The 56,035-nt window shown below is 65.6% G+C and carries 52 protein-coding genes and 5 tRNA genes (2 of these 57 running past the window's edge); 44 read left to right on the plus strand and 13 right to left on the minus strand.

Annotation, left to right across the window (positions count from 1 at the left end; translation table 11 throughout):
• A protein-coding gene (locus ACTJI4_RS06210) for a nitroreductase family protein (RefSeq protein WP_440868828.1) crosses the window boundary here: on the minus strand, positions 1-525 show its 5' portion. Its footprint begins 51 nt before the window's first position; 525 of the gene's 576 nt are visible here — the first part of the coding sequence; it begins with the start codon at positions 523-525; the stop codon falls past the left edge of the window.
• 332 nt (positions 526-857) lie between these two features.
• Here ACTJI4_RS06210 and ACTJI4_RS06215 point away from each other — a divergent pair, with 332 nt between their 5' ends.
• Both ACTJI4_RS06215 and ACTJI4_RS06220 read left to right on the plus strand, forming a co-directional pair.
• Entirely contained in the window at positions 858-3,167 is a 2,310-nt protein-coding gene (locus tag ACTJI4_RS06215) for a DUF1631 domain-containing protein (RefSeq protein ID WP_392918985.1), read from the plus strand.
• Positions 3,168-3,798: 631 nt separating this feature from the next.
• A complete protein-coding gene (locus ACTJI4_RS06220) occupies positions 3,799-4,881 on the plus strand; it encodes an NAD(P) transhydrogenase subunit alpha (protein ID WP_440868829.1) in 1,083 nt (360 codons plus the stop codon).
• A 67-nt stretch (positions 4,882-4,948) separates the two neighbouring features.
• Here ACTJI4_RS06220 and ACTJI4_RS06225 read toward each other — a convergent pair whose 3' ends face one another.
• Genes ACTJI4_RS06225 through ACTJI4_RS06235 form a run of 3 tightly spaced genes read right to left on the minus strand, consistent with a single transcriptional unit; the run spans position 4,949 to position 6,266 of the window.
• On the minus strand, positions 4,949-5,368 hold the full coding sequence (locus ACTJI4_RS06225) for a DUF3106 domain-containing protein (RefSeq protein ID WP_440868830.1): 420 nt from the start codon (positions 5,366-5,368) through the stop codon (positions 4,949-4,951).
• A gap of 2 nt (positions 5,369-5,370) precedes the next feature.
• The gene (locus ACTJI4_RS06230) at positions 5,371-5,700 is read right to left on the minus strand and encodes a hypothetical protein (RefSeq protein WP_392918976.1); all 330 of its coding nucleotides are present in this window, start codon (positions 5,698-5,700) and stop codon (positions 5,371-5,373) included.
• Positions 5,697-6,266: an RNA polymerase sigma factor gene (locus tag ACTJI4_RS06235; RefSeq protein WP_392919921.1), complete on the minus strand. Its 570-nt coding sequence runs from the start codon at positions 6,264-6,266 to the stop codon at positions 5,697-5,699. The genes ACTJI4_RS06230 and ACTJI4_RS06235 overlap by 4 nt, the downstream gene beginning before the upstream one ends.
• Before the next feature lie 129 nt (positions 6,267-6,395).
• On the opposite strand from ACTJI4_RS06235, the gene ACTJI4_RS06240 reads away from it, so the two are divergent.
• Both ACTJI4_RS06240 and ACTJI4_RS06245 read left to right on the plus strand, forming a co-directional pair.
• Positions 6,396-6,704, plus strand: coding sequence for an NAD(P) transhydrogenase subunit alpha (locus ACTJI4_RS06240; protein WP_068849390.1), 309 nt, complete (start codon positions 6,396-6,398; stop codon positions 6,702-6,704).
• Positions 6,701-8,155: an NAD(P)(+) transhydrogenase (Re/Si-specific) subunit beta gene (locus ACTJI4_RS06245; protein WP_392918972.1), complete on the plus strand. Its 1,455-nt coding sequence runs from the start codon at positions 6,701-6,703 to the stop codon at positions 8,153-8,155. Before ACTJI4_RS06240 ends, ACTJI4_RS06245 begins: the two co-directional genes overlap by 4 nt.
• Before the next feature lie 114 nt (positions 8,156-8,269).
• Here the strand turns inward: ACTJI4_RS06245 and ACTJI4_RS06250 are convergent, their stop codons facing one another.
• Positions 8,270-8,689 carry a hypothetical protein gene (locus ACTJI4_RS06250; protein ID WP_440868831.1) on the minus strand — a complete coding sequence of 140 codons (420 nt, stop codon included), beginning with the start codon at positions 8,687-8,689 and terminating at the stop codon, positions 8,270-8,272.
• 117 nt (positions 8,690-8,806) lie between these two features.
• On the opposite strand from ACTJI4_RS06250, the gene sufT reads away from it, so the two are divergent.
• From sufT to ACTJI4_RS06265, 3 genes are all read left to right on the plus strand, one after another.
• On the plus strand, positions 8,807-9,358 hold the full coding sequence (gene sufT, locus ACTJI4_RS06255; protein ID WP_392918968.1) for a putative Fe-S cluster assembly protein SufT: 552 nt from the start codon (positions 8,807-8,809) through the stop codon (positions 9,356-9,358).
• Between the two features lie 31 nt (positions 9,359-9,389).
• On the plus strand, positions 9,390-10,487 hold the full coding sequence (locus ACTJI4_RS06260; protein WP_392918964.1) for a branched-chain amino acid aminotransferase: 1,098 nt from the start codon (positions 9,390-9,392) through the stop codon (positions 10,485-10,487).
• 474 nt (positions 10,488-10,961) lie between these two features.
• Positions 10,962-12,701: a S8 family peptidase gene (locus ACTJI4_RS06265; protein ID WP_440868832.1), complete on the plus strand. Its 1,740-nt coding sequence runs from the start codon at positions 10,962-10,964 to the stop codon at positions 12,699-12,701.
• Positions 12,702-12,757: 56 nt separating this feature from the next.
• Here ACTJI4_RS06265 and ACTJI4_RS06270 read toward each other — a convergent pair whose 3' ends face one another.
• The 3 genes from ACTJI4_RS06270 to wrbA all read right to left on the minus strand — a co-directional run bounded on the left by ACTJI4_RS06270 (position 12,758) and on the right by wrbA (position 14,266).
• Positions 12,758-13,243, minus strand: coding sequence for an asparaginase domain-containing protein (locus ACTJI4_RS06270; protein ID WP_282247164.1), 486 nt, complete (start codon positions 13,241-13,243; stop codon positions 12,758-12,760).
• Between the two features lie 100 nt (positions 13,244-13,343).
• The gene (locus tag ACTJI4_RS06275) at positions 13,344-13,679 is read right to left on the minus strand and encodes a DUF2069 domain-containing protein (protein ID WP_392918958.1); all 336 of its coding nucleotides are present in this window, start codon (positions 13,677-13,679) and stop codon (positions 13,344-13,346) included.
• A complete protein-coding gene (gene wrbA, locus ACTJI4_RS06280) occupies positions 13,676-14,266 on the minus strand; it encodes an NAD(P)H:quinone oxidoreductase (RefSeq protein ID WP_392918955.1) in 591 nt (196 codons plus the stop codon). Before wrbA ends, ACTJI4_RS06275 begins: the two co-directional genes overlap by 4 nt.
• A gap of 72 nt (positions 14,267-14,338) precedes the next feature.
• Between wrbA and ACTJI4_RS06285 the strand changes: the two genes are divergently transcribed.
• Positions 14,339-15,613, plus strand: a complete 1,275-nt coding sequence (locus tag ACTJI4_RS06285) for a YihY family inner membrane protein (RefSeq protein WP_392918953.1) — start codon at positions 14,339-14,341, stop codon at positions 15,611-15,613.
• The gene (locus tag ACTJI4_RS06290) at positions 15,610-16,176 is read left to right on the plus strand and encodes a TlpA family protein disulfide reductase (RefSeq protein WP_392918950.1); all 567 of its coding nucleotides are present in this window, start codon (positions 15,610-15,612) and stop codon (positions 16,174-16,176) included. Before ACTJI4_RS06285 ends, ACTJI4_RS06290 begins: the two co-directional genes overlap by 4 nt.
• A 27-nt stretch (positions 16,177-16,203) precedes the next feature.
• Here the strand turns inward: ACTJI4_RS06290 and ppk2 are convergent, their stop codons facing one another.
• The 4 genes from ppk2 to hemA are packed head-to-tail and all read right to left on the minus strand — an operon-like array spanning position 16,204 to position 21,094.
• A complete protein-coding gene (gene ppk2, locus ACTJI4_RS06295; protein WP_440868833.1) occupies positions 16,204-16,989 on the minus strand; it encodes a polyphosphate kinase 2 in 786 nt (261 codons plus the stop codon).
• A 52-nt stretch (positions 16,990-17,041) separates the two neighbouring features.
• A complete protein-coding gene (locus ACTJI4_RS06300; protein ID WP_440868834.1) occupies positions 17,042-18,751 on the minus strand; it encodes an O-linked N-acetylglucosamine transferase, SPINDLY family protein in 1,710 nt (569 codons plus the stop codon).
• A complete protein-coding gene (gene prfA / locus ACTJI4_RS06305) occupies positions 18,748-19,833 on the minus strand; it encodes a peptide chain release factor 1 (RefSeq protein WP_440868835.1) in 1,086 nt (361 codons plus the stop codon). The genes ACTJI4_RS06300 and prfA overlap by 4 nt, the downstream gene beginning before the upstream one ends.
• On the minus strand, positions 19,811-21,094 hold the full coding sequence (hemA, locus tag ACTJI4_RS06310; protein ID WP_440868836.1) for a glutamyl-tRNA reductase: 1,284 nt from the start codon (positions 21,092-21,094) through the stop codon (positions 19,811-19,813). The genes prfA and hemA overlap by 23 nt, the downstream gene beginning before the upstream one ends.
• 64 nt (positions 21,095-21,158) lie before the next feature.
• On the opposite strand from hemA, the gene ACTJI4_RS06315 reads away from it, so the two are divergent.
• From ACTJI4_RS06315 to ychF, 8 genes are all read left to right on the plus strand, one after another.
• Entirely contained in the window at positions 21,159-22,844 is a 1,686-nt protein-coding gene (locus ACTJI4_RS06315; RefSeq protein ID WP_440868837.1) for a tetratricopeptide repeat protein, read from the plus strand.
• Positions 22,841-23,503, plus strand: a complete 663-nt coding sequence (gene lolB, locus ACTJI4_RS06320; RefSeq protein WP_440868838.1) for a lipoprotein insertase outer membrane protein LolB — start codon at positions 22,841-22,843, stop codon at positions 23,501-23,503. The genes ACTJI4_RS06315 and lolB overlap by 4 nt, the downstream gene beginning before the upstream one ends.
• Positions 23,500-24,369, plus strand: a complete 870-nt coding sequence (gene ispE, locus ACTJI4_RS06325; RefSeq protein WP_392918934.1) for a 4-(cytidine 5'-diphospho)-2-C-methyl-D-erythritol kinase — start codon at positions 23,500-23,502, stop codon at positions 24,367-24,369. Before lolB ends, ispE begins: the two co-directional genes overlap by 4 nt.
• Before the next feature lie 10 nt (positions 24,370-24,379).
• Positions 24,380-24,456 (plus strand) — tRNA-Gln (locus ACTJI4_RS06330).
• A 134-nt stretch (positions 24,457-24,590) separates the two neighbouring features.
• The gene (locus ACTJI4_RS06335) at positions 24,591-25,550 is read left to right on the plus strand and encodes a ribose-phosphate diphosphokinase (RefSeq protein WP_038692467.1); all 960 of its coding nucleotides are present in this window, start codon (positions 24,591-24,593) and stop codon (positions 25,548-25,550) included.
• A gap of 112 nt (positions 25,551-25,662) precedes the next feature.
• The gene (locus ACTJI4_RS06340) at positions 25,663-26,280 is read left to right on the plus strand and encodes a 50S ribosomal protein L25/general stress protein Ctc (RefSeq protein ID WP_392918931.1); all 618 of its coding nucleotides are present in this window, start codon (positions 25,663-25,665) and stop codon (positions 26,278-26,280) included.
• Between the two features lie 80 nt (positions 26,281-26,360).
• Positions 26,361-26,939: an aminoacyl-tRNA hydrolase gene (gene pth, locus ACTJI4_RS06345; protein ID WP_440868839.1), complete on the plus strand. Its 579-nt coding sequence runs from the start codon at positions 26,361-26,363 to the stop codon at positions 26,937-26,939.
• Positions 26,940-26,954: 15 nt separating this feature from the next.
• Positions 26,955-28,046, plus strand: a complete 1,092-nt coding sequence (gene ychF, locus ACTJI4_RS06350; protein WP_392918926.1) for a redox-regulated ATPase YchF — start codon at positions 26,955-26,957, stop codon at positions 28,044-28,046.
• Positions 28,047-28,343: 297 nt separating this feature from the next.
• On the opposite strand, the gene ACTJI4_RS06355 is transcribed toward ychF, so the two are convergent.
• Positions 28,344-31,079 carry a TonB-dependent receptor plug domain-containing protein gene (locus ACTJI4_RS06355; RefSeq protein ID WP_440868840.1) on the minus strand — a complete coding sequence of 912 codons (2,736 nt, stop codon included), beginning with the start codon at positions 31,077-31,079 and terminating at the stop codon, positions 28,344-28,346.
• A gap of 247 nt (positions 31,080-31,326) precedes the next feature.
• Here ACTJI4_RS06355 and ACTJI4_RS06360 point away from each other — a divergent pair, with 247 nt between their 5' ends.
• The 27 genes from ACTJI4_RS06360 to rplP all read left to right on the plus strand — a co-directional run.
• Entirely contained in the window at positions 31,327-32,337 is a 1,011-nt protein-coding gene (locus ACTJI4_RS06360) for an isoaspartyl peptidase/L-asparaginase family protein (protein ID WP_392918920.1), read from the plus strand.
• Between the two features lie 138 nt (positions 32,338-32,475).
• Positions 32,476-32,561 (plus strand) — tRNA-Tyr (locus ACTJI4_RS06365).
• Between the two features lie 38 nt (positions 32,562-32,599).
• A tRNA-Gly gene (locus ACTJI4_RS06370) sits at positions 32,600-32,673 on the plus strand.
• Between the two features lie 47 nt (positions 32,674-32,720).
• Positions 32,721-32,796, plus strand: a tRNA-Thr gene (locus ACTJI4_RS06375).
• A gap of 40 nt (positions 32,797-32,836) precedes the next feature.
• A complete protein-coding gene (gene tuf, locus ACTJI4_RS06380) occupies positions 32,837-34,027 on the plus strand; it encodes an elongation factor Tu (protein WP_440868841.1) in 1,191 nt (396 codons plus the stop codon).
• A gap of 100 nt (positions 34,028-34,127) precedes the next feature.
• A tRNA-Trp gene (locus tag ACTJI4_RS06385) sits at positions 34,128-34,203 on the plus strand.
• 44 nt (positions 34,204-34,247) lie between these two features.
• Positions 34,248-34,652 carry a preprotein translocase subunit SecE gene (gene secE / locus ACTJI4_RS06390; protein WP_392924717.1) on the plus strand — a complete coding sequence of 135 codons (405 nt, stop codon included), beginning with the start codon at positions 34,248-34,250 and terminating at the stop codon, positions 34,650-34,652.
• A 10-nt stretch (positions 34,653-34,662) separates the two neighbouring features.
• On the plus strand, positions 34,663-35,223 hold the full coding sequence (gene nusG, locus ACTJI4_RS06395; protein ID WP_392924714.1) for a transcription termination/antitermination protein NusG: 561 nt from the start codon (positions 34,663-34,665) through the stop codon (positions 35,221-35,223).
• Positions 35,224-35,422: 199 nt separating this feature from the next.
• Positions 35,423-35,851: a 50S ribosomal protein L11 gene (gene rplK / locus ACTJI4_RS06400; protein WP_282247498.1), complete on the plus strand. Its 429-nt coding sequence runs from the start codon at positions 35,423-35,425 to the stop codon at positions 35,849-35,851.
• A gap of 4 nt (positions 35,852-35,855) precedes the next feature.
• Entirely contained in the window at positions 35,856-36,554 is a 699-nt protein-coding gene (gene rplA, locus ACTJI4_RS06405) for a 50S ribosomal protein L1 (protein ID WP_068849440.1), read from the plus strand.
• A 387-nt stretch (positions 36,555-36,941) separates the two neighbouring features.
• Positions 36,942-37,475, plus strand: a complete 534-nt coding sequence (rplJ, locus tag ACTJI4_RS06410; protein WP_282247497.1) for a 50S ribosomal protein L10 — start codon at positions 36,942-36,944, stop codon at positions 37,473-37,475.
• Positions 37,476-37,537: 62 nt separating this feature from the next.
• Positions 37,538-37,906, plus strand: a complete 369-nt coding sequence (gene rplL, locus ACTJI4_RS06415) for a 50S ribosomal protein L7/L12 (protein ID WP_392924709.1) — start codon at positions 37,538-37,540, stop codon at positions 37,904-37,906.
• A gap of 252 nt (positions 37,907-38,158) precedes the next feature.
• On the plus strand, positions 38,159-42,313 hold the full coding sequence (rpoB, locus tag ACTJI4_RS06420; protein ID WP_392924705.1) for a DNA-directed RNA polymerase subunit beta: 4,155 nt from the start codon (positions 38,159-38,161) through the stop codon (positions 42,311-42,313).
• Positions 42,314-42,402: 89 nt separating this feature from the next.
• Positions 42,403-46,644, plus strand: a complete 4,242-nt coding sequence (gene rpoC, locus ACTJI4_RS06425) for a DNA-directed RNA polymerase subunit beta' (protein WP_392924702.1) — start codon at positions 42,403-42,405, stop codon at positions 46,642-46,644.
• Positions 46,645-47,020: 376 nt separating this feature from the next.
• Positions 47,021-47,395 carry a 30S ribosomal protein S12 gene (gene rpsL, locus ACTJI4_RS06430; RefSeq protein ID WP_025879344.1) on the plus strand — a complete coding sequence of 125 codons (375 nt, stop codon included), beginning with the start codon at positions 47,021-47,023 and terminating at the stop codon, positions 47,393-47,395.
• A 12-nt stretch (positions 47,396-47,407) separates the two neighbouring features.
• Positions 47,408-47,875, plus strand: coding sequence for a 30S ribosomal protein S7 (gene rpsG / locus ACTJI4_RS06435; RefSeq protein ID WP_068849450.1), 468 nt, complete (start codon positions 47,408-47,410; stop codon positions 47,873-47,875).
• A 136-nt stretch (positions 47,876-48,011) separates the two neighbouring features.
• A complete protein-coding gene (gene fusA / locus ACTJI4_RS06440; protein WP_440868842.1) occupies positions 48,012-50,153 on the plus strand; it encodes an elongation factor G in 2,142 nt (713 codons plus the stop codon).
• A gap of 52 nt (positions 50,154-50,205) precedes the next feature.
• Positions 50,206-51,396, plus strand: coding sequence for an elongation factor Tu (gene tuf / locus ACTJI4_RS06445; protein WP_440868841.1), 1,191 nt, complete (start codon positions 50,206-50,208; stop codon positions 51,394-51,396).
• A gap of 334 nt (positions 51,397-51,730) precedes the next feature.
• Positions 51,731-52,042: a 30S ribosomal protein S10 gene (rpsJ, locus tag ACTJI4_RS06450; protein WP_010341589.1), complete on the plus strand. Its 312-nt coding sequence runs from the start codon at positions 51,731-51,733 to the stop codon at positions 52,040-52,042.
• Between the two features lie 11 nt (positions 52,043-52,053).
• The gene (rplC, locus tag ACTJI4_RS06455) at positions 52,054-52,704 is read left to right on the plus strand and encodes a 50S ribosomal protein L3 (protein WP_068849456.1); all 651 of its coding nucleotides are present in this window, start codon (positions 52,054-52,056) and stop codon (positions 52,702-52,704) included.
• Between the two features lie 12 nt (positions 52,705-52,716).
• Complete coding sequence (gene rplD, locus ACTJI4_RS06460) at positions 52,717-53,322, plus strand: 50S ribosomal protein L4 (protein ID WP_068849458.1); 606 nt, start codon at positions 52,717-52,719, stop codon at positions 53,320-53,322.
• Positions 53,319-53,618 (plus strand): 50S ribosomal protein L23, encoded by a 300-nt coding sequence (gene rplW, locus ACTJI4_RS06465; RefSeq protein ID WP_068854553.1) that lies wholly within the window; start codon positions 53,319-53,321, stop codon positions 53,616-53,618. Before rplD ends, rplW begins: the two co-directional genes overlap by 4 nt.
• Positions 53,619-53,628: 10 nt before the next feature.
• A complete protein-coding gene (gene rplB, locus ACTJI4_RS06470; RefSeq protein ID WP_068849460.1) occupies positions 53,629-54,456 on the plus strand; it encodes a 50S ribosomal protein L2 in 828 nt (275 codons plus the stop codon).
• A gap of 6 nt (positions 54,457-54,462) precedes the next feature.
• Complete coding sequence (gene rpsS / locus ACTJI4_RS06475; RefSeq protein ID WP_017355409.1) at positions 54,463-54,732, plus strand: 30S ribosomal protein S19; 270 nt, start codon at positions 54,463-54,465, stop codon at positions 54,730-54,732.
• Positions 54,733-54,744: 12 nt separating this feature from the next.
• Positions 54,745-55,080 (plus strand): 50S ribosomal protein L22, encoded by a 336-nt coding sequence (rplV, locus tag ACTJI4_RS06480; RefSeq protein WP_017355410.1) that lies wholly within the window; start codon positions 54,745-54,747, stop codon positions 55,078-55,080.
• 17 nt (positions 55,081-55,097) lie between these two features.
• A complete protein-coding gene (rpsC, locus tag ACTJI4_RS06485; protein ID WP_068849461.1) occupies positions 55,098-55,832 on the plus strand; it encodes a 30S ribosomal protein S3 in 735 nt (244 codons plus the stop codon).
• A 5-nt stretch (positions 55,833-55,837) separates the two neighbouring features.
• Positions 55,838-56,035, plus strand: the 5' portion of a protein-coding gene (gene rplP, locus ACTJI4_RS06490) for a 50S ribosomal protein L16 (protein ID WP_068849463.1). 216 nt of this gene lie beyond the right edge of the window; only the first 198 of its 414 coding nucleotides appear in the window; the start codon lies at positions 55,838-55,840; its stop codon lies beyond the right edge, outside the window.

Consider the following 56,035-nt stretch of genomic DNA (forward strand, 5'->3'; position numbering starts at 1 on the left):
GGGCACCGCGGTCCTGGGCGTACCGATATGGATGAATCCAGCGATCCGCTCATGGGCGGCCAGGCCCAGGTGGGCGTGCACGTCCGGGTCGAAGGCCATCCAGGCAGTCAGCCACTGCGCACCAAAGCCCAGCGCCTGCGCGGCCTGCAGCAGCGCGAAGCAGACGCAGCCGGCGGTCATCAGCTGCTCCTGCTCAGGCACCTTCGGGCTCGGCGTAGGCGCGGCGATGACCGTGATGATCAGCGGGGCATGTGAAAAGCGCAGCCGGTCCTTCTCGATCTGTGCGTCGGAGGCGGTGGGGTCGCGCTCACGGCTGCGCCGGGCCAGGAATTCACCCAGGCGCAGGCGCGCATCGCCGGCGATTCGCAGGAACCGGTAGGGCACCCGCTTGCCGTGGTCGGGCACGCGCACCGCTGAGGTCAGCATCCGCTGCAGGGTGGCAGGGTCCGGTCCGGGCGCGCCCAGTTGCAGGGCGGGAACCGAACGGCGGGCGTCCAGGGCTTGCAGCGCGGGGGAGTCGAGCATGGGGTCTCTATGGGGCATCCAGATGGCCCTGATTATAGTCGGGGCAGTTTGTGACCCGCCTTGCGGCGATCTCCCGCCCATTTGCGACAAACCGTGATGAACCGCACCTAATTAATGGCATTCCTTCACGTCGCTGTACTCGCTTCCCACCCGCGCTGGCCTTACGATACAAGGCCTGCCGGCGCCCGGGTCATGAGGTTCAAAGTGCGGACTGTTTCACTGTCCCTGACCGGTGGGCCGTCCTACCATCCGTGTGCTGGTGTCTTGGGGATGCCCGTGCCTGTTGTATCCATGCTGCATTCTGTACCTGCGAGGGTGGGGAGCCTTTTCGCATGATCGCCACGCCCAACGTATCGGGACAACCGGGCCGCGACCCGGCGCTGTTGAAGCTTGCGCGCGAGGCCGCCCTGCCGGGGCTGGTCGAATCGTTCGCGACCGTGATCGCACGCTTCGACGACGTGCTGTTCGACCGTGCCGGCACTGCAGGCGCGTCGCAGCTGCTGTTCCTGGATGGCATGCGTGAACTGCGTCGGCGCCGCGAGGACATCGTGGCCGGCTTCCGTGGGCATCTGGACCGGGCATGGGAGGCATTGGAGCGCGCTGAACCGCTGTCGGCCGAAGCCACGCTGGCCGGCCAGGGCGAGGAAGGGCTGAGCCTGGTTCCCGAGCACGTGCTGGAATCGCGGCTGGCGGTGCGCAACTTTGCCACCGTGCTGCTGCGCGACTGGAAGCCGGTGCTGGGCCGTCTGGACCGCCGCCTGGGGTGGATCGCCGGCGGCCTGGAATTGAGCGCCGACACCAACCCGATCAGCCCGGAGCATATCGGCGTGGCCATCCATGAGGCCTTTGCAGACTGTGAACTGGCGCCGGAAGTGCGCTTGGTGTTGATCAAGCTGTGCGAGCGCGACCTGCACGCACCCATTGGCAAGCGTTACGAGAAACTCGACGAACAAATGGCGGCCGCCGGTGTGATGCCGCAGATGGCTGCGCCGCGCCGTGCCGCGCCGCGTCCGCCTTCGCCCCGGCAGGAGCTGGACGAGCTGGTCGAGGCACTGGAAACCGAAAGCGGCGCCGCCGACGACAATGCGGCCCCGGCGTGGGCGCGCCGCTTCGCCGACCGCTGGGCGGCCAGCCGTGGTCGCATGCAGTCGGCACAGGCCGCGCATGACCATGCCAGCGAAGGCCCGGATGGGATGAGCGGCAACCAGGGCATGCTGCTGGAAGCGCTGCACGAGCTGCTGCAGCAGACCCGGCATGTCCGCGAAGACGCGACCTCCGCCGCCAGCGTGGCGGTGGGGCAGCAACGCCCACTGAGCCAGCGTGAAATGATGTCGGTGCTGTCGCTGCTGCAGGCCACCCCGAGTGCGACCCTGCGCGCGGCGATCGGCGAAGACGGTGAATCGCTGGCCCAGCGGCTGAAGAGCGAAGTGCTGTCCGGCGCGACCCGGCTTGGCGTGGACCCGGCCCAAGCGCGCCTGGACCCGCAGGATGAAGACGCGATCGACCTGGTCGGCATGCTGTTCGATGTGATGCTCGATGAGCGCGACCTGGAAGGTCGCTCGCGTGAGCTGATCGGCCGGCTGGTGGTGCCCTTCGTGAAGGTGGCCATGCTCGACCGCCGCATGTTCGTGCAGAAGACCCACCCGGCGCGCAAGCTGCTCAATTCACTGGCCGAGGCCTGCGAAGGCAACACCGGCGAGAGCCAGGCCGAACGCGTGCTGATGGGCAAGGTCGAGGAGATCATCGAGCGGCTGGTGGCGGAGTTCAATGAGAACCTGGCCATCTTCCTGACCCTGGAAGAAGAGTTCCGCGATTTCCTGGCCCAGCACCGGCGCCGGATCGAGATTGCCGAGCGCCGCGCGGCCGAGACCCAGCGCGGCCAGGAAAAGCTGGAAGTGGCACGCACCCGCGCGGCCTCCGAGTTGGACTGGCGGATCGCGGACACCGCGCTGCCGCAGGCCATCGGCGATTTCCTGCGCCAGCCGTGGCAGCACCATCTCACCCTGGCCGTGCTGCGGGAAGGCGATGACGGCCCATCGGTGAGCGAGGCGCTGGCGCTGGCCGACGGGCTGCTGGAAGAAGTGGCCGAGGCGCGCCGGCAGATCGTCGGCAAGCCGTGGCTGCAGGCGTGGCACCCGGTGCTGCGCAAGGTGTTCGCCAGTGTGGGCGTGCATGCCGATAGTGCCAATGCGGCGATCGATTCGCTGCATGACACGCTGCAGTCCATCGCTGAATCGCGCCCGGAACTGGAACGCGCGCTGCCGGAGCTGCCGCAGGTGGTACTGCCGACGCCGCCGGCGGCGGACAGCCCGGGCGTCGAGCTGGGCAGCAAGGTCGATGTCACTGACTTCGACAATGCCGATGCCGACCGTTTCCGCGGCCTGGAGATCGGCAGCTGGCTGGATTTCGTCGACAAGGACGGCAAGGTCCAGGCCGGCAAGCTGTCCTGGGTCAGCCCGATTTCGCAGCGCCTGCTGTTCGTGAACCGCCGCGGCGTGCGCTTCTGCGTAGCCTCGCCGGAAGAACTCGCGGTCATGGTGCGCCTCGGCCGCCTGCGCGCGCACATCGACGATGGCGCCTTCGACAGCGCCATGCAGGGCGTGATCGATCGCCTCGATACCAAGGGCGCTACGGTTCACTGAGGTTGCCGCTGGCAGCAACGTCAACGTCAACGGCAGCGTTTCGGGTGCTACGTGTTGGGGAGGCCGGCGGGCAGCCCCTTACGGGACACGCCGTAAATACATCCTTGTAGGCTTGGCAAAAACATCCATGTTTTTGACAGTCCCTACGGGGGCTACCCGCCGGCCTCCCCCGACGCTGGGTCGCACGCGGATGCAGAGAGCAGCCACGCCGGGCGTGGCTCTACGCGAATCAAACGGCTTCCTGGGCACGGTAGGGTCGGTTCCCGAACGACTGCCGTTGCGCCCTCCGCGCCCGGTAACGCATCACACTGATCGAATTCGGCTTTTGACCTTCGTTGACAACCGACCCACTGTCGAGGGCGGGTCGGGGCGGGTTTGCGGGGGTGTGAGCCGCATGGATGCGGCGACCAAGCCCCCATGGATGGGTTCACGGCGTCCCCCGCAAACCCGCACCGTCCCGCCAAGCCAGACGGCCTCTCAGCACCAGGCTGTTCGCCCAACTGCATGAAGCTGCCGGCCAGCGGCCGGCACCCAGGCGACGCCCGATTCCAGGCACCGCTTCCAGCGGAAAGGTCTCCCACCCGACCAATCGGGTTACGATCCCACCACTTACCGCTGCTCGGGGACATGCATGGCTGTCGAGGTGTTGGGGGTCAAGGAACACGCGCAGGGCGAACGCCGTGTAGCGTTGACGCCGGAAACGGCGCGCAAGTACATCGCGCTGGGCGCCACCGTGTGGATCGAGCCGGGCGCCGGAACCCGCGCCGGGTTCACCGACCAGGCCTATCTGGACGTCGGCGCACAGCTTGCCGATGACACCCGCCTGGGCCAGGCCGACATCGTGCTGTGCGTGCAGCCGCCGGAAACCGCGCGGCTGGGCCAGCTCAGATCCGGCGCCAGCCTGGTCGGCATGCTGCACCCGCAGGCCGACGCCGAACGTGCCGGCATGATCCAGTCGCGTGGGCTGCAGGCGTTTCCCTTGGAGCGCCTGCCGCGTACCACGCGTGCGCAGTCCATGGACGTGCTCAGTTCGCAGGCCGGCATGGCCGGCTACAAGGCGACGCTGATTGCGGCCCAGCTGGCCCCGCGTTTCTTCCCCATGCTGACCACTGCCGCCGGCACCATCCGGCCGTCGCGCGTGCTGGTGGTGGGCGCCGGCGTGGCCGGGCTGCAGGCCATTGCCACCGCGCGCCGGCTTGGGGCGCAGGTGGAGGGCTTCGATGTGCGCCCGGAAACCCGCGAACAGATTGAATCGCTCGGCGGCAAGTTCCTTGATCTCGGGGTCAGCGCGGTGGGCGAGGGCGGTTACGCGCGGCCGCTGACCGACGAAGAGCGGGCCGAACAGCAGCGCCGGCTGGGCGAGCACCTGCGCTTGGTCGACGTGGTGATCTGTACCGCCGCCGTGCCCGGCCGCCCCGCGCCGAAGATCGTCACCAGCGCGATGGTGCAGGGCATGCGCCCGGGCAGCGTGATCGTGGACCTGGCGGCTGAAACCGGCGGCAACTGCGAGGCGACCCGGCCGGGGGAAACCGTCGACGTGGGCGGAGTCACCGTGGACGGCCCGCTCAACCTGGCCAGCCAGGGCGCGGTGCACGCCAGTGAGATGTATGCGCGCAACCTCTACAACTTCGTCGCGCTGTTCCTGAAGGATGGCGCGGTGGGGTTCGACTGGGACGACGAACTGCTGGCGAAAACGCGGTGGATCGCGAATTGATGGAACGCACAGGGTAGCGCGGGCTGTCAGCCCGCCGCCTGGGCGCATCGCCGACCGGCCGCCGGCACTAGCGCGGCGGCAGGTCCTTCACCGGGTTGGCCTTGAGCCACTCCTGCCGCTGTTCCGGGCTCATGCTGCCCCAGCGCTCGCGCAGCGCATCGCGCTGGGCCGGGGTCATGCCGCGCATCTGTGCGAACAGCGCGCGTGCCTGCTCGCGCTGCTCCGGGCTCATGTTCTCGAAGCGGTGGCGGCCGCGCCGGGCCAGCTCGCGCTGTTCCGGGGTCATGCTCTGCCAGCGCTGGCCATGCTGGAGCATGCGCTCGCGCTGCGGTGGCGGCGCGTCGTTCCAGCGGTCACGCACCGGCGCTATCAGCGCATCGCGCTGCTGCGGGGTGAGCTTGTCCCACTCCGGCAGCGTTGGGGCCTGCGCGGCGCTGGCCGCGCTCAGCGACAGCAGCAACAGCGCCAGGGTCAGTCGCGGTTTCATGTCTACTCCATTGCCAGGTCGGTGGCGCCCAGCCACAGGTACAGGTCCGGATTCTCGTCGAGCACGTCGCCGCTGTCATCCGCCGCCACGCCGGCCACCTGCGCGGGTGGCGCCACCGGCGGGCGCGCGTTGAAGCTGATGCCCAGCCCCAGCGCCACCACCAGCGAACACGCAGTGGCCAGCCACCAGCCGTGCGCGCGCCCCCGCTGCGGCACATGCCGTGCGGCGCGCAGGCGTGCCAGCGTGGCCGGAGAAAGCTGGGTCACCGCGTGCGCGTGCAGCTGCGCCAGCGCGGTGTCATCGGGAAGGGCGGGGGGCACGGGGCGGCTCACAGTTCAATCTCCAGGTGCTGCTGCAGCGCCTGCCGGGCGCGCGAAAGATGGGTTTTGACTGCGCCCTCGCTGCAGCCCATGGCCGCCGCGGTGGTGGCGCCATCGAGCTGCTGCAGCACGCGCAGGGTGAACGCCTCGCGCTGGCGCGCGGGCAGTTCACGCAATGCCCTGACCAACGCGGCGTACTGATCTCGTTGCTCGTGGGCCTGGGCCGGGCCCGGTCCAGGATCGGCCCAGTCGATGTCGTGGTCGCCGGCCAGCTCATCGCTGCTGCGCCAGAACCGCAGCCGGAAGCCGCGGCGGCGCTGCAGGTCGACTACCCGGCGGCGCAGGATGCTCCAGAACAGCGGTGACCACTCTCCTGCGGGCTTGTCGCGGTAGGCCAGCATGCGCAGCATCGCGTCCTGCACCGCGTCCAGCGCATCGTCACGCTGGCGCAGCCCGGCCTCGGCGAAGCGGAACGCGCGCGGGCCGATCCCGGCCAGGAACGCATCCAGTGACACCGGCAGCGCGGTTTCGGCATCGGCATCGTTGGCCAGGGTCGGCAGGGAAGGGCTCACCAGCACAGGGTAGCGCTCGCGCAGGGGGATACCGTGAGAACGCGCCAGCACGGCCTGGGTTGACCGCCCTGCAGAACGGTTCAGCCCATGGTTATGATGCACGGGACGGGATGACCGCCGGGAAGAGGGACAGCAATGAGCGACGGGTTCGTGGCGTTGTATATCTTCATGCTGGCTGCGATCGCAGGCCACGTGATCATTTCGCGGGTGCCGGTGATCCTGCATACCCCCTTGATGTCCGGGTCCAATTTCATCCACGGCATCGTGCTGATCGGCGCGATGGTGGTGCTGGGCCACGCGCAGACCCCGTTGGAAAAGATCATCGGCTTCATCGCCGTGGTGCTCGGTGCGGGCAATGCCGCCGGTGGCTACGTGGTGACCGAACGGATGCTGGACATGTTCAAGCCCAGCCAGAAGCGCGACGCCGGGGAGAAGGCGCCTTGAACGTCACCACCGCGCAACTGCTGCAGTGGCTGGTGCAGGTGAGTTACCTGGTCGCCGCCACCCTGTTCCTGCTCGGCCTGCAGCGCATGGCCTCGCCGATGACCGCGCGCAGCGGCATCCGCTGGGCCGGTCTGGGCATGCTGATCGCCACGGTGGCGACCTTCTTCCTGCCCGACCTGCACAACGTGCCGCTGATCCTGGCCGCGGTGGCGATCGGTACGGGCGTGGCGTGGTGGTCGGCCAAGCGCGTGGCCATCACCGACATGCCGCAGATGGTGGCGCTGTACAACGGCATGGGCGGCGGTTCGGCCGCCGCGATCGGTGCGGTGGAGCTGCTGCGCTTTTCGTTCCTGGCCAACCGCGATACCACGCACTGGAGCGCGCAGGCCATCGCCGAACTGAGCGCGCGCCAACCCTCGGCCACGGTGCTGGCGCTGGCGGTGATCGGCTCGGCGATCGGCGCGGTGTCGCTGTCCGGCTCGATCATTGCCTGGGCCAAGCTCGATGGCCGGCTGGACCGGCGCGTGACCTTCCCCGGCCAGCAGGCGTTCAACCTGCTGGTGGCGCTGGCGATGGTGGTGCTGGGCATCTGGGCGGCAGTGACCCTCAGCCCGGTGGCGATCATCAGCTTCTTCGTGGTCGCGCTGGCGCTGGGCGTGCTGATGACCCTGCCGATCGGCGGCGCCGACATGCCGGTGGTGATCTCGCTGTACAACGCCTTCACCGGCCTGGCGGTGGCGTTCGAAGGCTATGTGCTGGGCAACGAAGCGCTGATCATCGCCGGCATGATGGTCGGGGCGGCGGGCATCCTGCTGACCCGCTTGATGGCCAAGGCGATGAACCGGCCGATCAGCGGCGTGTTGTTCTCCAACTTCGGTGGAGGCGGCACGGCGCAGGAAATCACCGGCGCGCAGAAGCCGATCGAAGCCAGCGATGTGGCCGCCATGCTGGCGTTTGCCGAGCGCGTGGTGATCGTGCCCGGTTACGGCATGGCCGTGGCCCAGGCCCAGCACAAGGTGTGGGAGCTGGCGCAGCGGCTGATCGAGCGCGGCATCAAGGTGAAGTTCGCGATCCATCCGGTGGCCGGGCGCATGCCGGGTCACATGAATGTGCTGCTGGCCGAAGCGGGCGTGCCCTACGACCTGATCGCCGACATGGACGACATCAACCCCGAGTTCCCCACCACCGACGTGGTGCTGGTGATCGGTGCCAACGACGTGGTCAACCCCGTCGCGCGCACCGACCCGGCAAGCCCGATCTACGGCATGCCGATCCTGGACGTGGTCAACGCGCGCAACGTGGTGGTGATCAAGCGCGGCAAGGGTACCGGGTTCGCCGGCATCGAAAACGCGCTGTTCTACGCCGACAACGCGCGCATGCTTTACGGCGATGGCGCCGGCGCGGCGAGCGCGCTGGTCAGCGAGCTCAAAGCCCTCGACGGCGGGCATTGATTCGATCGGCGGGTCACGACCAACGGTCGTGACCTACCGGGTATGCGGACGCCGTTGAGCAACAACGGTCGTGACCCTGATCGACGGTAGTCACGACCGTTGGTCGTGACGCGCTCACCGCGCGATCCACCAGCCGACGACAAGGGCAACTGCCAGCCACAACAGCTCGCCAACCCCGTTGGCCAGCTGAACCAACGTGAACGCCATGAACGGCCCCATCCGCAACGCTGATTCCCACGGACCCAGTCCCAGCGAGCCGCCCAGGTAGGCCGAAGCGATGCCCCAGTTGGCCGCCAGCGCCACCAGCAGGGTGCCCAGCAGGGTCAACGCCACCCGCGGCAGGCCACCGCGCAGGTTGCCCAGGCGCAGCATGAAACCCAGCTCAAGGGCCACCAGCACGGCCATCCAGCCTGCCTGGCGGCCGCTCAGCAACGCGATGGACAACCAGGCCAGCGTGGCCGTGACGACTCCTAGCAACAACAGCGGGGGCCAGAGCCAGTGGGCGGACCTGGCGGGCGCAGAGGTGGGCGGCATGCATTCTTCCTTTGGACCGCAACAGGATACCGGCTTGCAGGGTGACCGGCGCGTGGCCGGCCACTGGGCTAAAATAAGCGCCTTGCGGGAATCGGCCGCGACCCCATATCGATCCACATGTACTCCCGTAGCAGCGAACCCGTCCACTTCGAACGCGACTGCGAGGCCGTCATGGTCCCGCAGGGCGAAACGGTCACCTTGCCCGCCGGCAGCTATGGGTACATCACCCAGGCGCTGGGCGGCAGCTACACCGTGTTTGTCGAAGGCAATCTGTTCCGCATCGCCGGCAAGGATGGCGACGCCATGGGCAAGGAACCGCCCGCGCCGCTGGAACTGCCCGCCGACGCCTCCGATGAGGAGGTTGAAAAGCTGGTGTGGCAGCAGCTCCGGACCTGCTTCGACCCCGAGATCCCGTTCAACATCGTCGACCTGGGCCTGGTCTACGAGGTGGAGCTCAAGCACCTGGACGATGGCCAGCGCGAGGTCGACGTCAAGATGACCCTGACCGCGCCGGCCTGCGGCATGGGCGACATCCTCGTCGACGACGTCCGCAGCAAGCTGGAAATGATCCCGACCGTGGCCGAAGCCGATGTGGAGCTGGTGTTTGACCCGCCGTGGAACCAGAACATGATGTCCGAGGCCGCGCGCCTCGAAACCGGCATGCTGTAATCGAACCCGTAACCAGAACAGGAAATTCCCGGTGTCCCAGTCTTCCGTGAGCTTCACCACCACCCGTTCCGCCCAGCCGCGCAGCAGCGAGGAGCGTGAGCGCATCCTGGCCGCCCCCGGTTTTGGTCTGCACTTCACCGACCACATGGTGGAAGTGCGGTGGGACAAGGACACCGGCTGGCACAACGCCAGCGTGCGGCCGTATGGCCCGCTGCAGCTGGACCCGGCCGCAGCGGTGCTGCATTACGGCCAGGAAATCTTCGAAGGCATCAAGGCCTACCGGCATGCCGACGGCTCGATCTGGACCTTCCGCCCCGAGGCCAACGGCCGCCGCCTGCAGCGTTCGGCGCAGCGCCTGGCGCTGCCGGAACTGCCGGTGGAGATCTTCGTCGAGTCACTCAGGCAGCTGATCGCCGTGGACGCCAGCTGGGTGCCGTCGGCCGACGAATCCAGCCTGTATTTCCGTCCGTTCATGATCGGCGATGAAGCGTTCCTCGGGGTGCGCGGCGCGCAGAAGGCGGGCTACTACGTGATCGCCAGCCCGGCGGGCCCGTACTTCGCCAAGGGCGTGGCGCCGGTGTCGATCTGGCTCTCCACCGAATACGCGCGTGCGGCCAAGGGCGGCACCGGTGCGGCCAAGTGCGGCGGCAACTACGCCGCCTCGCTGCTGCCGCAGCAGAAGGCGCAGGCCCAGGGGTGCTCGCAGGTACTGTTCCTGGATCCGGTCGAGGGCAAGTACCTGGAAGAACTGGGCGGCATGAACGTGTTCCTCGTCTACAGGGACGGCACCCTCGTGACCCCCGAGCTGTCGGGCAGCATCCTGGAAGGCATTACCCGTGAAAGCATCCTGCAGCTGGCCCGCGACCGTGGCATGAAGGTCGAAGAGCGCAAGGTCAGCATCGATGAGTGGAAGCAGGGCGTGGCGTCGGGCGAGATCACCGAAGTGTTTGCCTGCGGTACCGCCGCGGTAGTCACCCCGATCGGGCAGCTGAAGGGCGAGGGCTTCTCGGTGGGCGACCTGGGCGCGCCGGCCGGCGAAGTGACCCTGTCGCTGCGCAAGGAGCTGACCGACATCCAGTACGGCCGCGTGCCGGACCGCCATGGCTGGCTGGTACGCCTGGACGCCTGATCGCCCAAGGTCGCTGGACACCCAAGGCCCACCTGGCAACAGGCGGGCCTTTTTCATGGGCGCGGAACGCGCAGGCCACAGCTTGCCCTGGCTGCGGGCGGGACTGTTGAAACCCATCTCTGAACGATCCAAACATACCCAACCCATTGATGCGCAAGCAATGTCCTTGTCATGACGCACGAGACAGTGACGCAGGACACGAAAAACGCTCGGGGTGACCGCATCGGCCCCCGAAAGTTTCTTCACATTCACAAACCGTTGACCCGAAAAGTCTCAGATCGGAATTTTCACAACCCTGAAAGCGGGCTGAAACATTGTTGGCCTGAATCGAAACTACTAGCGTCCGGGTTCGGACGGTTTCGCAGGGGAAAGCCGATCCGTCTTCCGGGTTCTGTCCACGCCGTCTCTCCACAGCGCCGGATCGAACCGACCTTTGCCGCCTAGACGGCTCCTCAAGACTTGAAGGGAATTCCGATGTCTCATGATCCGCAGCGTCTGCGTCAGCGTGCCCTGGTTGTGCTCGGTGGTTCGGTGCTTTCAACCCTGCTCCTGGTGGCCCCGGCATTCGCCGGTGACGTGCAGTTGAGTGGCCTGGCTTCAGCGCCGACCCACCAGCGTTTCATCGTCAAGTACAAGGACGGTGCCACCGACGTGGCCACCCCGAGCGCGCTGGCCAGTTCGCTCAAGGCCGCCGCACAGGCCGTTCCCGCAGCGCAGGGCCGCGCGCTGGGCCTGCAGAAGCTGCGCCAGCTGGCGATCGGCCCGACGGTGGTCAAGGCCGACCGCCCGTTGGACGCGGCCGAAGCGGAGCTGCTGATGCGGCGCCTGGCCGCCGACCCGAACGTGGAATATGTCGAAGTCGACCAGCTGATGCACGCCACCCTGGTACCCAACGACAGCCGCCTCTCCGAACAGTGGGGCTTCGGCACCAGCAATGCCTCGATCAATGTGCGCCCGGCATGGGACAAGGCTACCGGCACCGGCGTAGTGGTGGCGGTGATCGATACCGGCATCACCAACCATCCGGATCTGAACGCAAACATCCTGCCCGGTTATGACTTCATCAGCGATGCCGCGATGGCGCGCGATGGCGGTGGCCGCGACAACAATGCCAATGACGAAGGCGACTGGTATGCCGCCAACGAATGCGGTGCCGGTTACCCGGCGTCCAATTCGAGCTGGCACGGCACCCACGTGGCCGGCACCATCGCCGCGGTAACCAACAACAGCACCGGCGTGGCCGGCACCGCTTTCAACGCGAAGGTTGTTCCGGTGCGCGTACTGGGCAAGTGCGGCGGCTATACCTCCGACATCGCCGATGCGATCGTGTGGGCCTCCGGCGGCACCGTCAGCGGCGTGCCGGCCAATGCCAACCCGGCCGAAGTGATCAACATGTCGCTGGGTGGCGGCGGCAGCTGCTCGACCACCTACCAGAATGCGATCAACGGCGCGGTCTCGCGCGGCACCACCGTGGTGGTGGCAGCGGGCAACAGCAACACCAACGTGTCCTCGTCGGTGCCGGCCAACTGCGCCAACGTGATCGCGGTGGCCGCCACCACCTCGGCCGGCGCCCGCGCCAGCTTCTCCAACTACGGTGCCGGTATCGATGTCTCGGCGCCGGGCCAGGCGATCCTGTCCACGCTCAACACCGGCACCACCGTTCCGGGCGCCGCGTCCTACGCGTCCTACAACGGCACATCGATGGCGGCCCCGCACGTGGCCGGCGTTGTCGCGCTGGTGCAGTCGGTGGCACCGACCGCGTTGTCGCCGGCGGCCATTGAAACGCTGCTCAAGAACACTGCACGGGCCCTGCCGGGCGCGTGCAGCGGCGGCTGCGGGGCCGGTATCGTCGATGCGGATGCGGCCGTCACCGCCGCGCTGGGCGGGACCAATCCGAACCCGGGCACCGGCACGCTGCAGAACAACGTGCCGGTTACGGGCCTCGGTGCCTCCAGCGGCGCATCGCTGGCCTATACGGTGGCCGTGCCGTCGGGCCGCTCGCAGTTGAAGGTGACCATCGCCGGTGGCAGCGGTGATGCAGATCTGTACGTGCGGTCGGGCAGCGCGCCTACCGATACCGTCTACACCTGCCGGCCGTACCTGAGCGGCAACAATGAAACCTGCACGATCAACGCCCCGGCCGCGGGGACCTGGTACGTCCGGGTGAAGGCCTACAGCACCTTCTCCGGCGTGACCCTGACCGCGCAGTATTGAGAAAAGGTCGCCCGACCAACGGTCGGGCGCTACCTGCGCATGAGGCGGTTACCGCCTCATGCGTCTTCGAACCGATTGGCGGCCACGTTCTTGCGCACGTGTTCCGGGTTCCAGATGCGACCGTTCATGGCGATGTACACGCCTGGCTGCAGCGACTGCACCGCGCCGATCGCACAGCCGATGTTGAACTCCGCGTCCGAGCCGCGGAAGCGTGCCGGGCTGAGCGCGCCGGTCATCACGATGGTCTTGTCGGGAATGCTCTTGAGCACCTGGCCGGTCTGCACCATCGAATCGGTGCCGTGGGTAACCAGCACGTGGCGGGTCGGCTGTGCGGCGATGGTGGCGCGGATCAGTTCGCGGTCCTCGTCGGTGATGTGCAGTGAATCCTTGCGCAGGATCGGAATCACGTTGAAGCGGAAGGTCACGCCCAGCTCGCGCAGGATCATCCCGATCTGTGGATCGCCGATCTGGTAGTCCGACTTGTCGTCGAAGTAGATCTTGTCGATCGTGCCACCGGTGGTGATGATCAGTAGTTCTTCCATTGCAGGCTTCCTGGAGTGCGGGCGGTACCGCGCGGCAACCCCCGCGCTGGGTGCCCATGATACGGCTGCAGGCGCCGGCCCGCAGCCGGGCGCGTGACCCTCAACGCTTCGAAAAACGCCGGCGCAGGCCCGGCGCGCTGGATACTCCGATCACCGCCAGCGCCAGCAGCAGTTCCAGCCAGGCCCAGTGCGCGGTTTCCGGGTGGCTCCAGGCACTCATCACGCCGTGGCTGAACCAGAACAGGGCCAGCACGCCGGCCCAGAACATCGCCTTGCCGCGCCCGGTGAGTACGCCCAGCGCGAGCAGCAGCGGCGGGGCGGTGAAGACCAGCTGGCTGGCCAGCCAATGCCGGTCGTGCGCGAACCACACCGCGAACACCGTGGCCAGCCCCAGCAGCAGGGCCGCCAACGTCCACCTCTGCACGCGCGGGCTCATCCCAGCCGCCGTGCGATGTCGGCCACGCGCCGGCCCAGCGCGCGCGCCAGGATCGCCTCATCGTCGCTCGGTACCGGATTGTCGTCGGCACCGGCCACGTGGCTGGCGCCATAGGGCGTACCGCCGGTGGTGGTATGGCTGAGCGCGGGCTCGGTGAAGGGAATGCCCACGATCAGGCAACCGTGGTGCAGCAGCGGCACCTGCATCGACAACAACGTGGATTCCTGCCCGCCGTGCAGCGACGCGGTGGAGGTGAACACTCCGGCCGGTTTGCCCGCCAGCGTGCCGTTGACCCACTCGGCGCCGAGCCCGTCAAGGAAATGCTTCACCGGCGCGGCCATGTTGCCGAAGCGGGTCGGGCTTCCCAGCAGCAGGCCGCTGCAGTCGGCCAGGTCCTCCACGCTCACGTAAGGCGCACCGTCATCAGGCACGGGCGGCCGTGCGGTCTGGGTGACCGCCGCCACCGGCGGTACGGTACGCAGCCGCGCGCTCATGCCGGGCACTTCGCCGACGCCACGCGCGATCTGGCGCGCCAGTCGCGCCACCGACCCGCCGCGGCTGTAGTACAGCACCAGGATTTCCGCCATCTCGCTTCCGTCGTGATCAGTTGGCGTCCAGTATGGCATTGCCTCCACCCCGCTTCAGGTACGCTTGCCTGGATGGAACCTCTGGATACCCTCAACCTGTGGATGGAACGCGTGCGCGACCGCGCCCGCACCGCCAGCTTCGGTCGCTTCCTGTGGCGCCGCTTCCTCGACGACCGCCTGTTCCAGGCCGCCGCCTCGCTGGCCTACACCACCGTGTTCGCGCTGGTGCCGCTGGCGATCGTGGTGTTCGGCGTGCTCTCGGCGTTCCCGGTGTTCGACCGTTGGAGCGACACGCTCAGCGACTACGTGTTCTCCAACTTCGTGCCCAACGCCGCGCGCGCAGCCGAAGGCTACCTGCGCCAGTTCTCGGCCAGCGCCGGCCAGCTCACCGCCGCCGGCTTCATCGCCCTGGTGGTTTCACTGCTGATCACCCTGAACAGCGTGGAAGAAACCTTCAACCAGATCTGGCGGGTCAGCTCGACGCGGCCCAAGCTGACCCGATTCCTGGTGTACTGGACCGTGCTGACCCTGGGCGCGATGCTGGCGGCCGCGTCGCTGGCGGTCTCGGCCCGGGTGTTCGCGTTGCCGCTGTTCGGCACCAGTGAAGGTCGCCTGCTGGCCAATGCCTCGCTGACCCTGGCACCGATCCTGATCGAGTTCGTCTGCATCATGCTGGTCTACCGGGTGGTCCCGCACCATACGGTGAAATGGCGGCATGCCATTCCCGGCGCGATCCTCGCCGCGGTGATGCTGGAGCTGGTGAAGTGGGGCATGGGCGCCTACCTGGGCAGCTTCCAGTCCTACCAGAAGCTCTATGGCACCGTTGCCTTCGTGCCGATCCTGCTGTTGTGGATCTACCTGTGCTGGGTGTCGGTGCTGCTGGGTGCGTCGCTGGCCTCGTCGATCGCCGCGTTCCGCTACCAGCCGGCCGAGCTGCGCCTGCCCACCGGGTATGAACTGTATGGGCTGCTGCGCCTGATCGGCCGCTTCCACCAGGCGCGCGCCGACGGGCGCGGGCTGGACGACGACGAGATCCTGCGGATGGAGCCGATGCTGACCGACTCACTGCTGCAGAGCATGCTGTGCGACCTGGAGGCAATCCGCGTGGTACGCCGCGACGAGCAGGGCGAATGGCTGCTGTCACGCGACCTGGACAAGCTCACCCTGGCCGACCTCTACGAATCCACGCAGCTGCGCATTCCGGTCAAGGAAGCTTATCTTCCCTGTCGCGACGACAGCCTTGGCTCCGCCTCGGTGGCGGCGCTGGATGCACTGCGGCTGCCCCTGCGTGAGCTGCTCAAGCGCCGCGTCAGCGATATCTATCCCCCGTCTGGAGACACCCCATGACCTTCAAGCCCCTGCTGCTGGCCGTCGGCCTGCTGGCCCTGGCCGGATGCAACAAGCCGGCACCGCAGCCGGCAGCGCCCGCGCCGGCCCCGGCCCCCGCGGCGGAGCCTGCGGCGCCGGCCGCCGCTGCCGCCACGCCGGACCTGGAGCGAAAGACTGCGGCCCAGCCGCGCCTGGTGCTTCCCGCCATCGACGGTACTACCTACGACCTGGCCGCACATCGCGGCAAGTGGGTGGTGGTCAACTTCTGGGCAACCTGGTGCGCGCCGTGCCGCAAGGAAATGCCGGAGCTGTCGGCGCTGCATGCCATGCGCGAGGAGATCGAGGTGGTCGGCCTGGCGTATGAAGACATCGAGCTGGCGGAAATGAAGGCGTTCCTGCAGAAGCTGCCGGTGACCTACCCGATCGTGCTGGTGGACACCTACAACCCGCCGGAAGACTTCGCCATCCCGCGCGGCCTGCCGCTCACCTACCTGATTGCCCCGGATGGAAAAGTGGCAAAGGAATTCCTGGGCCCGGTGACGGCGGCGGACATTGAAAAAGAGATCGCGCTGAAAAAATGATCCGCAGTACCCGGCAACGGTGGGTACCTAGCGGTCTTCCGCTGCGAACGGCTGAATCGGCTTCAACACGCCGAAATGTTCCTCGTGCAGTTTGCCCTTCAGCGGCGGCAGGTCCGGGATGGGATCGTCCACCCCGGTATCCGGCAGCCGGTCCAGCAGGTCGCGGATCAAGGCGAGCCGCCCGCGCTTCTGGTCGTTGAAATCCACCAGCGTCCACGGCGCCTGCTCCCGGTGCGTCGCGCGCAGCATCGCCTCGCGCGCCTCCGTATAGGCGGTGTACTTGCTGCGTGACTCCAGGTCCACCGGCGACAGTTTCCAGCCCTTGAGCGGGTCCACGTGGCGCTCGGCAAAACGCTTTTCCTGCTGCGCCTGATCAACCGTGAGCCAGTACTTGAACAGCAGAATGCCATCGTCCACCAGCAGCTTCTCGAACACGGGTGCCTGGGCCAGGAAGGCGTCGTACTCGGTATCGCTGCAATAGCCCATCACGCGTTCGACCCCGGCCCGGTTGTACCAGCTGCGGTCCATCAACACGATCTCGCCGGCGGCCGGCAGGTGCGACACATAGCGCTGGAAATACCACTGGGTGCTTTCGCGGTCGGTTGGCTTGGGCAGCGCCACCACCCTGCACTGGCGGGGGTTGAGGTGTTCGGCGATGGCCTGGATGGCGCCGCCCTTGCCGGCGGTATCGCGGCCTTCGAACAGCACCAGCACGCGCTGCCCGGTGTGCTGGGCCCAGCGCGCCATCGCGGTGAGTTCGAGCTGCATCGGTTCGAGCAGTGCCTGGTACGCCTTGCGCTTGAGCTTGCCCATCGGTGCGGGATTCCGGCTGACAGAAGAAGCCCGAGCCTAGCGCAGTGCGGGGTCAGCCCGTGTGTGCGTCCTGCCAGCCGTGCAATCGCGCCATTGCCTGCACCTCGGCGCTGAAGTCGCGCGCGAACCCGGCCATGTCGAACAGGCTGCTGTCCGAACGCCGCTGGGCCAGGGTGGTCCGCAGCGCTGCCAGTGCCGCCGGGTCGTTGCCCAGCGCGATTGCGGTATCCACGAACGCGCGGTCATCGGCGACGTTCATCGCCGGCAGTCCCAGGTGGTGGTTGAGCGACCCGGCCACGCGCGACGCGAATGTAGCGCCCGGGCAGGTCAACACCGGGCAGCCGGCCCACAGCGCATCGGAAGCGGTGGTGTGCGCGTTGTACGGGTGCGTGTCCAGGAACAGGTCCGCAAGCGGGTAGCGCGCCAGATAGGTCGGGTGCGGCAGCTTGGGCATGAACACCAGCCGTGCGGGGTCCAGCCCCGCGTCGCGCGCGGCGGTGCGCAGCCGCGCATCGGCATTGCCGGGCCCGGACAGCAGCCACAGCACGCTGCCCGGTACGCCCTGCAGCACTGCGAACGCGCGGCGCATGCTGCGCGGGTTGAGCTTGTAGCTGTTGTTGAAACAGCAGAACACCACCCCCTGCGCGGGCAGGCCACAGGCATCGCGGCCCGGCGCAGGTTCCAGCACGCGGGTGTTGTCCGAGGGCTGGAACGCGCGGGGCAGGTGCCGGACCTGTTCGCTGAAAGCCGGTTCCATCGCGGAAGGGAGTACGTAACCATCGGCCAATACGTAGTCCATCCACGGCGCGCCCGAGGTGCCTGGATAGGCCAGCCAGTTCACCTGTACCGGGGCAGGGCGCATCGCCAGTACCGCCGGCGTGCCGCCGCCGCCCCAGCCGCGCAGGTCGAACAGCACATCGATGCCGGCCTCGCGGATGCGTGCGGCGATCACCGCGTGCGGCAGGGGCGAGACGTCGTGCAGTGCGGTGGCAGCGGCCTGCAGGCGCGCGCGGATCGCGCTGCCGTCATCGGCATTGAGGGCGAACAGATGCAGCTCCAGCGCGCCCAGCGCGTGCAGCTGCTCGAACAGCGCCACGGTCAGCAGTCCGGTCGGGTGCGCGCCGAAGCCATTGGAAAGGAAACCTACGCGCAGCGGCCCCTTGCGGCGCACCTGCGCGGCCGGCAGCGCCCGCACGCCCTCGGCAATGCCTGCGGCGCGCTGCCGTGCACATGCCAACTGCTCGGCGGCGCTGGCGTCTTCGCTGAGGAAGGCGAACGGCTCGACCACCGCCACGCCCTGCGCCACGGCCTGGCGGACCTGCTGGGACAGCGGCTCCAGCCCGCGCCAGTCGCACAGCCGGCGTTGCCAGTTGAGCAGCTGCGCGGTGATGTAAGGCTCGCCGGGCAGCAGCTGATGCGCATGGCGGTAGGCATCGGCAGCGGCTTCGGGCTGGCCGGCGTCCTCCAGAGCGTGGCCCAGCCACAGCGCGATGCCAGGATGCTCCGGGACCTGGTTGGCGGCCTGGCGCAGCAGGGCGGCGGCCTCCCCATGGCGGCCCTGCATCCAGCGCGTGCGGCCCAGCCGGGCCAGCGCTTCGGGGTGGCCGGGGCGCAGCTGCAGCGCGCGCGAGGCTGCGTGGTCGCCCGCAGCGACATCACCGACTTCAAGCTCCGCGTCGGCCAGCATCACCCAGGCGATGAAATCCTGGGGCTGGCGCTGCACGGCGCTGCGCAGCTGCTCGCGCTGCGGGTCCATGCTCAAGCGCCGGCAGACAGCTGGGCCAGTTCATCGGCCTGGTGTTCGTGGATCAGCCGTTCCACCAGCGTATCCAGCTCACCGGCGATGATGTTGGGCAGGTCGTACAGGGTCAGCCCTTCCACGCGGTGATCGGTAATGCGGCCCTGCGGAAAGCTGTAGGTGCGGATGCGCTGGCTGCGGTCGCCGCTGCCGACCTGCAGCCGGCGGCTTTCCGCGGTTGCGGCCGCCTGCCGGCTGCGCTCGGCATCGAGCAGCTGCGCCTTCAGGCGCTTCATCGCCTTGTCGCGGTTGGCGTGCTGGCTGCGCTCGGTCTGGCATTCCACCACCACGCCGCTCGGCACGTGGGTGATGCGGATGGCCGATTCGGTCTTGTTGACGTGCTGGCCACCGGCGCCGGACGAGCGGAACGTATCCACCCGCAGGTCGGCCGGGTTGATGACGATCTCGTCGACCTCGTCGGCTTCGGGAATGATCGCCACGGTGGCCGCCGAGGTGTGGATGCGCCCCTGCGACTCGGTCGCCGGCACGCGCTGCACGCGGTGCGTGCCGGATTCGAACTTGAGCTTGGAATAGGCGCCGCGGCCCACCACGCGCGCCACGATTTCCTTGTAGCCACCGTGCTCGCCGGGGCTGTCCGATTCGACCTCGACCTTCCAGCCCTGGCGTTCGGCGTACCGCGCGTACATGCGGAACAGGTCACCGGCGAAGATCGCCGCCTCGTCGCCACCGGTCCCGGCGCGCACTTCCAGGAACAGGTTGCCGTCATCGCGCGGATCGCGCGGCACCAGCAGCAGGGCCAGCTCATGGTCGAGCTGCTGCAGGCGCGCCTGCGCGGCGGTGATTTCCTCCTCGGCCAGCTCACGCAGGTCCGGGTCGGCACGCATTGCTTCAGCGGCGGCCAGATCGGCCAACGCCCGCGCTTCCTCGTCCAGTGCGGCGGCGATCGGCTGCAGTTGGGCGAACTCACGCGAAAAATTGCGGAAGCGCTCGTTGTCGCTGACCACGGCCGGGTCGGCCAGCAGGCGTTCAAGTTCTTCGCGGCGCTCGGCCAGCGCTTCCAGCTTACGGCGCAGGGTCGGCGTCATCGTTGCTCACGGCAGGGTGGTGGTAGCCCGGCTTGGCCGGGAACAGGCGCTCGGCGGCGCGGGTCAGTTCAGTATCGCCGCTGAGCGCGGCTGCACGCAGCGCGGCGGTCGGCGGGTGCAGCAGGCGGTTGGTCAGGCCATGGGCGAGCAGCTCCAGCACCTCCTCCGGCGACTTGCCGTGGGCCAGCTGCTGGCGCGCCTTGCCCAGCATTTCCTGCCGCGTGGCCTCGCCATAGGCGCGCAGCTGGCGCAGCGGCGCCTGGTGCGCGTTGGCCTGCAGGGTCTCGACGAACCGCGACACCTGCAGCTCGATGATGGCTTCGGCTTCGGCGGCCGCCTCGCGCCGGCTGCGCCGGTTGTCTTCGACCGCGCGCTCAAGGTCGTCCACCGTGTACAGGAATGCATCCTGCAGCTCGCCGACCCCGGTTTCGATATCGCGTGGCACTGCCAGGTCGAACAGCAGCATCGGCTTGTGTCTTCGCGAGCGCAGCGCGGCCGAGATATGTGCCGTGGTGATGACCGGCTCGCGCGCGGCGGTCGCCGAAAACACCACGTCGGCTTCACCCAGGTGGCGTTCCAGCTCGGTCAGCGGCAGCGCCACGCCACCATGGCGGGTGGCCAGTTCCTGTGCATGGGCCAGGGTGCGGTTGGCGATCAGCAGCCTCCGTACGCGGCCTTCACTGAGGTGGCGGGCGGCCAGTTCGATGGTTTCGCCAGCGCCGACCAGCAACACGGTGGAGTCTTCCAGCCGCGCGAACGAGTTCTGCGCCAGGCGGACCGCCGTGGAGGCGACCGAGATCGGGTTGGCGCCCACGCGGGTGTCGGTACGCGCGCGTTTGGCCACCGAAAAGGTCTGCTGGAACAGGCGGTCCAGGCGCTGGCCGAGCAGGCCATGATCGCGCGCAGTCGCCCACGCATCCTTCACCTGGCCCAGGATCTGCGGCTCGCCCAGCACCATCGAGTCCAGCCCGGTGGCGACCCGGAACAGGTGGCGCACCGCATCGGCATCGGCATGCTGGTACAGATACCCCTGCAGCTGCCCGGCGTGCGACTCCAGCCACTGTGCCAGCGCCTCGCCCGAATCGGCCACGGCATACAGCTCCGTGCGGTTGCAGGTGGACAGCAGCACCGCCTCGGCCACCTGCGGGGTGTCGCGCAGCGACGCCAACGCCTGGGGCAGGGCGTCGCCGCCAAAGGACGCGCGTTCGCGCAGTTCCACTGGCGCGGTCTGGTGATTCAGTCCGAGCACCCACAGGGTCATTGTTCAGTTGCTTGCGATAAGCTGCTGGCCATTCAAGTCGCCATTTTAAGGCCAGAAGCCCCCGATGCCCGCATTGATTCGCATCTCCAGCGTTCTGCTGCTGTCCCTGTTCACCGCCAACGCCCTGGCGGCAGCCCCGGCGGCCCCCCCTGACAAGGCCGGAATGGCCCAGCCGGCGTCGCTGAGCCCGGTCATGGCCGGGGAGTTCGCACTGCAGGCCGGCAAGCTCGCCGAAGCCGCGCGCTGGTACCTGGAGGCCGCCGAGGCGGGCCGCGACGACGCCGGCCTGGCCGAGCGCGCCACCCGGATCGCCATGCTTGCCGACGATGACAAGCGCGCCACCCGCGCGTTGGCCCTGTGGGAGAAGCGTGCGCCCCGTTCGCTGGCCATGCGCAGCGCCGCCGCCGCGCTGGACCTGCGCAAGGGTGATGTGAAGGGCGCGCGGACCGAGCTGGGCACCCTGCTGCGCGACCCGGACCCGCGCGGCTGGAAGTTCGCTCTGGCCGCGCTGGCCGGTGGGGGCCGCGACCCGGCCGCTGCCGCCGATGTGCTGGGCCGGCTGGTCGACGACAACGCCATCCCCAACCAGCTCGAGCCCTGGCAGGAATTTGGGCGGCTGGCCATGCGCATGGACCGGCCCGAACTGGCCCGGCGCATGGTCGATGAAGTGGTGCGCCGCTTCCCCGGTGAGCCGCGCGTGGCGCTGCTCAATGCCAGCCTGATGTTCCAGGCCGGCAAGACCGACGACGCCTTGGCCGCGCTGCGTTCGGTGGAACCGCGCACCGCGCAGGACCCGGAGCTGCGCAATGCCGTGGCCATCGCCTACGACGCCATGGGCGATGCGAAATCGGCCGAGCGCGTGCTCGCGGTCGGTCCGCAGAACGTGCAGACCTGGGGCATGCGCGCCTCGCTGCTGGCCAAGCAGAAGGACGACGCGGCGCTGCTGGCGCTGTACACCGACCTGTCGAAGCAGGCGACCAAGCCGGACCCGGCCCAGCGCCTGCTGCTGGGCAAGATCGCCGAGTACCTCAAGCGCCATGCCGAAGCAGTGGACTGGTACCTCAGCGTGCCGGGCGGGGAAGAGCGCGCCGAAGCCCGCCTGCGCGCGGCCAGTGCCCAGTACGAACTGGGCCAGACCGACAAGGCCTTTGCCGGCGTCCATGCCATCCAGTCCGACGCCATGATCGATGATGAAGCGCGGCGCGACGCCTACCTGCTCGAGGCCGAACTGCGCCAGCGGGGCAACGACCTGCCGGGTGAGCTGGACGCGCTGGCCCGGGGCCTGGCCGCCTACCCGGACGAGAACGCGCTGCTGTATGCCCGCGCGCTGGCCTGGGAGCGCCGCGATGATGTGCCGCGCGCCGAAGCGGACCTGCGCAAGATCCTGGTGACCGAACCGGAGAACGTGGCCGCGCTCAACGCCCTGGGCTATACCCTGGCCGACCGCACCGCCCGCTACCAGGAGGCGCTGGAGCTGATCGACCGCGCCCGAGTGGCCGAGCCGGACAACGCCGCCATCGTCGACAGCTACGGCTGGGTGCTGTATCGCCTGGGCCGCAATGAAGAAGCACTGGTGCAGCTGCGCCGCGCCTGGACGCTGGCCAAGGATCCTGAAATCGCCGCGCATGTGGGCGAGGTGCTGTGGGTGCTTGGCCGCAAGGACGAGGCCCGCCGCTTCTTCGATGAAGCACGCAAGCTGGACCCGGAAAACCGTGCGCTGCAGCGCGTGATCGAGAAATACGGCGTATGAACCTGATTCCCCTGAAGGCCGCCTTCGCGGCGGTCCTGGCCGTGTCGTTGTCGGCCTGCGTGTCGCTCGACACGCGCAAGGCCCCGGCCGCCCCCGCTGTGGTGACCACCGTGAGCGCCGAGGCGCAGCAGGCCGAGGCTGCGCGAGTAGACGCGCTGCGCGCGCAGCCGGCGTGGTCGTTCCAGGGTCGGGTCGCGGTCAACAAAGGGAGCAACGGCGGCAGTGGTCGCATCGACTGGCAGCAGCAGGCGCGCCAGTACGTGGTGTCGCTGAGCGCGCCGGTCACCCGGCAGAGCTGGACCCTGAGCGGCGACAGCCAGAACCGCAGCGGGCGGCTGGACGGTGTGGAAGGTGGCCCGCGCCAGGGCGAGGATGCGCAGCAGGTGCTGCTGGAGGCCACCGGCTGGGATATTCCGGTCAACCAGTTGCCCGACTGGGTGCGCGGCCTGGTCGCCGAAGGGTCGACCGCGGCCGAGCAGATCGATCGCGATGCCGAAGGCCGGCCGCGCAGGGTCCGCCAGATGGGCTGGGATATCCAGTTCCTGGACTGGTACCCGGCCGAAGGCGATCGCCCGGTGCTGCCGCGGCGGATCGAGGCGGTCAATGGCGACGCCAAGGTGCGCCTGCTGGTCGACGGCTGGGTGCTGGGCAGCCCATGAGCGCGTTGGACCTGAACGGCAGTGGGCCGTGGTTTCCGGCCCCGGCCAAGCTGAATCTGTTCCTGCACATCACCGGCCGCCGCGCTGATGGCTACCACGAACTGCAGAGCGTGTTCCGGCTGCTGGACTGGGGCGACCGGGTTCGGCTTCAGGTGCGTGAAGACGGCCAGGTGCGTCGTATGGGGCCCTCCGTGCCCGGCGTGGAAGAGGCCGATGATCTCGCCGTGCGCGCTGCCGTTCTCCTGAAAAAGCATTGTAACGTCGCCCAAGGTGTACATATCACCGTCGAAAAGCGCATTCCAGCGGGCGGCGGTTTTGGCGGTGGGTCTTCCGATGCCGCAACGGTCCTGGTGGCGTTGAACGCGCTCTGGAAAACGGGGCTGGACGAAGACACGCTGGCCGGACTGGGCCTGCAGCTGGGCGCGGACGTGCCGGTCTTCGTGCGCGGACGCAATGCCTGGGCCGAAGGGGTGGGGGAGCAGCTGACCCCGCTGGCCCTGCCGCCGGCCTGGTATGTGATTGCCGACCCCGGCGTCCATGTGCCCACCGCTGCACTTTTCGCCAGTTCCGATTTGACGCGCGACGCCCCAGTAGCGAAAATAGCGGACTTCGCTTCCGGGTCTTTGCTCGGGAATGCGTTCGAGCCGGTGCTGCGCCGTCGCGAACCTGCCGTCGAGGCAGTGCTCATCGCGTTGGACAGGATCGGCCGGGCACGACTCACCGGGTCGGGAAGCGGTTGTTTCGTCGAGTTCGCCACGCGCGCTGCTGCAGAGCAGGGCCTGGCGCGGTTGCCGAAGGAACTGCGGGCATGGGTGGCTGCGGGCGTGGAGCGCTCGCCACTGCTTGATGTACTCGAGCGTTATTGATTTTTGATGCAGGGGCGTCGCCAAGAGGCCCAAGGCACCAGGTTTTGATCCTGGCATTCGGAGGTTCGAATCCTCCCGCCCCTGCCACTTGCGGACGCCAACCGCGTTCCATGCGCATGCTGCGCGGACACGGTTGAACGGCCGCGGTGTTGTCACCGCAGACGTCCCCGGGCGCCGGCGGCAGAGTTCTCCGCCAATCGCTCCCGCCCGAGACCGTCATGATGCAAGATCACCCGAACCTGCTGGTATTTTCCGGCAACGCCAACAAGCGCCTTGCCCAGAGCATCTGCAAGGAACTGGGGGTGCGACCGGGCAAGGCATTGGTTTCGCGCTTCTCCGATGGTGAAGTGCAGGTCGAAATCGAAGAGAACGTCCGCAAGCAGGACGTCTTCGTGATCCAGCCGACCTGCGCCCCCAGCGCCGAGAATCTGATGGAGCTGCTGGTCCTGATCGATGCGCTCAAGCGCGCCTCGGTCAACAGCGTCACCGCCGTGGTGCCGTACTTCGGTTACTCGCGCCAGGATCGCCGCATGCGCTCCTCGCGCGTGCCGATCACCGCCAAGGTGGCCGCCAAGATGTTCAGCGCCGTTGGCGCCGACCGTGTCCTGACGGTGGACCTGCATGCCGACCAGATCCAGGGGTTCTTCGACATGCCGGTGGACAACGTGTATGCCTCGCCGCTGCTGCTCGCCGATATCTGGCGCGCCTACGGCACCGAAAACCTGATCGTGGTGTCCCCGGACGTGGGCGGGGTGGTGCGCGCCCGCGCCGTCGCCAAGCGCCTGGACGATGCCGATCTGGCGATCATCGACAAGCGCCGCCCGCGCGCCAACGTCTCTACCGTGATGAACATCATCGGTGACGTCGAAGGCAAGACCTGCGTGATGGTCGATGACATCGTCGACACCGCCGGCACCCTGTGTGCGGCCGCCGCCGCGCTGAAGGCGCGTGGCGCCCTCAAGGTGGCTGCGTACTGCACCCACGCCGTGCTCTCGGGCCCGGCGGTGGACAACATCAACAACTCCCAGCTCGATGAGCTGGTGGTGACCGATACCATCCCGCTGCGTGAAGAAGCGCGCGTGTGCAGCAAGATCCGCCAGCTCAGCGTGGCGGAGATGCTGGCCGAAACGATGCGCCGCATCGCCTTCGGCGAGTCGGTCAGCTCGCTGTACGTGGACTGATTCGTTTTTCCTGGCCGCCGGCGACGGCAGCCAGGGCCCCGGGGACGTCTGGTCGCGGACGTGCCCTTCATCGCCAAGCCATTCCGGCAAGGCAACAACTGGTAGAAGTAAAATGTCGAAGACCCATGAAATCAAGGTCACCAAGCGTGAACTGCAGCGTAAGGGTGCGAGCCGCCGCCTGCGTCACGCCGGTGTGATCCCGGCCATCGTGTACGGTGGCAACGCCGAACCGGTCGCCATCAGCCTGGACCACAACGCTACCTGGCTTGCCCAGCAGAACGAGTGGTTCTACTCGTCGATCCTGGACCTGAACCTGGATGGCAAGATCACCAAGGTCCTGCTGCGTGACATGCAGCGCCACCCGCACAAGCAGCTGATCATGCACCTGGATTTCCTGCGCGTGGATGAGAACCAGACCCTGACCGCGTCGGTGCCGCTGCACTTCCTCAACGAAGACACCTCGCCGGCCGGCAAGGCTGCCGACGTCGTGGTCACCCACGAACTGAAGGAAGTCACCGTCAGCTGCCTGCCGAAGGATCTGCCGGAGTCGATCGACGTCGACCTGGGTGAGCTCAAGGCCGGTGACGTGGTGTACCTGTCCAATATCAAGCTGCCGAAGGGTGTCGAGATCGTTGCCCTGGCCCAGGGCAAGGACCACGACGACGCCATCGTCACTGCCAAGCACGGCAAGGGCGAAGCCGCCGACGAAGAAGTGGCTGCTGCAGAGTAAGTGATTGCGGCGCCTGCCCTTCTGGGCAGGCGCCGTTTCTGCATGTACCGGCACACCGCCGGTAGCTATGAAGAAGAGCGATGACAGGATTGCGATTGATCGTTGGCCTGGGTAACCCCGGACCCGAGCACGCCCAGACCCGGCACAATGCCGGGTTTCGTTTCATTGACGCCCTGGTCGCCCAGGCCGGCGCGCGCTGGAGCGTGGACGGCAAGCTGTTCGGCGAGACCGCCAGGGTCGACATTGCCGGGCAACCGGTGTGGCTGCTCAAGCCTGCCACCTTCATGAATCTCAGCGGCAAGTCGGTCACCGCCGCCCAGCGCTTCTGGAAGATCGAGCCTGAAGAAACCCTGCTGGCGCATGACGATCTGGACCTGCCGCCCGGCGTGGCCCGGCTCAAGTTCGACGGTGGCCACGGCGGCCAGAACGGCCTGCGCGACACCATCCGCCTGCTCGGCCATGGAAAGTTCCACCGCCTGCGCATCGGCATCGGCCATCCTGGCCACAAGGACCGCGTGGTGCCGTGGGTGCTCGGCCGCGCAAGCAAGGACGATGACGTGCTGATCGGGCATGCCATCGACGACGCCATCGACGTACTGCCGCTGGCCGTGCGTGGCGATTACAGTGAGGCGATGAAGCGCCTGCACACCCCGAAATAACAGAGGCTGTCAAAGATGGGTATCAAATGCGGCATCGTCGGCCTGCCCAACGTCGGCAAATCGACCCTGTTCAACGCGCTGACCAAGGCGGGCATCGCCGCGGCCAACTTCCCGTTCTGCACCATCGAGCCGAACGTCGGCATCGTGCCCGTGCCGGATCCGCGGCTGAACGAACTGGCGGCGATCATCAACCCGCAGAAGGTCATTCCAACCGCCGTGGAGTTCGTCGACATCGCCGGCCTGGTTGCCGGTGCCGCCAGCGGTGAAGGCCTGGGCAACAAGTTCCTGGCCCACATCCGCGAAGTGGATGCGATCACCCACGTGGTGCGCTGCTTTGAAAACGCCGACGTCATCCACGTCAACAACAAGGTCGACCCGCTGTCGGACATCGACACCATCGACACCGAGCTGGCCCTGGCCGACCTGGACAGCGTCGAGAAGGCGCTGAACCGCGCCGAGCGTGCGGCCAAGGGCGGCGACAAGGACGCGGCCGCGCGCAAGCCGGTGCTGGCCAAGCTGCAGGCTGCCCTGGCCGACGGCAAGGCCGGCCGCAGCGCCGGCCTGGACGAGGAAGAGAAAGCCCTGGTCCGCGACCTGTTCCTGCTCACCCTCAAGCCGGTGATGTACATTGCCAACGTGCTGGAAGACGGCTTCGAGAACAACCCGCACCTGGACGCCGTGCGCGCCCGTGCCGCCGCCGAAGGCGCGCAGGTGGTGCCGGTTTCGGCCGCCATCGAAGAAGAGCTCTCGCAGCTGGACGACGAAGACCGCGACACCTTCCTGGCCGACCTCGGCCTGACCGAGCCGGGCCTCAACCGCGTCATCAACGCCGCCTACAGTCTGCTCGGTCTGCAGACCTACTTCACCGCCGGCGTGAAGGAAGTCCGTGCCTGGACCGTACGCAAGGGCGCCACCGCCCCGCAGGCAGCCGCCGTGATCCACACCGACTTCGAGAAAGGCTTCATCCGCGCCGAAACCATCGCGTATGACGACTTCATCAAGTACAAGGGCGAAGCCGGCGCCAAGGAAGCCGGTCGCCTGCGCCTGGAAGGCAAGGAATACCGCGTCCAGGAAGGCGACATCCTGCATTTCCGCTTCAACGTCTGACCGGTCGGGCGGACCGTTGGTCCGCCGCCCGCCATCGCAGACGCCCCGCCCCGTGCGGGGCGTCTGCATTTCAGCCTGGACAATAATTCACCACGGCCTGAAACCCTTCCAGCGCAGTGTTCAGCCGGGTTGTCCACAGCAAATTCCCATGGCTTTCCACGTCCTGTGTGGAAAACCCGCGCATCGACTGGACAAAAATTCATCACCCTGCAGAACCGTTGCAGCGCGTGGCTCAGACAGGGTTGTCCACAGCAAACCCCCATCGCTTTCCACGCACGGTGTGGAAAAGTAGAACAACTACAGCGCGGTGCCGCCAAACTTGTGCGTGTACTGCAGGTTCAACTGCCTCCCCACCGTGTCAAACCACGACACGTCGTAATACGGGTACGAGGTGTACGTCGCATCCTTCGGCGGCATCTTGTTGAACATGTTCACCACCGACAGCGACAACCGCGAATGGTCGTCGAAGCGGTACTGCACCGACAGGTTGTAGCGGTAGGTCGCCTTGATCCACGGGCTGGCGCCGCTCTCCCAGTCGAAGCTCTGGTCGTAGCTGTCGAAACTCGGCAGCCTGCCCAGGCGCTGGCCGTACAGCGTGGCCGACCACGCCGCGTTCTCCCAGGTCAGGCTTGCGCTGGTCTTGGTGCGTGGAATATCGAAGCCACTGTTGACCGCGAACTGGTCTTCCACCACGTCCCCGGCGAACTGCTGGAAATCATGGCGCTGCACCCACGTGTGATTGCCGCTCAGGATGAAATCACCCACGCCGGTGGTCAGGCGGTAGCGCAGGCCCACATCGATGCCGCGGGTGGTCTCGCGTGCGATGTTGATCGGGCTCACGTGCACCCCGTACAGGCGCCCATCGCTGGTGCGGTTGACCCGGTTGAGCGCATCCACGCAGGTCGGCGAGGCCGCATCGGCCTCGCCCAGGCGGCAGGCCGCCTCGTCGCGCAGGATCGTGCTCACGTCCATGTCCTGCACCTGGTCGCGCATGTCGATGTCGAACCAGTCCACCGACAGGTCCAGGCCCATTGCAGGCGACCACACCAGTCCGGCGCTCCAGGAGGTGCTGGTTTCCGGATCCAGCTGGCGGTTGCCCTCGCGGGTGCGGATCAGGTTTTCCTCGTAATCCGAGCAGTCGTCCGCGCCGTCCACCGCGCACGCGTAATAGTCGTTCGCGCTGGTTTCATCGTTGCCCGGGCCGGCATACACATAATGCAGGTCCGGCGCGCGGAACGCGGTGCCGTATGAGCCGCGCACCAGCAGCGAGTCGATCGGGCGCCACTCGATGCCGCCGCTCCAGGTCGCCTTGCCGATGGTGTTGCCCGAATAGCGGTACTGGTCGAAGCGGCCGGCCACGCTCACATTGAGCGTGTCATGCAATGGCAGGCGCAGCTCCGCCGCGGTGGCCCAGCGGTTGCGGCTGCCGTGGCCGTCCGAATCCTTCCAGCTGTAGTAGTAGTACTGCGTGGCCAGCGGATCGGGATTGAGCGCGTAGGACTGGTTGCCGAACTCGGCGGTGGCCGCAAAGCCGGCCTTGCCGCCGGGCAGTTCGAACAGTTCGCCGTTGGTCAGGGTCAGCGCAGCGGTATCGGTGCGCGATTTCGGCCTGTAGGTGGTGCGCGCGGCGATCGATTCGTACTCGGCGCGGGTCAGCGGCCGGTACAGGCGCGCCGGGTCGGCGTTGTAGATCGGGAAGCCATCGTCGTCCTCGCCCAGCTGTGGGCCCAGGAACAGGTCGTTGGCCTTGGTCGCGATGATCTGCGGCCAGCGGATCGACGACTGGTACTGCGAGTGGCTCAGCGAAGCATCGTAATCCCAGGCCGCGCCCAGCGAGCCCTTGAACCCCGTGGTGACGCTGAAGGTCTTCTGGGTGCTGCGGATCATCCCGTTGCGCAGCCCGCCCATTTCCTCGGGCGAGAACTGGCGCTGCCAGAACTCCACCTGATCGGTGGCCTGGTTGTGGAAGTAGCCGTCCTCGTTGCCATCCGGCGCCATCAGCCCCCACTGGGTCACATCGCGCATCAACGCGATGTCGTGGTAGCCCAGCTGCACGTCGGCAAACCACTCCGCGCCGTTCTCGAAGCCATAGCGCAGCGATGCATAGCCGTTGGCGCCGCGGCGCTCGCTGAGGATCGTGCCGTAGCCGATCGAACGGTCACTGCCGCAGTAGAAGCCATAGCGTGCGCGCTCGGCGTAGTAGGTGCTGCCCTGGTTCTGGCTGGCCAGTGCATCGCAGGTGGCCTGGCCCGGATCCAGGTAATCGTCGTTGTAATCCGTGCGCAGGTACGCGCGGCGCGCGGCGCGCGCGCTTTCGGTGGGGGCGTCGAGGGTGGAATCCTGCTGGGCGCGCTCATGGGCCCACAGCGGGGTCTGCGACTGGAGCTCCAGGCTGTATACCGCGCTGAACTGGCCCGCATCGAAGCCACTGGCCATGCTCATGTCGAACGACTCGCCACCGCCCTCGCTGGTGGTGCCCAGGCGCACATCCACCGTGGTGCCATCGACCTGCTTCTTCAGGATGAAATTCACCACGCCGGCAATCGCGTCCGAGCCGTAGATGGCGGACGCGCTGCCGGTCAGCACTTCGATCCGGTCGATCATGCCCAGCGGGATGTTGGAGACGTCGGTGAAGTTGCTGCGGCCCTGGAACGGCATCGGGAAATCGGCGATGCGCCGGCCATTGACCAGCACCAGCGTGTGGTTGGGCCCCAGTCCGCGCAGGTCGACCTGCTGCGCACCCGGCGAGAAGTCAGCGCCGCTGGCCGATTGCTGGCTCTGCGTCTCACCGCCGTTCTGGGTCATCGAACGCAGTACGTCCGGCACGCTGGTGAAGCCGCTGGCCTGGATCTGCCCGGCAGTGATCACCGTGACCGGGGCGGGGCCCTCGACCTGGGCGCGCGGAATGCGCGAGCCGGTCACCTGCACCGTATCCAGCTGCTGCACCCCGGGCGCCGGAGCCTGTGCCGCTGCCGTTGCGCCCACACCCATCAACGCCAGCTGGATCGACCACGCCATCGCCTGTTTACGCATGAGAATTCTCAAGAAGAAAGTAGGCCTCGAGGGAGGCCGCGACCCCCATTCACATTTGGTGAACGGACGGCGCGCATTTAACGCCTTTTTTACGTCCGCCGCCAGCGAGCGCGCTTCAGGCCTGCGGGTATCGACCGACGGTCGATGCCTACCAGATATCCGGCCAGCGGGTAGGTGCCGACCGTTGGTCGGCACGGCGGGGTGTGTCCGGCATGATGGACGCGCCACCCACACCCCGGTCAGTGCCATGCCCTGTCGACACGCCCTGCTGCTTTCTCTGCTCCTGCTCAGCCCACCCGCCCTGGCCGCCGAGCCGGTGCTCGTCCTCCACGGCGGCGCAGGGGTGCAGCGCAAGGATCTGTCGCCGGCCGAGGAAAAGGCGGCGCGCGCGGCGCTGCGCCAGGCGCTCATCCAGGGTCACCAGGTGCTGGCCGCCGGCAGGCCGGCACTCGACGCGGTCACCGCCGCCATCACCGTGCTGGAAGACGATCCCACCTTCAACGCCGGCAAGGGCGCGGTGTTCACCCATGACGGGCGCAACGAGCTGGATGCCGCGTTGATGGATGGCGCCACCCTCAAGGCCGGTGCGGTGGCCGGCGTGCAGCGCGTGCGCAACCCGATCCTGCTGGCCGAGGCGGTGATGCAGCACTCTCCGCACGTGATGATGGTGGGCGAGGGCGCCGAAACCTTCGCGGCCAGCCGGGGCATCCCCCTGGTCGATCCGTCGTACTTCCGTACCGAAAAGCGCTGGCAGCAGCTGCAGAGGGCCCTGAAGGAAGAGGCTGGCGGCCAGGCGCATGCCGATTTCGAAACCGCACGCCACTTCGGCACCGTCGGCGCGGTGGCGCTGGACCGCCAGGGTCACCTGGCGGCCGGCACCTCCACCGGCGGCATGACCAACAAGCGCTACGGGCGCGTGGGTGATGCACCGATCATCGGCGCTGGCACCTACGCCAATGCCACCTGTGCCGTGTCCGGCACCGGCTGGGGCGAGTACTACATCCGCACGGCGGCCGCGCACGACATCTGCGCGCGCATGCAGTACCTCAAGCAGGGCCCGGAAGAGGCCGGGCGCGAGGTGATCAACACGCGCATTCCCGCGCTTGGCGGCGATGGCGGTGCGATCGTGCTGGGCGCCGATGGTCGTGCTGCCACGCCGTTCAACACGCAGGGCATGTACCGCGGCTGGATTGGTGCCGATGGCGTGCCGCACGTGGCGATCTTCGCGGACGAAACGCTGACGCTTCCCGGCCAGTAGCCCGCATTGCGGGGGCAATTTGCGATTGATGTGAAAAAGTTCAAAAAGGTTGTTGACAGAACCCGCATTCACCCCCAAAATTCACGGCTCTTCCACCCCACACCGAAAACGCTTCGGCGCCACGGGACAGGGTGGTAAGGAGGGATACCCAAGCGGCCAACGGGGGCAGACTGTAAATCTGCTGGCTTACGCCTTCGGTGGTTCGAATCCACCTCCCTCCACCAGTTTCATGCAGTTTCAGGTTGTGGCAAGAGCTTCCTATGCGGGAGTAGTTCAATGGTAGAACCTCAGCCTTCCAAGCTGATGGTGCGGGTTCGATCCCCGTCTCCCGCTCCATTGAATGGATTTGAATATATTCAAATTCGTGCCATAATTCAAAACTCGCTCACGTAGCTCAGTCGGTAGAGCACCTCCTTGGTAAGGAGGAGGTCGAAGGTTCGATTCCTTTCGTGAGCACCATCCAAGCGCCACCATTCAGACGATTTCGAGATAAGCAGCCATGGCCAAGGGTAAGTTCGAGCGCACCAAGCCGCACGTCAACGTCGGCACCATCGGTCACGTCGACCACGGCAAGACCACGCTGACCGCCGCACTGACCAAGATCGGTGCCGAGCGCTTCGGTGGCGAGTTCAAGGATTACTCCGCGATCGACGCCGCGCCGGAAGAAAAGGCCCGTGGCATCACGATCTCGACCGCACACGTCGAATACGAATCCACCACCCGTCACTACGCCCACGTCGATTGCCCGGGCCATGCTGACTACGTCAAGAACATGATCACCGGTGCCGCCCAGATGGACGGCGCGATCCTGGTCTGTTCGGCTGCTGACGGCCCGATGCCGCAGACCCGCGAGCACATCCTGCTGTCGCGTCAGGTCGGCGTGCCGTACATCGTCGTGTTCCTGAACAAGGCCGACATGGTGGACGACGCCGAGCTGCTGGAACTGGTCGAAATGGAAGTCCGCGAGCTGCTGAGCAAGTACGACTTCCCGGGCGACGACACCCCGATCATCGCGGGCTCGGCCCGTCTGGCGCTGGAAGGCGACCAGAGCGACATCGGCGTGCCGGCCGTGATCAAGCTGGTCGAAGCACTCGACAGCTGGATCCCGACCCCGGAGCGTGACGTCGACAAGGCGTTCCTGATGCCGGTGGAAGACGTGTTCTCGATCTCGGGCCGCGGCACCGTGGTGACCGGTCGTATCGAGCGCGGCGTGATCAAGGTCGGCGAAGAAATCGAAATCGTCGGTATCCGTCCGGTCCAGAAGACCACCGTGACCGGCGTGGAAATGTTCCGCAAGCTGCTCGACCAGGGTCAGGCAGGCGACAACGCCGGTCTGCTGCTGCGCGGCACCAAGCGTGACGACGTCGAGCGTGGCCAGGTCCTGGCCAAGCCGGGTTCGATCAAGCCGCACACCACCTTCGACGGCGAAGTGTACGTGCTGTCCAAGGACGAAGGCGGCCGCCACACCCCGTTCTTCAAGGGCTACCGTCCGCAGTTCTACTTCCGTACCACCGACATCACCGGTGCGGTCGAGCTGCCGGAAGGCGTGGAAATGGTCATGCCGGGCGACAACGTGAAGATGGTTGTCACGCTGATCAACCCGGTCGCCATGGACGAAGGCCTGCGCTTCGCGATTCGTGAAGGCGGCCGTACCGTCGGCGCCGGCGTGGTCTCCAAGATCATCGCGTAATCTGCACTACCGGCGGCAGCACAGCGCTGCCGGTCTCGCGAACGGCGGGCCGGGAACCTCGGTCCGCCTTCGCCGTCTAAGGGAAGGCAGTTTTTTCAGTACGCCAGTAGCTCAATTGGCAGAGCAGCGGTCTCCAAAACCGCAGGTTGGGGGTTCGAGTCCCTCCTGGCGTGCCACTTCTCCCTTCCAGCGGCCATGCCGCCACAGCAGCCAGAGCCGGATGAACAGCAAGATCGAGCATTCCAAGGACACCTCCACCGGGGGTGACATCGTCAAATACGCCGCCGCAGTGCTCCTGGCACTTGCGGGTCTTTTTGCGTGGTTCTGGTTCGGCATGCCCGAACATGCAGCCCAGAATGCCTGGTCCGGTCCCCTGCGTGGCCTGGGTGTTGCCGTCGGCCTGGCGGCCGGCTTCGGTGTGTTCATGCTGACCGCCAAGGGTCGCGACACCCGTGAATTTCTTTCCGAATCCCGCTTCGAGCTGCGCAAGGTGGTCTGGCCGACGCGCCAGGAAGCCATCCGCATGACGTGGGTGGTGATGGTCGTGGTGATCATCCTCAGCCTGCTGCTCGGCGGCTTTGATTTCTTGATTCAGAAAGCGATCCAGTTGTTCCTGGGTCGATAAGGAGAAACCTGTGAAGCGTTGGTATGTCGTTCACGCCTATTCAGGCTTCGAGAAGTCCGTGGCGCAGGCGCTGCGCGACCGTATCGCGCGCGAGGAAAAGCAGGATCTGTTCGGCGACGTCCTGGTCCCGACCGAAGAAGTGGTGGAAATGCGCGGCGGCCAGAAGCGTCGCTCCGAGCGCAAGTTCTTCCCCGGCTACGTGCTGGTGCAGATCGAGACCCATGACGAAGGCGGCATTCCGCGCATCGACAGCGAAAGCTGGCACCTGATCAAGGACACCTCCAAGGTGTTGGGGTTCATTGGCGGCACCGCGGACAAGCCGTTGCCGATCAAGGACGAGGAGGCCGCCGCCATCCTGGACCGCGTTCAGGAAGGTGTCGAAAAGCCCCGTCCCAAGGTGCTGTTCGAGCCGGGCCAGATGGTCCGTGTCACCGAAGGCCCCTTCAACGACTTCAATGGTGTCGTGGAAGAAGTCAACTACGAGAAGAGCCGTCTGCGCGTCTCGGTGTTGATCTTCGGTCGCGCCACGCCGGTCGAACTCGAATTTGGCCAGGTCGAAAAGGCCACCTGATCTGAAGGCTGCCCGCATTCACGCGGCGGCCTGAAAATCTGATATAGTGCTCGGCTTCCTGCCAGGAAGCTGGCAAAAGCAAAGGGCCGCCGCAAGGTGGCCTTCTGCGTGAATTCAAAAACGCGATGCCGGGACGCGAGATTCCCGGTCCGATGGGGAGCCTGTGGTCGCAAGGCGCTAGCACCCGGAGAGTATTCACATGGCAAAGAAAGTAATTGGTTACATCAAGCTGCAGGTGAAGGCCGGTCAGGCCAACCCCTCGCCGCCGGTCGGTCCCGCGCTGGGTCAGCGTGGCCTGAACATCATGGAATTCTGCAAGGCGTTCAATGCCGCCACGCAGAAGCTCGAGCCGGGTCTGCCGGTTCCGGTGATCATCACGGCCTATTCGGACCGTACGTTCACCTTCATCACCAAGAGCACCCCGGCCACCACGCTGCTGAAGAAGGCCGCGGGCGTGACCTCGGGCTCCAAGCGCCCGAACACCGACAAGATCGGCAAGGTGACCCGCAAGCAGCTCGAAGAGATCGCCAAGGCGAAGGAAGCTGACCTGACGGCCGCCGACCTGGACGCCGCCGTGCGTACGATCGCTGGTTCTGCCCGTTCCATGGGCCTTGTGGTGGAGGGTTAAGAAGATGGCACAGACCAAGCGTGAGAAGGCCATTCAGGCCGCCGTCGTCCCGGGCAAGGCTTACGCCTTTGAGGACGCAATCAAGATCCTGAAGACCGCCACCAAGGCCAAGTTCGTCGAGTCCTTCGACGTCGCCGTGCGCCTGGGCGTGGACGCCAAGAAGTCCGACCAGCAGGTGCGCGGTTCGACCGTGCTGCCGGCCGGTACCGGCAAGAGCGTGCGTGTTGCGGTGTTCGCACCGGCCGGTGCCAAGGCTGACGAAGCCCTGGCCGCTGGCGCCGAAGCCGTCGGCATGGACGACCTGGCCGAGAAGATGCAGGCCGGCGATCTGAACTACGACGTCGTCATCGCCACCCCGGACGCCATGCGCGTCGTGGGTAAGCTGGGCACCGTGCTCGGCCCGCGCGGCCTGATGCCGAACCCGAAGGTCGGCACCGTGTCGGCCAACCCGGGCGAAGCCGTCAAGAACGCCAAGTCGGGTCAGGTGCGTTACCGCACCGACAAGGCCGGCATCATCCACTGCACCATCGGCAAGGCCGATTTCGCCGAAGACGCGCTGAAGTCGAACCTGCAGGCGCTGCTGCTGGATCTGATCAAGGCCAAGCCGGCGACCTCGAAGGGCACCTACCTGCAGAAGGTTTCGGTCAGCTCGACGATGGGCCCGGGCGTCACCGTCGACCAGTCGTCGCTGACCCTGAAGTAATCGTTTCAAGCGGGTGCGCGGTTTCGGCCGTGCACCCGTGACATTTGAAGGCAATCCGAGCGGGCCTGGCCCGTGACGATAGCCGTCAAAGACCGCAGGCGCGGTCGTTGCACACCGGCGACGGGCAGGGATGCTCGCATTGGCATGGAGTCGCCGCCGGCGCCGTACCGACCGCTTAATCGGTTCCTTCGGGAATCACCCTGCGTAGATGGTGCCCTTCTGGAGTTTTTCTGGTTTACGCAGGTCTGGGTTCACCCAGGTTGGCCATCCAGGTCTAGAACGGCCCACCCTTGGAACATCGTCCCGATGTTCCCGGCGTCCAGGACGGATGCTGCCCAGGACCGCAAACGGCAGGAGCCGTAAGCGGAGTTCAATTGGAGGAGTGCAATGGCTCTCAATCTGTCCCAGAAGCAAGAAGTAGTCGCCGAGGTTGCGGACGTCGCTGCCAAGGCCCACTCCTTGATCGCAGCCCATTACGCTGGCACCACGGTCTCCCAGATGACCGCGATGCGCAAGCAGGCCCGCGAAACCGGTGTTTTCTTGAAAGTTGTCAAGAACACGCTGGCCGAGCGCGCCGTCAAGGGCACCGAGTTTGAATGTGCAACGGACAAGTTCACCGGTCCGATGCTGTTCGCGTTCTCGCTCGAGGAGCCCGGCGCAGCCGGTCGCCTGATCAAGGAAGCTGCCAAGAACAACGCCAAGCTGCTTCCGCAGGTCGTTGCCATCGGTGGCGAAGTGTTCCCGGCAAGCCACGTCGACGTGCTGGCATCGCTGCCGACCCGCGATCAGGCCCTGGCCATGCTGGCCCGCGTCCTGACCGAGCCGGTCACGATGTTCGCCCGCGCCATCAAGGCCATCGGTGACAAGCAGAACGGTGGCGAAACCGCCGACGCTGCCGAGCCGGCTGCCGAAACCGCCTGAGTCGCTGTTTACGTGGTTCCTGACGGAACCTGAACCCAGAAAATTATCCAAAGGTAATCAAAATGTCCCTTACCAACGAACAGATCGTCGACGCCATCGCCGAAAAGTCCCTGATGGAAGTGATGGAGCTGGTCAAGGCCATCGAAGAGAAGTTCGGCGTTTCCGCCGCTGCTCCGGTCGCCGTGGCTGCTGCCGCTGGCCCGGCCGTTGCTGCTGAAGAGCAGACCGAATTCGACGTCATCCTGAAGTCGGCCGGCGACAAGAAGGTCGAAGTCATCAAGGCCGTCCGCGCCATCACCGGCCTGGGCCTGAAGGAAGCCAAGGATCTGGCAGAAGCCGGCGGCATGATCAAGGAAGGCGCTTCGAAGGACGACGCTGCCAAGTTCAAGAAGGACCTGGAAGCTGCTGGCGCGACTGTCGAAGTCAAGTAAGCAGTTCCTTGCGTCGCCATCGAATCACGGCGATGCAGCCAAGGCTGGGGGCGTAAGCCCCCGGCCTTTGGTCGTTGTTGCGGCAATGACCGAAATCCAGCAGTACCGGCCCAGGCCGGCGAGTTGGTAGTTGGAAGTAGCGGGAGAAGGCGTGCTGGTGCCGGCAATACCAGCGACTTCCAACTGACAATTTTCATGTTCCCTTCGGGCCACGCCTCCATGGCGGGGCCCGCACAGCCAAGGTGAGACCCCATGACGTCATATTCGTTCACCGAAAAAAAGCGTATCCGCAAGGATTTCGGCAAGCAGCGCTCGATCCTCGAAGTGCCGTTCCTGCTCGCCATCCAGGTGGATTCCTACCGCGAATTCCTGCAGGAAAACGTGGATCCGGCCAAGCGCCGTGATCTCGGCCTGCACGCGGCCCTGAAGTCGGTGTTCCCGATCGCCAGCTACAGCGGCAACGCTGCGCTGGAATACGTGGGCTACAAGCTGGGCGACCCGGTCTTCGACGAGCGCGAGTGCCGCCAGCGTGGCATGAGCTACGGCGCCCCGCTGCGCGTGACCGTGCGCCTGGTGATCTACGACCGCGAGTCGTCCACCAAGGCCATCAAGTACGTGAAGGAGCAGGAGGTCTACCTCGGCGAGATTCCGCTGATGACCGACAACGGCACCTTCATCGTCAACGGCACCGAGCGCGTCATCGTCTCGCAGCTGCACCGTTCGCCGGGCGTGTTCTTCGACCACGACCGTGGCAAGACCCACAGCTCGGGCAAGCTGCTGTACAGCGCCCGCATCATCCCGTACCGCGGCTCCTGGCTGGACTTTGAGTTCGACCCGAAGGACGCGCTGTTCACCCGTATCGACCGTCGCCGCAAGCTGCCGGTGTCGATCCTGCTGCGTGCGCTGGGCTACAGCAATGAAGAAATGCTGGCCGAGTTCTTCGAGATCAACACGTTCCACATCAATCCCGATGAGGGCGTGCAGCTGGAGCTGGTCTCCGAGCGCCTGCGCGGCGAGACCCTGAACTTCGACCTGGCCGACGGCGACAAGGTCATCGTCGAAGCCGGCAAGCGCATCACCGCGCGCCACGTCAAGCAGCTGGAAGCCTCGGGCATTGCCGCCCTGGCCGTGCCGGACGATTACATCGTCGGCCGCATCCTGTCCCACGACGTGGTCGACGCCGGTACCGGCGAACTGCTGGCCCAGGCCAACGACGAAATCACCGACGAGCAGCTGCAGGCCTTCCGCAAGGCCGGTGTGGATGCCGTGGGCACCCTGTGGGTGAACGATCTGGATCGTGGCCCGTACCTGTCCAACACCCTGCGTATCGATCCGACCAAGACCCAGCTTGAAGCGCTGGTCGAGATCTATCGCATGATGCGTCCGGGCGAGCCGCCGACCAAGGACGCCGCGCAGAACCTGTTCCACAACCTGTTCTTCACCTTCGAGCGCTACGACCTGTCCACGGTCGGCCGCATGAAGTTCAACCGTCGTGTCGGCCGCAAGGAAGTCACCGGTGAAGCGGTGCTGTACGACCGCAAGTACTTCGGCGAGCGCAACGACGAAGAGTCCAAGCGCCTGGTCGCCGAGCACGGCGACAGCTCCGACATCCTGGACGTGATCAAGGTCCTCACCGAGATCCGCAACGGTCGCGGCGTGGTCGACGACATCGATCACCTGGGCAACCGTCGCGTCCGTTCGGTCGGCGAAATGGCCGAGAACGTGTTCCGCGTGGGCCTGGTCCGCGTCGAGCGCGCGGTCAAGGAGCGCCTGTCGATGGCAGAATCCGAAGGCCTGACCCCGCAGGAACTGATCAACGCCAAGCCGGTTGCCGCAGCCATCAAGGAATTCTTCGGTTCCTCGCAGCTGTCGCAGTTCATGGATCAGAACAACCCGCTGTCGGAAGTCACCCACAAGCGTCGCGTCTCGGCCCTGGGCCCGGGCGGCCTGACCCGTGAGCGTGCCGGCTTCGAAGTGCGCGACGTGCACCCGACCCATTACGGCCGCGTCTGCACCATCGAAACCCCGGAAGGCCCGAACATCGGCCTGATCAACTCGCTGGCCGTGTACGCCCGCACCAACCAGTACGGCTTCCTGGAAACCCCGTACCGCAAGGTGCACGACGGCAAGGTCTCCGACGAGATCGAGTTCCTGTCGGCCATCGAAGAAAACGAATACGTCATCGCCCAGGCCAATGCCCTGACCGACGCCAAGAGCATGCTCACCGAGCAGTTCGTGCCGTGCCGGTTCCAGGGTGAGTCGCTGCTGAAGCCGCCGGCGGAAGTCCATTTCATGGACGTCTCGCCGATGCAGACCGTGTCGATCGCCGCGGCGCTGGTCCCGTTCCTGGAGCACGATGACGCCAACCGTGCACTGATGGGCGCCAACATGCAGCGCCAGGCCGTGCCGACCCTGCGTGCGCAGAAGCCGCTGGTGGGTACCGGTATCGAACGCGCCGTGGCCCGTGACTCGGGTGTGACCGTGAATGCCCGTCGTGGCGGCGAGATCGTGCAGATCGACGCCGGACGCATCGTGGTCAAGGTCAACGAAGTGGAGATCACCGACGCCAGCGATGCCGGCGTGGATATCTACAACCTGATCAAGTACACCCGTTCCAACCAGAACACCTGCATCAACCAGCGTCCGCTGGTGGAAGTGGGCAACGTGGTGGCGCGTGGCGACGTGCTGGCCGATGGTCCGTCCACCGACATCGGCGAACTGGCCCTGGGCCAGAACATGCTGATCGCCTTCATGCCGTGGAACGGCTACAACTTCGAAGACTCCATCCTGCTCTCCGAGCGCGTGGTGGAAGAAGATCGTTACACCACGATCCACATCGAAGAACTGACCTGCGTCGCGCGTGACACCAAGCTGGGGCCGGAGGAAATCTCGGCCGACATCCCGAACGTGTCCGAGCAGGCGCTGAACCGCCTGGATGAGTCGGGCGTGGTGTATATCGGCGCCGAAGTGCGCGCCGGCGACATCATGGTCGGCAAGGTCACCCCGAAGGGCGAAAGCCAGCTGACCCCGGAAGAGAAGCTGCTGCGCGCGATCTTCGGCGAGAAGGCGTCGGATGTGAAGGACAGCTCGCTGCGCGTCCCGCCGGGCATGGATGGCACCGTCATCGACGTGCAGGTCTTCACCCGCGACGGCATCGAGAAGGACAAGCGCGCGCGCCAGATCGAGGAAAGCGAGATCAAGCGCGTCAAGAAGGACTTCGACGACCAGTTCCGCATCCTGGAAGGTGCCATCTACGCGCGCCTGCGCTCGCAGATCGTGGGCAAGGTCGCCAACGGCGGCACCAACCTGAAGAAGGGCGACATCATCACCGACGCCTACCTGGATGGCCTGAAGAAGGCTGACTGGTTCGTGCTGCGCATGAAGGACGACGACGCGTCCGAAGCCATCGAACGCGCGCAGAAGCAGATCCAGGCGCACGAGAAGGAATTCGAACGTCGCTTCGCCGACAAGCGCGGCAAGATCACCGCCGGCGACGACCTCGCCCCGGGCGTGCTGAAGATGGTCAAGGTGTTCCTGGCCGTGAAGCGCCGCATCCAGCCGGGCGACAAGATGGCCGGCCGCCACGGTAACAAGGGTGTGGTTTCCAACGTGGTGCCGGTCGAGGACATGCCGTACATGGCCTCGGGCGAGACCGTGGACATCGTGCTGAACCCGCTGGGCGTGCCGTCGCGCATGAACATCGGCCAGATCCTGGAAGTGCATCTGGGCTGGGCCGCCAAGGGCCTGGGTCGCAAGATCCAGGGCATGCTCGAGGCGCAGGCCGCGATCAACGACCTGCGCAAGTTCCTGGACGACGTGTACAACCACGACAAGACCCAGCACGCCAACCACGTCGACCTGACCCAGTTCAGCGACGAGGAGCTGCTGCGCCTGGCCGGCAACCTGACCGACGGCGTGCCGATGGCCACCCCGGTGTTCGACGGTGCCACCGAAGCTGAAATCAAGCACATGCTTGCCCTGGCTGACCTGCCGCTCAGCGGCCAGACCCAGCTGTATGACGGTCGTACCGGCGAAGCATTCGATCGCCACACCACCGTGGGCTACATGCACTACCTGAAGCTGAACCACCTGGTCGACGACAAGATGCACGCCCGTTCGACCGGTCCGTACTCGCTCGTCACCCAGCAGCCGCTGGGCGGCAAGGCGCAGTTCGGCGGCCAGCGCTTCGGTGAAATGGAAGTCTGGGCGCTGGAAGCCTACGGCGCGGCCTACACCCTGCAGGAAATGCTGACGGTGAAGTCCGATGACGTGCAGGGCCGCAACCAGATGTACAAGAACATCGTCGACGGCGAGCACGAGATGGTCGCCGGCATGCCGGAATCCTTCAACGTGCTGGTGAAGGAAATCCGCTCGCTGGCCATCAACATGGAACTGGAAGACAACTGATCGCGCAGGCGCGGCTGCCCCGGCAGCCGCGCCGCCGGATGTGACCTGACAGCCCCATCGACAAGATTTCCTCCTTTCGGAGAAACACCATGAAAGACCTGCTCAACCTCTTCAACCAGCAGCGCCAGACGCTGGACTTCGACGCGATCAAGATCGCGCTGGCCTCGCCGGACCTGATCCGTTCGTGGTCCTTCGGCGAAGTGAAGAAGCCGGAAACCATCAACTACCGTACCTTCAAGCCCGAGCGTGACGGCCTGTTCTGCGCCGCCATCTTCGGGCCGGTCAAGGACTACGAGTGCCTGTGCGGCAAGTACAAGCGCATGAAGCACCGTGGCGTGGTCTGCGAAAAGTGCGGTACCGAAGTGACGCTGGCCAAGGTGCGCCGCGAGCGCATGGGCCACATCGACCTGGCCTCGCCGGTCGCGCACATCTGGTTCCTCAAGTCGCTGCCGTCGCGCATCGGCCTGATGCTGGACATGACCCTGCGTGACATCGAGCGCGTGCTGTACTTCGAAGCCTACGTGGTGACCGAGCCGGGCCTGACCGCCCTGGAGCGCCGCCAGTTGCTGACCGAAGAACAGTACCTGCAGGCCCGCCAGGAGCACGGCGACGACTTCGACGCCGCCATGGGCGCCGAGGCCGTGTACGAACTGCTGCGCACCATCGACCTGCAGTCGGAGATGACCCGCCTGCGCGAGGAAATCGCCAGCACCGGTTCGGAAACCAAGCTCAAGCGCCTCACCAAGCGCATCAAGCTGGTCGAAGCCTTCCTGGAATCGGGCAACCGCCCGGAATGGATGGTCATGACCGTGCTGCCGGTGCTGCCGCCGGACCTGCGTCCGCTGGTGCCGCTGGACGGCGGCCGCTTCGCGACCTCCGACCTGAACGACCTGTACCGCCGCGTCATCAACCGCAACAACCGCCTGCGCCGTCTGCTGGAGCTGAACGCGCCGGACATCATCGTGCGCAATGAAAAGCGCATGCTGCAGGAATCGGTCGATGCGCTGCTGGACAACGGCCGCCGCGGCCGTGCCATCACCGGCACCAACAAGCGCCCGCTGAAGTCGCTGGCCGACATGATCAAGGGCAAGCAGGGTCGCTTCCGCCAGAACCTGCTGGGCAAGCGCGTGGACTACTCGGGCCGTTCGGTCATCGTGGTCGGTCCGTACCTGCGCCTGCACCAGTGCGGCCTGCCGAAGAAGATGGCACTCGAGCTGTTCAAGCCGTTCGTGTTCGCCAAGCTGCAGCGTCGTGGCCTGGCCACCACCATCAAGGCCGCCAAGAAGCTGGTCGAGCGCGAAGAAGCCGAAGTCTGGGACATCCTGGAAGAGGTCATCCGCGAACACCCGGTGATGCTGAACCGTGCGCCGACCCTGCACCGCCTGGGCATCCAGGCGTTCGAGCCGGTGCTGATCGAAGGCAAGGCCATCCAGCTGCACCCGCTGGTCTGCACCGCGTTCAACGCCGACTTCGACGGTGACCAGATGGCCGTCCACGTGCCGCTCTCGCTGGAAGCCCAGCTGGAAGCGCGTGCGCTGATGATGTCCACCAACAACATCCTGTCGCCGGCCAACGGCGAGCCGATCATCGTGCCGTCGCAGGACGTGGTGCTGGGTCTGTACTACATGACCCGTGCCCTGGAAAACAAGAAGGGCGAGGGCATGGCCTTCGCCAACATCGCCGAAGTGAAGCGTGCCTATGACAACCGCGTGGTGGAACTGCACGCCAAGGTCAAGGTCCGCATCACCGAGGTGGTGACCGACGAGAACGGCGAAAAGCAGAACAAGACCTCGATCGTGGATACCACGATCGGTCGCGCCCTGCTGGCCGAAATCCTGCCGGAGGGCCTGCCGTTCGCACTGGCCAACACCGAGCTGACCAAGAAGAACATCAGCCGCCTGATCAACTCCAGCTACCGCCAGCTGGGCTTGAAGGATACGGTCGTGTTCGCCGACAAGCTGATGTACACCGGCTTCGCCTATGCAACCCGTGCAGGCGTGTCGATCGGCATCGACGACATGCTGATTCCGGACGAGAAGCGCGGCATCCTCACCGAGGCCGAAGCTGAAGTGCTGGAAATCCAGGAGCAGTACCAGTCGGGCCTGGTCACCGCCGGCGAGCGCTACAACAAGGTGGTCGACATCTGGTCGCGTACCAACGAACGCATCGCCAAGGCGATGATGGACACCATCGGTACCGAGAAGGTGGTCAACGCCAAGGGTGAGACCATCGACCAGAAGTCGATGAACTCGCTGTACATCATGGCCGACTCCGGTGCCCGTGGTTCGCAGGCGCAGATCCGCCAGCTGGCCGGCATGCGCGGCCTGATGGCCCGTCCGGATGGCTCGATCATCGAAACGCCCATCAAGGCGAACTTCCGTGAAGGCCTGAACGTGCAGGAGTACTTCAACTCCACCCACGGTGCCCGTAAGGGTCTGGCCGATACCGCGCTGAAGACCGCCAACTCGGGTTACCTGACCCGTCGTCTGGTGGACGTGGCGCAGGACGTGGTCATCACCGAAGTGGATTGCGGTACCACCGAAGGCCTGACCATGACCCCGATCGTGGAAGGCGGCGATGTCGTGGAGCCGTTGAAGGACCGCGTGCTGGGCCGTGTCGTGGCCGAGGACGTGTTCCTGCCGGGCAACGACGAAGATCCGATCGTGACCCGCAACACCCTGCTGGACGAACAGTGGGTGGCCAAGCTGGAAGACGCCGGCGTGCAGAGCATCAAGGTGCGCTCCACGATCAGCTGTGAATCGGCGTTCGGCGTGTGTGGCCGCTGCTACGGTCGCGACCTGGCCCGTGGCCACCTGGTCAACATCGGTGAAGCGGTGGGCGTCATCGCCGCACAGTCGATCGGTGAGCCGGGTACCCAGCTGACCATGCGTACGTTCCACATCGGTGGTGCGGCATCGCGTGCGGCAGCCGTGGACAACATCACGGTCAAGACCACCGGTTCGGTGAAGTTCAACAACCTCAAGTCCGTCGAACACGCCAGCGGTTCGCTGGTGGCGGTCTCGCGCTCGGGTGAAATCTCGGTGCTCGATGCCCATGGCCGTGAGCGTGAGCGTTACAAGCTGCCGTACGGCTCGATGATCGCGTCCAAGGACGGCGATGCAGTGAAGGCTGGCCAGACCGTGGCCAACTGGGATCCGCATAACCATCCGATCGTGTCCGAAGTGGCCGGTTTCATCCGTTTCATCGACTTCATCGACGGCGTCACCGTCATCGAGAAGACCGACGAACTGACCGGCCTGGCCTCGCGCGAAATCACCGATCCGAAGCGTCGTGGCTCGCAGGCCAAGGAGCTGCGCCCGATCGTGCGCATCGTGGATGCCAAGGGCAATGACCTGACCATCCCGAACACCGACCTGCCGGCCCAGTACCTGCTGCCGCCGCGTTCCATCGTCAACCTGCAGGACGGCGCCGCCGTCGGCGTGGGCGACGTGGTCGCCAAGATCCCGCAGGAAGCGTCCAAGACCCGCGACATCACCGGTGGTCTGCCGCGCGTGGCCGATCTGTTCGAAGCGCGCAAGCCGAAGGATCCGGCGATCCTGGCCGAGCGTTCGGGCATCATCAGCTTCGGCAAGGACACCAAGGGCAAGCAGCGCCTGATCATCAAGGACACCGATGGTTCGGAACACGAAGAGCTGATCCCGAAGTACCGCCAGGTGATCGTGTTCGAAGGCGAGCACGTGACCAAGGGCGAAACCATCGTGGACGGCGAGCCGAGCCCGCAGGACATCCTGCGCCTGCTGGGTGTCGAACCGCTGGCCGCCTACCTGGTCAAGGAAATCCAGGACGTGTACCGCCTGCAGGGCGTGAAGATCAACGACAAGCACATTGAAGTGATCACCCGCCAGATGCTGCGCAAGGTCGAAATCACCGATCAGGGCAGCAGCAAGTTCCTGAATGGCGAGCAGGCCGAGCGCCAGCGCGTCATCGAGGAAAATGCACGCCTGGCCGCCCGTAACGAGCTGATCGCCCGTTTCGATCCGGTCCTGCTGGGCATCACCAAGGCGTCGCTGGCCACCGAATCGTTCATTTCGGCGGCTTCGTTCCAGGAAACCACCCGCGTGCTGACCGAAGCCGCCGTCCGCGGCACCTCGGACAACCTGCGCGGCCTGAAGGAAAACGTCATCGTCGGCCGCCTGATCCCGGCCGGTACCGGCCTGGCCTACCACGCCAACCGTCGTCGCAATGCCTCCGGGCTGACCGAGTCGGAAATGCAGACCCTGTCCGGCACGCCGGCCGTGGCTGAAGTGGCTCCGGCAGCTCCGGTGGCAGTGGAATCGACCGAAGCCGAATCGGCCGCGGGCGAGGAATGAGAAACCGGTCCGACCCGCAAGGGTCGGACCAACCTTCGGGTAGCGGCCGACCGTTGGTCGGACGATGCCCGAAGGGGTAGGGCACCACCGTAGGTGGTGCCGAACCCGCTTTGCCGGTGGCGTAACCGCCACCAATGAGGTAGGATGCCGGCCGGTCCGCGAAAGGGGGCCGGTTTGACAACCTGAACGGGGGGCATGGAGAAGGCTCCCCTGTAACGGCCCGGGATCAGGGCTGGCTTGGCGCGTGCGCGGTTGACTGCGTTTTCGCCAGGTTGCTACAATCGTCTGTCTCAGCAGGCTGGATTCCTTCGGCCTGCTCGCACATATCCGCATTCATGGCCTGTTTTCACCGGGCCTCTCTCAGAAGAACTTACTGATGGCGACGATCAATCAGCTTGTCCGCAAGCCGCGGCAGGCAACCACTTACAAGAGCGCCTCCCCGGCTCTTGAAAAGTGCCCCCAGCGCCGTGGCGTCTGCACGCGCGTGTACACCACCACCCCGAAGAAGCCGAACTCGGCGCTCCGCAAGGTTGCCAAGGTCCGCCTGACCAACCAGGAAGAGGTCATCAGCTACATCGGTGGCGAAGGCCACAACCTGCAGGAGCACTCCGTGGTCCTCATCCGTGGCGGTCGCGTCAAGGACCTGCCGGGTGTGCGTTACCACACCGTGCGTGGCTCGCTGGACGCCTCGGGCGTTGCCAAGCGTCGCCAGGGCCGTTCCAAGTACGGCGCCAAGCGTCCGAAGAGCTAAGGGAAAGTACACATGTCTCGTAAAGGTAATACGCCGCAGCGCTCTGTCCTGCCGGATCCGAAGCACGGAAGTGAAACCATCGCGCGCTTCATCAACATGGTGATGCTGAGCGGCAAGAAGTCGGTCGCTGAAAAGATCGTCTATGGCGCCATGGACGTGATCAGCGAAAAGAACCCGAACTCCATCGAGCTGGTGCAGAAGGCTCTGGACAACGTGGCTCCGTCGGTCGAAGTGAAGTCCCGCCGCGTCGGCGGTGCGACCTACCAGGTTCCGGTCGAAGTGCGTTCGTCGCGCAAGATGGCCCTGGCCATGCGCTGGCTGATCGACTCCGCCCGCAAGCGTGGTGAGAACACCATGCCGAAGAAGCTGGCTGCTGAACTGCTGGATGCCTCGGAAAACCGTGGTGGCGCCATCAAGAAGCGCGAAGAAACCCACCGCATGGCCGAAGCCAACAAGGCATTCGCCCACTACCGCTGGTGAGTTTGACGGCCTTGTAAAACAGGCACGGCAGCACCATTAAGGTGCTGCCTCGCGGCCCCAGAAGGGCTGCGCCAATCCGAAGGCCGCCGAAAGGCGGCGTTCGGCCATCCGAATTCCAAGAAATTGAGAGGCTCCCGTGGCCCGCACCACTCCCATCGAGCGTTACCGCAATTTCGGCATCATGGCCCACATCGATGCCGGCAAGACCACCACGTCCGAGCGCATCCTGTTCTACACCGGCAAGAGCCACAAGATCGGTGAAGTGCATGACGGCGCCGCCACCATGGACTGGATGGAGCAGGAGCAGGAGCGTGGCATCACGATCCAGTCCGCTGCCACCACCGCGTTCTGGAAGGGCATGGACAAGTCCCTGCCGGAGCACCGCTTCAACATCATCGACACCCCCGGGCACGTCGACTTCACCATCGAAGTGGAGCGCTCGCTGCGCGTGCTCGACGGTGCGGTGTTCGTGCTGTGTGCTGTCGGCGGCGTGCAGCCGCAGTCCGAAACCGTGTGGCGCCAGGCCAACCGGTACAAGGTGCCGCGCATCGCGTTCGTCAACAAGATGGACCGCACCGGCGCCAACTTCACCAAGGTCGTCGGCCAGCTGAAGGCCAAGCTGGGTGCGACCGCCGTGCCGATGCAGCTGCCGATCGGTGCCGAAGAAGGCTTCAAGGGCGTTGTCGACCTGATCAAGATGAAGGCCATCCACTGGGATGAAGCCTCACAGGGCATGAAGTTCGAGTACCTGGACATCCCGGCCGACATGAAGGACGCCGCCGACGAGGCGCGCACCTTCATGATCGAAGCTGCGGCCGAGGCCAGCGAAGAACTGATGGAAAAGTACCTTGGCGGCGAAGAGCTGACCGAGGCCGAGATCATCGAAGCCCTGCGCGTGCGCACCCTGGCGACCGACATCGTGCCGATGTACTGCGGCTCGGCGTTCAAGAACAAGGGCGTGCAGGCCATGCTGGACGGCGTGGTGCAGCTGCTGCCGTCGCCGATCGACGTGCCGGACGTGACCGGTACCGACGTTGACGACGAGACCGTCGCGCTGAGCCGCAAGTCCGACGACAAGGCGCCGTTCTCGGCGCTGGCCTTCAAGATCATCACCGACCCGTTCGTGGGTGCGCTGACCTTCTTCCGTGTCTACTCGGGCACGTTGAATGCAGGCGACCAGCTGCTGAACTCGGTGAAGGGCAAGAAGGAGCGCATCGGTCGCATCCTGCAGATGCACTCCAACGATCGCGAAGAGATCAAGGAAGTGCTGGCGGGTGACATCGCGGCGGCCGTCGGCCTGAAGGACACCACCACCGGTGACACCCTGTGCTCGCAGGAGCACCCGATCATCCTGGAACGCATGGTGTTCCCGGAGCCGGTGATCTCGATGGCGGTCGAGCCGAAGACCAAGTCCGACCAGGAAAAGATGGGCCTGGCCCTGGGTCGTCTGGCCCAGGAAGATCCGTCGTTCCGCGTCAAGACCGACGAAGAATCCGGCCAGACCATCATCTCGGGCATGGGCGAGCTGCACCTGGACATCATCGTTGACCGCATGAAGCGCGAGTTCAACGTCGAGGCCAACGTCGGCAAGCCGCAGGTGGCTTACCGCGAAACCATCCAGCTGGCCGACGTGAAGTCGGATTACAAGCACGCCAAGCAGTCCGGTGGTAAGGGTCAGTACGGTCACGTCGTGATCGAGCTGTCCCCGATCACGGCTGAAGACCGTGCCGATCCGAAGATCGCGCCGAACATCAAGGACGATTTCCTGTTCATCAACGACATCACCGGTGGCGTGATTCCCAAGGAATTCATTCCGTCGATCGAAAAGGGCCTGCGCGAAACCATCACCAGCGGTCCGCTGGCTGGCTTCCCGGTCGTGGACGTGAAGGTGAAGCTGGTGTTCGGCTCCTACCATGACGTCGACTCCTCGGAAATGGCGTTCAAGCTGGCTTCGTCGATGGCCTTCAAGCAGGGCTTCGCCAAGGCCAAGCCGGTCCTGCTGGAGCCGATCATGAAGGTCGAGATCGTGACCCCGGAGGACTACCAGGGCGACGTGATGGGCGACGTCAGCCGTCGTCGTGGCGTGCTGCAGGGTTCGAGCACCACCGGTGACGGTTCGGCCAGCATCATCAACGCGATGATCCCGCTGGGTGAAATGTTCGGTTACGCCACCTCGCTGCGTTCGCAGACCCAGGGTCGTGCGACGTTCACGATGGAATTCGACCACTACGAGCCGGCGCCGAACAACATCGCCGAAACCGTGATCAAGAAGGCCTGAGCGTAAGCTCAGGTCCTCACCTTCTTCTTTCTGATATCCAAGGTATACAACAATGGCAAAGGGTAAGTTCGAGCGCACCAAGCCGCACGTCAACGTCGGCACCATCGGTCACGTCGACCACGGCAAGACCACGCTGACCGCCGCACTGACCAAGATCGGTGCCGAGCGCTTCGGTGGCGAGTTCAAGGATTACTCCGCGATCGACGCCGCGCCGGAAGAAAAGGCCCGTGGCATCACGATCTCGACCGCACACGTCGAATACGAATCCACCACCCGTCACTACGCCCACGTCGATTGCCCGGGCCATGCTGACTACGTCAAGAACATGATCACCGGTGCCGCCCAGATGGACGGCGCGATCCTGGTCTGTTCGGCTGCTGACGGCCCGATGCCGCAGACCCGCGAGCACATCCTGCTGTCGCGTCAGGTCGGCGTGCCGTACATCGTCGTGTTCCTGAACAAGGCCGACATGGTGGACGACGCCGAGCTGCTGGAACTGGTCGAAATGGAAGTCCGCGAGCTGCTGAGCAAGTACGACTTCCCGGGCGACGACACCCCGATCATCGCGGGCTCGGCCCGTCTGGCGCTGGAAGGCGACCAGAGCGACATCGGCGTGCCGGCCGTGATCAAGCTGGTCGAAGCACTCGACAGCTGGATCCCGACCCCGGAGCGTGACGTCGACAAGGCGTTCCTGATGCCGGTGGAAGACGTGTTCTCGATCTCGGGCCGCGGCACCGTGGTGACCGGTCGTATCGAGCGCGGCGTGATCAAGGTCGGCGAAGAAATCGAAATCGTCGGTATCCGTCCGGTCCAGAAGACCACCGTGACCGGCGTGGAAATGTTCCGCAAGCTGCTCGACCAGGGTCAGGCAGGCGACAACGCCGGTCTGCTGCTGCGCGGCACCAAGCGTGACGACGTCGAGCGTGGCCAGGTCCTGGCCAAGCCGGGTTCGATCAAGCCGCACACCACCTTCGACGGCGAAGTGTACGTGCTGTCCAAGGACGAAGGCGGCCGCCACACCCCGTTCTTCAAGGGCTACCGTCCGCAGTTCTACTTCCGTACCACCGACATCACCGGTGCGGTCGAGCTGCCGGAAGGCGTGGAAATGGTCATGCCGGGCGACAACGTGAAGATGGTTGTCACGCTGATCAACCCGGTCGCCATGGACGAAGGCCTGCGCTTCGCGATTCGTGAAGGCGGCCGTACCGTCGGCGCCGGCGTGGTCTCCAAGATCATCGCGTAATCTGTTAGACTCTGCGCCCCGATGTTGCCTGGGTAGGGCATCGGGGTTGCAACAAAACGGGAAAAGAGGCGCAGGATGCACCTCGTGTTCCCCAGACCAGGAAGGGTCGCGCCATTCAGGCAGTGTCAACAGGTCCCCTGTTGACCGCCGCGTTGTATGCGCGCTATACTTTTTGTCTGGGCAGATCGGGAGACCGGTCTGCCTCGATTTTTGAGGTCTACGGAAAGATCTTGTCGCCGCGCAGGAATGTGCGGCGTCCGCATTCAGGATATTCATGGGACAAGGCAACCCAGAGGCCTTGTCCGTCGCTCTTTTAACGAAGGAACCTACCGCCATGGCGGACCAAAAGATCCGGATTCGGTTGAAGGCGTTCGATCATCGTTTGATCGACCGTTCGGCCAGCGAGATCGTTGAAACGGCAAAGCGGACCGGCGCGCAAGTGCGTGGCCCGATCCCGCTGCCGACCAAGATCGAGCGCTACACCATTCTCGTCTCGCCGCACGTCGACAAGGACGCGCGTGACCAGTACGAGACCCGCACGCACAAGCGCGTGCTCGACATCGTCGACCCCAACGACAAGACCGTGGACGCGCTGATGAAGCTCGAACTGGCTGCCGGCGTCGACGTTCAGATCAAGCTGACCTGAGGACTACGACCATGACGAAGAAATATTCGTTGGGCTTCGTGGGCCGCAAGGCTGGCATGAGCCGCGTGTTCACCGAAGATGGCCAGGCCATTCCGGTGACCCTGATTGAAGCCACCCCGAACCGCATCGCGCAGATCAAGACCGTCGAAGCCGACGGCTACAGCGCCGTGCAGGTGACCGTCGGCGCGCGTCGCGCTGCCCTGGTCAACAAGCCGGAAGCCGGCCACTTCGCCAAGGCGAAGGTGGAAGCCGGTCGCGGCCTGTGGGAATTCCGCGTTGAAGACGCGCAGCTCGGCGATTTCGCCGTTGGCGGCGAAGTCAAGGCGGACATCTTTGAAGTGGGCCAGAAGGTCGACGTCCAGGGTGTCACCAAGGGTAAGGGCTTCCAGGGCACCATCAAGCGCTACAACTTCCGTATGGGCGACGCCACCCACGGTAACTCGCTGTCGCATCGCGCGCCGGGTTCGCTGGGCCAGCGCCAGACCCCGGGTCGTGTGTTCCCGGGCAAGAAGATGTCGGGCCACATGGGTGCCGTGCAGCAGAGCACGCAGAACCTGGAAGTTGTCAAGGTCGACGTCGAGCGCGGTCTGATCGCGATTCGCGGCGCCGTGCCTGGCGCTGCGGGTGGTGACGTGATCGTGCGTCCGGCTAGCAAGGCATAAGGAGAGATGACGATGGAACTCGTTATCACGGGTAGCAACAACAAGGTCTCGGTCTCCGATGCCGTGTTCGGTCGCGATTTCAGCGAAGATCTGGTCCACCAGGTCGTCGTCGCCTATCGCAACGCCGGTCGCGCCGGCACCAAGGCACAGAAGACTCGCTCTGAAGTGGCTGGTACCACCAAGAAGTCGAAGAAGCAGAAGGGCGGCGGTGCGCGTCATGGCGCGCTGACGGCTCCGATCTTCGTCGGCGGTGGCGTCACCTTCGCGGCCAAGCCGCGCAGCTTCGAGCAGAAGGTCAACCGCAAGCAGTACCGTGCCGCCATGTGCGCGATCCTGTCCGAGCTGAACCGTCAGGGCCGTCTGACCATCGTGGAGTCGTTCGATGTCGAAGCGACCAGCACGAAGGCGCTGATCGCCAAGCTGGCCGGCCTGGAAGTGGGCAAGCGCCCGCTGATCGTCACCGAGGAAGCCACCGAGCACCTGTACCTGTCGGCCCGCAACATTCCCTACGTGGAAGTGCGTGACGTGCAGGGCCTGGATCCGGTGTCGCTGGTCGGTGCCGACACGGTCGTCATCACCGCTGACGCGGTCAAGAAGGTCGAGGAGTGGCTGGCATGAACAGCAACGAAAAAATCTTCAGCGTGCTGCGTGCTCCGCGAGTCTCCGAAAAGACCGCGCGCCTGCAGGAACATTCCAACCAGTATGTCTTCGAGATCTCGAACGAAGCGACCAAGGCCGACGTGAAGGCCGCGGTAGAGCAGTTGTTCGACGTCAAGGTCGAAGCGGTCAACGTGCTGAACGTGAAGGGCAAGAACAAGTCCTTCCGTAACCGCACCGGCCGCCGCGGCGATTGGCGCAAGGCGTACGTGCGTCTCGCCGATGGCCAGTCCATCGATGTAACGGCCAAGGCCTGAGGTACATCCCATGCCATTGATGAAATTCAAGCCCACTTCCCCCGGCCGCCGTTCGGCCGTGCGCGTGGTTACGCCCGATCTGCACAAGGGCGCACCGCACGCAGCGTTGCTGGAGCCGAAGAGCAATACCGGTGGTCGTAACCACCACGGTCGCATCACCACCCGTCACGTGGGCGGTGGTCACAAGCAGCATTACCGTCTGATCGACTTCAAGCGCAACAAGGAAGGCATTCCGGCGCGCGTGGAACGCATCGAATACGATCCGAACCGCACCGCCCATATCGCCCTGCTGTGCTACGTCGACGGCGAGCGCCGCTACATCATCGCACCGAAGGGCCTGAAGGCCGGTGACCAGGTGATCGCGGGTTCGGATGCGCCGATCAAGACCGGCAACACCCTGCCGCTGCGCAACATTCCGGTTGGTACCACTGTCCACGGCATCGAACTGAAGCCGGGCAAGGGTGCCCAGATCGCGCGTGCCGCCGGCGCTGCCGTGCAGCTCGTCGCTCGTGAAGGCGTCTTCGCCACCCTGCGCCTGCGCTCGGGTGAAATGCGCAAGGTGCCGGTCGAGTGCCGCGCAACGATCGGCGAAGTCGGCAACGACGAACACAACCTGGAAAAGCTGGGCAAGGCTGGCGCCAAGCGCTGGCGCGGTGTCCGCCCGACCGTTCGTGGTGCTGCCATGAACCCGGTTGACCACCCGCACGGTGGTGGTGAGGCGAAGGCCGGCCAGGGTAATCCGCATCCGGTCACCCCGTGGGGTGTCCCGACCAAGGGTTACAAGACGCGCAAGAACAAGCGCACCCAGCAATTCATCGTCCGCGATCGTAGGGGCTAATCGACCATGGCACGTTCACTCAAGAAGGGCCCGTTCGTCGATCACCACCTCGTCAAGAAGGTGGAGGCCGCTGCGGGTAGCAAGAAGCCGATCAAGACCTGGTCGCGCCGTTCGATGATCCTGCCGGAAATGGTAGGCATCACCATCGCCGTTCATAACGGTAAGAACCACGTTCCGGTGCTCGTCAACGAGAACATGGTCGGCCACAAGCTCGGCGAATTTGCCATCACCCGGACCTTCAAGGGTCACGGTGGTGACAAGAAGTCGGGCAAGTAAGGAGAGATGACAATGGAAGCGAAAGCAATCCTGCGCTCCGCGCGCATCTCTGCGCAGAAAGCCCGCCTGGTCGCTGACCAGGTGCGCGGCCTGCCGGCCGAGCGTGCGGTCAACCTGCTGAAGTTCTCGGACAAGAAGGCTGCCCACCTGATCAAGAAGGTGGTGGAGTCGGCTATTGCCAATGCCGAAAACAACCAGGGCGCCGACGTCGACGAGCTGAAGGTTCAGACCATCATGGTAGATGAAGGTCCGACCCTGAAGCGTTTCATGGCGCGGGCGAAAGGCCGCGGCACCCGCATCCTCAAGCGCACCAGCCACATCACTGTGGTTGTGGGCGCCGGCAAGTAAGCGGAAAGGAAAACACCATGGGTCATAAAGTTCATCCGATTGGTATCCGCCTCGGCATCTCCAAGGACTGGAACTCCAAGTGGTACGCCAACAAGGCCGAGTTTGCTGGTTATCTGGCAGCCGACCTGAAGGTGCGGGACATGCTGCGCAAGAAGCTCGCGCAGGCCGGCATCAGCAAGATCCTCATCGAACGTCCGGCGAAGACCGCCCGCGTGACGATCCACACCGCCCGTCCGGGCGTGGTGATCGGCAAGCGTGGTGAGGACATCGAGAAGCTGCGCAAGGAAGTGAGCGAAATGATGGGCGTTCCGGCGCACATCAACGTCACCGAAGTGCGCAAGCCCGAGCTGGACGCACAGCTGGTTGCCGAGTCGATCGCGCAGCAGCTGGAGCGTCGCATCATGTTCCGCCGCGCAATGAAGCGCTCGGTCGGCAATGCGATGCGCCTCGGTGCCCTGGGCATCAAGGTCAACGTCGGTGGCCGCTTGAACGGTGCGGAAATCGCCCGTTCGGAGTGGTACCGCGAAGGCCGCGTGCCGCTGCACACGCTGCGTGCCGACATCGACTATGGCTTCGCTGAAGCCAAGACGACCTACGGCATCATCGGCATCAAGGTCTGGATCTACAAGGGCGAGGTTTTCGATTTCTCCCAGGTTGGCCAGGAAAAGCAGGACGACACCCCGTCGCGCAACGATCGTAACGATCGCGGCGACCGCGGTGACCGTCAGCGCCCGGCCCGTGAAGCGAGGTAACGACAATGTTGCAACCCAAGCGAACCAAGTACCGCAAGGTACACAAGGGCCGTAACGATGGCCTGAGCTGGAGCGCCAACGCTGTCAGCTTCGGCGAATACGGCCTGAAGGCAACCGCCCACGGTCAGCTGACCGCGCGTCAGATCGAAGCGGCCCGCCGCTCGATCAGCCGCTACGTCAAGCGCGGTGGCAAGATGTGGATC

Source organism: Stenotrophomonas sp. 22385, assembly GCF_052045085.1.
Classification (GTDB): domain Bacteria; phylum Pseudomonadota; class Gammaproteobacteria; order Xanthomonadales; family Xanthomonadaceae; genus Stenotrophomonas.

Bases quoted from the DNA above. Each gene is read 5' to 3' on its own strand.
- ACTJI4_RS06215 (WP_392918985.1), top strand. From the start codon at position 858: ATGATCGCCACGCCCAACGTATCGGGACAACCGGGCCGCGACCCGGCG.
- ACTJI4_RS06220 (WP_440868829.1), top strand. From the start codon at position 3,799: ATGGCTGTCGAGGTGTTGGGGGTCAAGGAACACGCGCAGGGCGAACGC.
- ACTJI4_RS06225 (WP_440868830.1), bottom strand. From the start codon at position 5,368: ATGAAACCGCGACTGACCCTGGCGCTGTTGCTGCTGTCGCTGAGCGCG.
- ACTJI4_RS06240 (WP_068849390.1), top strand. From the start codon at position 6,396: ATGAGCGACGGGTTCGTGGCGTTGTATATCTTCATGCTGGCTGCGATC.
- ACTJI4_RS06250 (WP_440868831.1), bottom strand. From the start codon at position 8,689: ATGCCGCCCACCTCTGCGCCCGCCAGGTCCGCCCACTGGCTCTGGCCC.
- sufT (WP_392918968.1), top strand. From the start codon at position 8,807: ATGTACTCCCGTAGCAGCGAACCCGTCCACTTCGAACGCGACTGCGAG.
- ACTJI4_RS06265 (WP_440868832.1), top strand. From the start codon at position 10,962: ATGTCTCATGATCCGCAGCGTCTGCGTCAGCGTGCCCTGGTTGTGCTC.
- ACTJI4_RS06270 (WP_282247164.1), bottom strand. From the start codon at position 13,243: ATGGAAGAACTACTGATCATCACCACCGGTGGCACGATCGACAAGATC.
- ACTJI4_RS06275 (WP_392918958.1), bottom strand. From the start codon at position 13,679: ATGAGCCCGCGCGTGCAGAGGTGGACGTTGGCGGCCCTGCTGCTGGGG.
- wrbA (WP_392918955.1), bottom strand. From the start codon at position 14,266: ATGGCGGAAATCCTGGTGCTGTACTACAGCCGCGGCGGGTCGGTGGCG.
- ACTJI4_RS06285 (WP_392918953.1), top strand. From the start codon at position 14,339: ATGGAACCTCTGGATACCCTCAACCTGTGGATGGAACGCGTGCGCGAC.
- ACTJI4_RS06290 (WP_392918950.1), top strand. From the start codon at position 15,610: ATGACCTTCAAGCCCCTGCTGCTGGCCGTCGGCCTGCTGGCCCTGGCC.
- ppk2 (WP_440868833.1), bottom strand. From the start codon at position 16,989: ATGGGCAAGCTCAAGCGCAAGGCGTACCAGGCACTGCTCGAACCGATG.
- prfA (WP_440868835.1), bottom strand. From the start codon at position 19,833: ATGACGCCGACCCTGCGCCGTAAGCTGGAAGCGCTGGCCGAGCGCCGC.
- hemA (WP_440868836.1), bottom strand. From the start codon at position 21,094: ATGACCCTGTGGGTGCTCGGACTGAATCACCAGACCGCGCCAGTGGAA.
- ACTJI4_RS06315 (WP_440868837.1), top strand. From the start codon at position 21,159: ATGCCCGCATTGATTCGCATCTCCAGCGTTCTGCTGCTGTCCCTGTTC.
- lolB (WP_440868838.1), top strand. From the start codon at position 22,841: ATGAACCTGATTCCCCTGAAGGCCGCCTTCGCGGCGGTCCTGGCCGTG.
- ispE (WP_392918934.1), top strand. From the start codon at position 23,500: ATGAGCGCGTTGGACCTGAACGGCAGTGGGCCGTGGTTTCCGGCCCCG.
- ACTJI4_RS06335 (WP_038692467.1), top strand. From the start codon at position 24,591: ATGCAAGATCACCCGAACCTGCTGGTATTTTCCGGCAACGCCAACAAG.
- ACTJI4_RS06340 (WP_392918931.1), top strand. From the start codon at position 25,663: ATGTCGAAGACCCATGAAATCAAGGTCACCAAGCGTGAACTGCAGCGT.
- pth (WP_440868839.1), top strand. From the start codon at position 26,361: ATGACAGGATTGCGATTGATCGTTGGCCTGGGTAACCCCGGACCCGAG.
- ychF (WP_392918926.1), top strand. From the start codon at position 26,955: ATGGGTATCAAATGCGGCATCGTCGGCCTGCCCAACGTCGGCAAATCG.
- ACTJI4_RS06355 (WP_440868840.1), bottom strand. From the start codon at position 31,079: ATGCGTAAACAGGCGATGGCGTGGTCGATCCAGCTGGCGTTGATGGGT.
- ACTJI4_RS06360 (WP_392918920.1), top strand. From the start codon at position 31,327: ATGCCCTGTCGACACGCCCTGCTGCTTTCTCTGCTCCTGCTCAGCCCA.
- tuf (WP_440868841.1), top strand. From the start codon at position 32,837: ATGGCCAAGGGTAAGTTCGAGCGCACCAAGCCGCACGTCAACGTCGGC.
- secE (WP_392924717.1), top strand. From the start codon at position 34,248: ATGAACAGCAAGATCGAGCATTCCAAGGACACCTCCACCGGGGGTGAC.
- rplK (WP_282247498.1), top strand. From the start codon at position 35,423: ATGGCAAAGAAAGTAATTGGTTACATCAAGCTGCAGGTGAAGGCCGGT.
- rplA (WP_068849440.1), top strand. From the start codon at position 35,856: ATGGCACAGACCAAGCGTGAGAAGGCCATTCAGGCCGCCGTCGTCCCG.
- rplJ (WP_282247497.1), top strand. From the start codon at position 36,942: ATGGCTCTCAATCTGTCCCAGAAGCAAGAAGTAGTCGCCGAGGTTGCG.
- rplL (WP_392924709.1), top strand. From the start codon at position 37,538: ATGTCCCTTACCAACGAACAGATCGTCGACGCCATCGCCGAAAAGTCC.
- rpoB (WP_392924705.1), top strand. From the start codon at position 38,159: ATGACGTCATATTCGTTCACCGAAAAAAAGCGTATCCGCAAGGATTTC.
- rpoC (WP_392924702.1), top strand. From the start codon at position 42,403: ATGAAAGACCTGCTCAACCTCTTCAACCAGCAGCGCCAGACGCTGGAC.
- rpsL (WP_025879344.1), top strand. From the start codon at position 47,021: ATGGCGACGATCAATCAGCTTGTCCGCAAGCCGCGGCAGGCAACCACT.
- rpsG (WP_068849450.1), top strand. From the start codon at position 47,408: ATGTCTCGTAAAGGTAATACGCCGCAGCGCTCTGTCCTGCCGGATCCG.
- tuf (WP_440868841.1), top strand. From the start codon at position 50,206: ATGGCAAAGGGTAAGTTCGAGCGCACCAAGCCGCACGTCAACGTCGGC.
- rpsJ (WP_010341589.1), top strand. From the start codon at position 51,731: ATGGCGGACCAAAAGATCCGGATTCGGTTGAAGGCGTTCGATCATCGT.
- rplC (WP_068849456.1), top strand. From the start codon at position 52,054: ATGACGAAGAAATATTCGTTGGGCTTCGTGGGCCGCAAGGCTGGCATG.
- rplD (WP_068849458.1), top strand. From the start codon at position 52,717: ATGGAACTCGTTATCACGGGTAGCAACAACAAGGTCTCGGTCTCCGAT.
- rplW (WP_068854553.1), top strand. From the start codon at position 53,319: ATGAACAGCAACGAAAAAATCTTCAGCGTGCTGCGTGCTCCGCGAGTC.
- rplB (WP_068849460.1), top strand. From the start codon at position 53,629: ATGCCATTGATGAAATTCAAGCCCACTTCCCCCGGCCGCCGTTCGGCC.
- rpsS (WP_017355409.1), top strand. From the start codon at position 54,463: ATGGCACGTTCACTCAAGAAGGGCCCGTTCGTCGATCACCACCTCGTC.
- rplV (WP_017355410.1), top strand. From the start codon at position 54,745: ATGGAAGCGAAAGCAATCCTGCGCTCCGCGCGCATCTCTGCGCAGAAA.
- rpsC (WP_068849461.1), top strand. From the start codon at position 55,098: ATGGGTCATAAAGTTCATCCGATTGGTATCCGCCTCGGCATCTCCAAG.